We start from the raw sequence: 43,883 nt of genomic DNA, 5'->3' as shown, positions 1-43,883 counted from the left end.
GGGCTGGGGTGGGGGGCAGCTCCGCTCGGCGCGACGATCGAAGACGGCACTCCGGCTTTCCGGCCCCCCATCCCTAACCCTTCCCCGCCGCAAGCGGGGGGAAGGGGAGAGCACCCGCTGCGATCCGCGGAAGGCGCCTTGATGATCCAGATCCTGCAGGCGCTCATCAACGGGCTGATGACCGGGGCGCTGATCGCCGTCCCGGCCGTCGGCTTCTCGGCCATTTTCGCGGTGCTGCGCTACCCGAATTTCGCCATCGCCTCCTATGCGACGATCGGGGCCTTCGCCGCCTGGTGGGCCAATGCGGTGCTCGGCCTGCCGGTGATCCCGGCGCTTGTCGTCGCCTTCGTCATTGCCGGCGTCGTCGGCGTCGTGGCCGAGGAAAGCGCGCTGCGGCGCCTGCGTGGCGGCGGCGCCCTGATCGTCGCCATCGCCTCGATCGCGCTCAATCTCGTGCTCGAGAACATCGTGCGCTTCATCTTCGGCAACGACATGAAGGGCTACGACCTGCCGCTGATGCGCGACTGGCGCTTCGGCGAGCTGCGCATCGGGCCGCAACAGCTCCAGAGCCTGGCGCTCTCCGTCGTCATCATGGCGGCGATGTTCGCCTTCCTGCGCTATACCCGCTTCGGCAAGGCGATGCGCGCCGTCGCCGACAATCCCGACCTCGCCCGCCTCAAGGGCATCGATCCCGCCCGCATCGCCATCGTCACGGTGTTCCTGGGCGCGGGCCTGACCGGGGTCGGCGGGGTGCTGATCGGCCTCGACACCTCGATCGACCCGCTCACCGGCTATCGCGTGCTGCTCTCGGTCTTCGCGGCGGCGGTGCTCGGCGGGCTCGGCTCGATCCCCGGCGCCGTCGTCGGCGCGCTGGCGCTCGGCATCGCCGAGGAGCTGGCGCTGATCGCGGTGCCGGCGACCTACCGCACCGCTGTCGGCTTCATCGCCATCCTGATCATGCTGACCTTCCGCCCGCGCGGCATCCTGGGCGAAAGGGCGTATTGATGCTGTCCTATGTCATCTTCACCCTGACGCTCTGCGGCATCTATGCGCTGCTGGCGCTCAGCCTGAACCTGATCTGGGGCGGGGTCGGCCTGGTCAATCTCGGCCTCGCCGGCTTCTTTGCGGTCGGCGCCTATGCCTCGGCGCTGGCGACGGGAGCAGGCGCGCCGGTGCTCGTCGGCTGGGGTGTGGCGCTGGCGGTCGGCGCGGTCGTCGGACTCCTCGTGACCTTCGCGACCTTGCGCCTGCGCGATGATTATCTCGCCATCGTCACGCTCGGCTTCGCCGAGGTGATCCGGCTCGTGGCGCTGAACGAGCGCTGGCTGACCAAGGGCTCCGACGGCATTTCCGGCATCAAGGCGCCGCTCAAGGCCGAGCTCGGGATCTTCGGCTTCAACCTGTTCTATCTCGGCCTGGTCACGCTGATCGTGCTCGGCGTCTGGGCGCTGATGCGCCGGCTCGACCGCTCGCCCTATGGCCGCGCCATGAAGGCGATCCGCGAGGACCAGCAGCTCGCCGCCTTCGCCGGCAAGCCCGTGCTGCGCTTCAAGCTGCAGGCCTTCGCGCTCTCGGCCGCAATCGCCGGGCTGGCGGGCGCGCTCTATGCGCATTTCCAGTCCTATGTCTCGCCCGACCATTTCCAGCCGCTGATCACGATCTACATCTTCCTCGCCGTCACCGCGGGCGGCGTCGGGCGGCCGAGCGGCGCCGTGTTCGGGGCCTATCTCGTCGTGATCTTCCTCGAGGCGACGCGCTTCATCACGGAATGGGCGCCGGGCCTCCAGCCTGTCCAGGTCGCGGCCCTGCGCGAGATCCTGGTCGGGCTCGCGCTGATCCTGGTGCTGCATCTGCGGCCGCAAGGCGTCCTGCCCGAGCGCATCCCCAGGGCGCCGGCTCCACCCGTTCCCCTGCCTCCCCAAGCCTGATCCGGAGTTGTTCGATGTCAGACGATCTCGCCACCCTGTCGCGCCTTCTGGCCGAGCCCGGCCAGCCCGACACCCTGGTCAAGGCCTTCGAGGCGGCGACCAAGCGCCTGGTCGGGCACGAGCTCTTCACGCTGCTCTATGTCGATGGCGAGGAGGTGGCGCGGATCTATTCGAACCGGCCGGCGGAATATCCCGTCTCCGGCCGCAAGAAAATGGGGCCGACGCCCTGGGGCGCGCATGTCCTGCAGGGCCGCAAGCCCTATCTCGGCCGCGACAAGGCCGGCATCCGCTGGGCCTTCTTCGACCATGAGCTGATCGAGAGCATGGGGCTGGGCTCGGTGATCAACGTCCCGGCGCTCTATGACGGCAAGGTCGTCGGCACCATCAACCTGCTTGGGCCCGAGCACCATTATCGCGAGGAGCATGTCGCGCCGGTCGTGGCGCTGGCGCCTCTGCTCGTGCCTGCCTTCATCGCCGCCCGCGCCGCCGCGCGCGCCGTCTGACCGCCCATCATCCGCCTGGAGAAACGCCGTGGCTTCGACCCTCTTCACCAATGCCCGCATCGTCGACGGAACCGCGCCCGAGCGCGGCGCCCCGGTCTCCGTCCTGGTCGAGGGCGACACGATCCGCGAGGTCGGCAAGTCGATCGCGCCCGGCAAGGCCAAGACCGTCGATCTCAAGGGCCGCACCCTGATGCCCGGTCTGATCGACGCCCATGTCCACACCATCGCCGTCGTCGCCGATCTCGGCCGCAACGCGCTGCTGCCGGATTCCTTCGTGGCGGTGCGCGCGCTCGTCGTGCTGCGCGAGATGCTGATGCGTGGCTTCACCACGGTGCGCGATGTCGGCGGCGCCGATTTCGGCTTCAGGAGCGCCGTCGAGATGGGTGGTTTCCCGGCCCCCCGGCTGGTGCTCTCCGGCAAGGCGCTGAGCCAGACCGGCGGCCATGCCGATTTCCGCGGCCGCTATGACGATCGCGCTACGGCAACGACGGGGCACCGGCTCGGCGCGCTCGGCCGCGTCTGCGACGGGCTCGACCAGGTCCGCCGCGCCGCGCGCGAGGAAATGAAGGGCGGGGCCGATTTCATCAAGATCATGGCCAATGGCGGCTGCGCCTCGCCGACCGACCCGATCCATTTCCTCGGCTTCTCGGTGAGCGAGCTCGAGGCCGTGGTCGAGGAGGCGAAGATGGCCGGGACCTATGTCTCGGCCCATGTCTATACCGACGATGCGATCCGCCGCTGCGTCGAGGCCGGGGTGCATTCGCTCGAGCATTGCAACCTGATCAAGCCGGAAACGGCGAAGCTCGCGGCCTCGAAGGGCGCCGTCGCGGTGCCGACGCTGGTGACCTATGACAAGCTCGCGAGCGAGGGCGGCAAGCTCGGCTTCCCGCCGGATTCCGTCGCCAAGGTCGAGAATGTCCGGGTCGCCGGCATGGATTCGCTCGCGATCATGAAGAAGGCCGGCCTGCCTATGGCCTATGGCAGCGATCTGCTCGGCGAGATGCACCGCCACCAGTCGGAGGAGTTCGTCATTCGCGGCCGGGCGCTGCCGGCCCATGAGGTGATCGGCTCGGCCACCCATGTCGCGGCGAAGCTGCTCGGGCTCGAGGGCAAGATCGGCGTCGTCGCGCCCGGCGCCCATGCCGACCTGATCGTGGTCGATGGCGACCCGCTGAAGGATCTGGCGCTGCTGACCCGTCAGGGCCGGCACATGCCGGCGATCATGAAGGCCGGCGCCTTCGTGAAGCGCTCCGGCCTGAACTGAGGCGGCCTGGCGTCATTGCGAGGAGCGAAGCGACGAAGCAATCCAGAGGGCGTGCGTGATTTGCTGGATTGCTTCGCTGCGCTCGCAATGACAGCGCGCTTCACCGGTCGGCGCGCGCGACCACGGCCCGGAGCAGGACGTTCAGCCCCGGCTCCAGGTCCTCGCGCGTGCAGAGTTCCTGATTATTATGCGTGATGCCGCCCTTGCAGGGCGCGAAGATCATCGCGGTCGGGGCGTGGCGCGCGACGAAATAGGCGTCGTGCCCGGCCTGGCTCAGGATGTCCTGCGTGCGGTAGCCGAGCCCCTGCGAGATGTCGCGGACGCCGTCGATCAGCTCGTCCGCGAAGATCCGGCCGCCCCAGTTCCAGACATCGAGGATCTCGGCCGTGCAGCCGGTGCGCGCCGCCGCTTCGCCAATCGCGCGGCGCACCCGCTCGGCCATGACTTCGGTCGTCGCCGGGTCGGGATGGCGGACGTCGCAAACGGCCTGGGCCCAGTCGGAAAGGATGCCGGGCTTGTTCGGCCAGGCGACGAGCCGCGAGCCGGTCGCCTTGCCGCCGGTGCCGGCATGCTCCCAGCCGAGATCGTCGACCGCGACGAGCAGGCGCGCGCCGGCGACGAGCGCGTTTTTCCGCCGCTCCATCGGCCAGGGACCGGTATGGGCCGTCTCGCCGCGGAACTCGACGAGCATGCCGGTGCTGGCGAAGCCGCCGGTGACGACGCCGACCTGCGTGCCCTCGCGATCGAGGATCGGGCCCTGTTCGATATGGAACTCGAAATAGGCGTCGAAGGGGTGCGGGCTCTCCGCCATCTCGCCGAGATAGCCAATGCGCTCCAGTTCCTGGCCGATCGTGACGCCGTCATCGTCGGTGCGGCCGCGGGCCCAGTCGAGCGTGTAGGTGCCGGTGAAGCAGCCGGAGCCGACCATGGGCGGGGAGAAGCGCCCGCCCTCCTCGTTGGTCCAGTTGACGATCTCCAGCGGGCGGCGCGTGCGGTGGCCGAGCGCGTCGAGCGCGCGGCAGACCTCCAGCCCGCCGAGCACGCCGGCGATGCCGTCGAAGCGGCCGCCATTGACCTGCGTGTCGAGATGGCTGCCCATCACCACCGGCGGCAGCGTGTCGTCCTGGCCGGCGCGGCGCGCGAAGATATTGCCGATGCCGTCGATGCGGATGCTCAGGCCGGCTTGCCGGCACCAGTCGACGAATTCGTCGCGAACCTGCTTGTCGGCATCCGACAGGGTGAGCCGCGACAGGCCGCCGGGCCTGCCGACCCCGATCTCGCCGGAGCGATCGATCGTCGTCCAGAAGCGCTCGATATCGATGCGGGCGGAGGCGGACAGGCTCATGGCGGACTCGTGCGCAGGGGCGGAAAGGAATGCCGCATGCAGGCGAGGAGCGCCATCACGGCATCATCGGGCAGGCCAACTGTGGGCGTCCCGATGCCATGCTGGCAAATGGATATTCGTCATGGCCTTGCCCGGCGGCGCTGATGGCTCTTGCGCCGGCAGGCCGCACGGCATGGCCGCGTTGCCGGCGCGGCGGATGGACCTCGGGCGGCGGCGATCCTAAACATCGCTCGGCAGCAGGACAGGGACAGCGATGAGCGAACACCATCTGATCGAGACATTGGCGGGCGTGTCGGCGGGATCGCCCTTGGCGGGGGCGCTTGCCGAGCGTTCCGCGATCATGGCGATGAGCCAGGCGAGCCATGACGCCGTGCTGCTGCCGCGGGAGCCCGGCGGCATCAGCCATGCCGAGCGCGCCGCGCTGGCGGCGCGGATGGCGCAGTGGAACGGCGACACGGCCCTTGCTGCGCAGTATCGCGACCTGCTCGGACGCGCCGGCGAGACGGCCGGGCTGGCCGCAATCGCATCGGGCATGGCGGTCGAGCAGCTCGGCGCTACGGCTCGGCTCGGCGCGATCACGCGCCATGCCGATATCCTGACGAAGACCGTGAAGGAGGCCAGCCGCGCCGATATCGAGGCGCTCAAGGCGGCGGGCGTGAGCGAGCCGGATATCGTGCGGCTCGCCGAGCTCGCAGCCTTCGTCAATTATCAGGTCCGGGTCATTGCGGGCCTGCGTCTGCTCGGAGAGGTCGCATGAGCACGCCCGTCCACGATTTCACCGCGCAGGTGCCGCGCTGGTCGCCCTATGTGACGCCGGTCGATCTCGAGACGGCGACGGCCGAACAGCGCGACGCGCTGCAGATCACCCCGTCGAACACCAAGATCTCGGCCTATGTGCTGACGCTGGCCCATGATCCGGAATCGCTGAAGGTGCGCTCGCCGCTGTTCAACGCGATCATGTATGGTAAGGGCGGCCTGTCCTCGGCGGAGCGCGAGCTCGGCGCCGTCGGCGCCTCGATCGTCAACCGCTGCGTCTATTGCGCGGCGGTGCATGCCTCGCGCTTCAACCAGCTCACCAAGCGCACGGACGTGATCGAGGCGATCTTCGCTGACGGTACCGATGCCGAGCTGGAGGAGCATCAGCAGGCGGTCTTCGATTTCGCGGTCAGGCTGTCGAAGACGCCGTCCGAGGCGACCGCGGCCGATATCGCGGCCCTGCGCGGCCTCGGCCTGTCGCAGCTCGAGATCCTCGACCTGATCCTGTCGGCCTCGATCTTCGGCTGGGCCAACCGGCTGATGCATACGCTCGGCGAGCCGGTTCGCGACTGAGCAAACGGGCCCGTGAGCGCCTGCTGACAGGCGCTGACGAGCGCCTCCGCCACGCTGCTGCGTATCAGGGCGGGCTGGAACCGGGTGGTCGCGCCGCCCGTTTCCGGCGAGAATGCCTTGACCAGCTTGAACGAGGAACCGTCATGTCCGCAGCAGCGAAGGGCGCCATCAGGATCGGTATCGGCGGCTGGGTCTTCGAGCCCTGGCGCGGGGTGTTCTATCCTGACGGTCTGTCGCAGAAGCGCGAGCTCGAATATGCCAGCGGCAAGCTCACCTCGATCGAGATCAACGGCACCTATTACGGTTCGCAGAAGCCGGAGAGCTTCGCTAAATGGCGGGCCGAGACGCCGGACGGCTTCGTTTTCGCGCTGAAGGGCTCGCGCTACATCACCAACCGGCGGGTTCTGGCCGAGGCCGGACCGTCGATCGAAAAATTCATCACCGGCGGCGTGCTCGGGCTGAAGGAGAAGCTCGGCCCGATCAACTGGCAGTTCATGGGCACCAAGCAGTTCGATCCGAAGGATTTCGAGGCCTTCCTGAAGCTGCTGCCGCATTCCGTCGACGGTCAGGTCGTGCGCCATGCCGTCGAGGTCCGCCATGACAGCTTCCGTTCGCCGGATTTCGTCGCGCTGCTGCGCGAATACGGCGTCGCCGTCGTCACCGCTGCGGATTCGAAATACACGCAGATCGCCGATGCGACCGCGCCCTTCGTCTATGCCCGGATCATGGGCACGCAGGAGGCGCAGCCGGAAGGCTATGCGGGCAAGGATCTCGACGGCTGGGCCGAGCGCGCCCGCGTCTGGGCCGCGGGCGGCGTGCCGAAGGATCTCGACGCCGTCGTGCCGCCGACCGAGGCCAAGGGCGGGCGCGACGTCTTCCTCTATGTCATCAGCGGCGACAAGGTCCGCAATCCGGCGGCCGCCATGGCGCTGATCGAGCGGGTGGGTGGCAAGGGCTGACAGGCGTCCGCGTTCAGCCCGGCTCCTGGCAGACATCGACCCATTCGGCCTTCGTCAGATCGGCCAGGCGCTCGGGGCTGATGCGCAGTGCGCTCCGGGTCGAGCCGGCGGCGGGGACGACCTCGTCGAAGGCCCTGAGCGAGACGTCGCAATAGATTGGCAATGGCGTCGGTAATCCGAAGGGGCAGACGCCGCCGACCGGATGGCCGGTGATCGCCACGACCTCCTGCGCATCCAGCATGCGCGGCTTGCCGCCGAGCGCCGCTTTGACTTTGCGGTTGTCGAGCCGGCCGGTGCCGCTGGTCACGACCAGCACCACGCGCTCGCCGATCCTGAGCGAGAGCGTCTTGGCGATCTGCGCGGGCTCAACGCCATGGGCCTCAGCCGCCAGCGTCACCGTGGCGCTGCTGCCTTGCGTCTCGATGATCGCGATCTCGGGGGCATGCTCGGCAAAGAAGGCGCGAACGGAATCCAGGCTCATGCGGAGGGCTTTCCGAAGCGCCAGCGCAGCAGCCAGGCGACGGCGGCCGGCACGCCGAAGACGACGAGGAAGATCGGCCATTCCTGCGCGGCGCTGTAGCCGGCGCGATTGATGCCGATCCAGAGATTGACCAGGGCTGCGGCGAACCAGAGCGGGATGAAGATCTTCGCGGCGAAGACGATCGGATGGGTCGCGCCGGTGTTCAGGCGCGGTGCGATCAGCAGCAGGATGCCGAGCAGCGCGAAGCCGGCGGCGATGACCTTGACAGTGTGCATTCAGGCCTCCTTCGGCCGCAACGAGAGGGTTTCCCAGGTCGCGATGACAATGAGGACGAGCGTCGCGGCGAGGCTGAGCGCGAGCGGCGAGAGGATCGCCGCCGCCGGCACGAGCAGGGCGAACAGGGCCAGCCCGACCAGATGCGAGAGCGGATACCAGCCGGCGGTCGCCTTCTTGAAGAGCAGGTTTCCCAGAACATAGCAGGCCGGCCCGGCGATCACCGCGATGGCGACCTTGGCCTCGGTATGCCCGGCGGGATGTGCGAGCACGAATTCGTCCGCGACGGCGACCAGGATGATGCCGGCGACGAGCAGCAGGTGGATATAGGTATAGGCGATGCGCGCGATCCGGCCGGGATCGTCGGAATGGGCGATGCGATGGCTCGCGCGTTCGGCGCCGATGTTGAAATAGATCCACCACATCGCGACCGAGCTGGCGAAGGAATTGGCGAAAGCGAGGACCGTCTCGGGCGTCATCGCCAGCTTGGCGAAGGTCGCGCCGGTCACCAGCACGGATTCGCCGAGCGCGATGATGATGAACAGGCCGCAGCGTTCGGCGAGATGGCCGCCCTCGATATCCCAGTCGGCCGTGGTCGAGCGGCCGAGGCCGGGAAAGCGGAAGCCGATCGAGGGCAGGAGAAGTTCGATGCCGAGCGCCAGCGCCCAAAGGGCAAAGCGCGCCTGGCCTTCGACGAGACCGCCGGCGATCCAGAGCATGCCTGTCAGCACGAGCCAGGCCGTGATGCGCTGGAAGTTCCGGTAATTGGCCGGGCTGCGCCCCTTCAGGCTCAGCAGCGTGAAGACCGAACGGCCGATCTGCATGGCCGCATAGGCCCCGGCGAAGACCAGCCCCTTCTCGCCGAAGGCCTCGGGGATCGAGGTCGAGAGCAGCAGGCCCGCGAACATCAGCGCGAACAGCATCAGCCGCACCGGCACGCTGTCCGGATCGAGCCAGTTGGTCACCCAGCTCGTATAGACCCAGACCCACCAGACCGCCCCGAGCAGCAGGGCGGCCTGGGCCAGGCCCTGTAGCGTAAAATGCTCGACCAGGCTGTGCGAGATCTGGGTGATCGCGAAGACGAAGACGAGATCGAAGAACAGCTCGACGAAGCTGACCTTGGCATGCTCGTCCGCGACGCGCTGCCTTAGCACGTTGCGTTTGGCGCTTTTCTCCGTCATCCCGGCCCCATCCTCAGCAGCGCCACACTAGAGCAAGATGCGACTGGGCGGAAAGCTCTCACCCGTCATGGTCGGCCTTGTGCCGACCACCCATGTCTTTGCTGCCCAAGGGGGTGTCTAGCCGTGGATGCCCGGGACAAGCCCGAGCATGACGGTGGGGGCGTCAGCCGGTTCAATGCCGGAAATGCCGGTGCCCCGTAAAGACCATGGCGAGGCCGGCCTCATTGGCGGCCTTGATCACCTCGTCGTCGCGCATCGAGCCGCCGGGCTGGATCACCGCGGTGGCGCCGGCCTCGGCCGCGGCCAGCAACCCGTCGGCGAAGGGGAAGAAGGCGTCCGAGGCGACGACGGAGCCCTTGGCCAGGCTCTCGGGGACGCCGGCGGCCTTGGCCGCCTCGCTCGCCTTCCAGGCGGCGATGCGCGAGGAATCGACCCGGCTCATCTGGCCGGCGCCGATGCCGACCGTGGCGAGGTCCTTCACATAGACGATGGCGTTCGACTTGACGTGTTTGGCGACGCGGAAGGCGAAGCGCAGGTCGGCGAGCTCGGCCTCGCTCGGCGCGCGCTTGGTCACGACTTTGCGCTCCATGTCGTCGACAACGGCATTGTCGCGCGCCTGGGCGAGGAAGCCGCCGGAAACTGTGCGCAGCGAGAGCCCGCCGAGGCGCGGGTCGGGCAGGCCCCCGGTCAGCAGCAGGCGAAGGTTCTTCTTGGCGGCGATGATCGCGATCGCCTCCTCGTCGGCCTCGGGCGCGATGATCACCTCGGTGAAGACCTCGACGATCTTCTTGGCGGCCTGCGCATCGAGCTTGCGGTTGAGCGCGACGATGCCGCCGAAGGCCGAAATGGGGTCGCAGGCCAGCGCCTTCTCGTAGGCTTCCAGCAGCGACGAGCCCGAGGCGACGCCGCAGGGATTGGCGTGCTTGACGATGACACAGGCGGCCGAGGCGGCTGGAGCGAACTCCGCGACGCATTCGAAGGCGGCGTCGGTGTCGTTGATGTTGTTGTAGGAGAGCTGCTTGCCCTGGACCTGCCGCGCGGTGGCGACGCCGGGGCGGCTCTCGGGCGTGCGATAGAAGGCGGCCCATTGATGCGGGTTCTCGCCATAGCGCAGGCTCTCGGCGAGATGGCCGCCGAGCGCGCGGTAATCCGGGGCCGTTTCCTTGAGCTCGCCGGCGAACCAGTTCGAGATCGCGGCGTCATAGGCGGCAGTGCGGGCATAGGCCTTCTGCGCCAGCTTGCGGCGCAGCGTCAGCGTGGTCGCGCCCTTCTGGCTCTCGAGCTCGCCGAGCACGGACGCATAGTCGGAGGCATCGACCACGACGGCGACGTCGTTATGGTTCTTGGCGGCGGCACGGATCATCGCCGGCCCGCCGATATCGATGTTCTCGATGCAGTCGTCATAGCCTTTGCCGGCGGCGACGGTGGCCTCGAACGGGTAGAGATTGACGACGAGCAGGTCGATCGGCGCGATGCCGTGGCCGAGCATCGAGGCCTGGTGCTCGGGATGCGAGCGGATGGCGAGCAACCCGCCATGGACCTTGGGATGCAGCGTCTTGACGCGGCCATCCATCATCTCGGGGAAGCCGGTGAGATCGGAGACGTCGGTGACGGGCAGGCCAGCCTCCGCGATCGCCTTGGCGGTGCCGCCGGTCGAGACCAAGGCGATGCCGAGCCGGTGCAGCGCCCGCGCGAACGCGATCAGCCCGGTCTTGTCGGAAACGGAAAGAAGGGCGCGTTCGACGCGGCGAAGCTCATTCGGCATCGGGACAATCCGGTGTGCGGTGCAATGAAGGCGGCTCGGCGCGGCCCTATCATGCCGGGGCGCCGATGCAAAGCATTCCGCCGGCCAGGCCGGAATGTCACAGCGGCAATTGCGCTGCGGGTTCGGACGGCTCCTGCGGCCTGCCGGGACGCGGCGCCGTGCCGACGCGGGCGAAGCGCCAGATGATCTGCGGCGTCTGCGCCGCGTCGTAGCTGACGCTGAGCTGCTCGGTCCGCCGCCTGCCGTCGGCAGCGGCGAGGAAGATGCTCTCCTCGATCGCGACCGCCAGCCCAGGGGCCTCGAACGCCCAGACCTCGCCGGAGGGCAGGGCCAGCATGGCGCCCTGGCCGTCGCGGGTCAGGCTCGGCCTGACGCCGGGATGCAGGTGGAAGCGCGCGACGGCGGGCAGGCTCTCCAGCGGGGCGGAAAGCGCGACCTCGTCCTCGCCGGCCAGTGTCGCGCCGTCCCGGCTCAGCAGCAGCCGACGCGTATGCACGGCTGCAAGCCGGCGCCGGTAGCCGTCATGGCTCGCCACCCATTCCTGGCCGGCTTCGGTGTCCTGGCGTGCGACCCGCACGTCGGTCGGGCCGGCGACGATGCGCTGCTCGCCGAGCACGAGGCCGAAGGAGGCGCTCGACCTCTCGTCGAGGATCACGGTCGAATGAGCGGCAGTGCTGCGCGCGGCCAGCATCAGCTCCGGCGGTCCGAAACGGCTCGCGCCGCAATTGACGATGATGCGCTGGCTGCCGCTGGAGAACTCGAAGGCGAGGCAGCCGGCATGGGCCTCGACCGAATTGGCGCCGCGCGGCGGCGCGCCGGCATCGATCACGACGGCGGCGCGCCCGGCGGCGAGGCGGTCATAGCCGGAATAGGCGGCGTGCTCGATCGGCCGGGCGCGGGCGTCGTCATGGGCGGCGAGCGTCGCCATCAGGTCGGGCGGGGTGACGCCCATGCCGTTGAACAGCGCCAGCGCGCCGTCGCCATGCCGGAACAGCCGCAGATGCGGCATCATCCGCTCGATCGCCATGATGACGCTGCGCGGCGGCTCGAGCCCGCGTGCGGCGAAGGTCTCGCGCAGGGGCAGCAGGTCGAGCAGCAATTCGATGATCAGCCGCGGATTGCGGCTGAGATGGCCGCCATCGGGCAGGATCTGGTGGTCGAGCTCGTCGGAGAGCGTCGCCTCGTGGCGCCGCAGCCGCCGGTCCTGGCCGTCGAGGCTGATCGCGGCGAAGGTGACGGCGATCAGGCATTGCAGCCGGGCCGCGCCCTCGACCGCCCCGGCCAGCGCCAAAGTGAGCCGTTCGGTCAGCTTGGCGATGTGGCGGATGAAGCGCTCGTAGAAGGCATGGTCCGCGCCTTCGAGCAGGAGTGGCGAGTGCGACAGGAACGAGATCAGCCGCCGCGCCGCGACCGCCGGCTGCCGTGCGACCTCGTCGCGGTCGCGCCGCTTGACCATGAATTCGTCGACGAGGGCGCGGGCATTGGCGCGGGCGATCGCGGTGTCGGCAGCGCGCATGTGCCGCAGCCAGGCGAAGCCGTAGAGCGCCTCGGACCAGGCTTCGCTCGGCGGAAGAGCCTCGAAGGGCGATTCGCCATGGGTCCTGAGCGTGCGGCCGGCGAAGGCGTAATAGCCGGAATAGATGTCGCCGGCGGTGGTCGGGTCGGCGGTGCGTAAATCATGCGGGGCGAAGAGCAGGCGCGTCGCCTGGACATGGCCGAACGGCCAGAAGCGGCGGGCGGCGCCGACGAACTGGCCACGCGTGCGCCGTGCAGCCCGCCCGATCGCGGCCTGGGCAAGCCCTTTTTGCTCAGACCAGCCGCTCAATGACCCAGCTCACCCCGTCCCGGCGCGAATCGTCCCGGAGGAAGTGGCCGCGCCATGCGAATCCCGGCTTTGTCATAGCCTGATCAGACGGCTTGCGTAAAATCCGGTCCATCCCGAGAGCCGCGCCGTCTCGCCTCGGAGCTGGTGCGGCAGGCTGCGCAGGTCGCCGGCGGCGTCGATCGCCTCGCCCAGGCCGCCGATGTCCTCCGGCCTGACCGGGGCGCGCGCAAAGTCCGGGTTGGCGCCAAGGAAAGCTTCGATCCGGCGCTCGCCCTCCTCGGGTTCGAGCGAGCAGGTACAATAGACCAGCCGCCCGCCGGGCTTCGTCAGGCGCGCCGCCGCGTTCAGCAGCCGGGCCTGGAGCGCGACCAGCCTGTCGCGATCCTCGGGCGTCTTGGTCCAGGCGGCGTCGGGGTGGCGGCGGATCGTGCCGGTGGCGCTGCAGGGCGCATCGAGCAGGACCGCGTCGAAGGGCTCGGCCTGCCAGGTCGCGGCATCGGTCGCGACGATCTCGGCCGTAAGCCCGAGCCGTTCGAGATTGGCGCGCAGGCGGCGCAGGCGTGGGGCCGAACGATCGACCGCCGTCACATTCGCGCCGGCTGCGGCGAGCTGTGCCGTCTTGCCGCCGGGGGCGGCGCAGAGATCGGCGATGCGCTCGCCGGGCTTGGGCGCCAGCAGGCGCGCCGGCAGGGCGGCGGCGGCGTCCTGCACCCACCACTCGCCCTCCGTGAAGCCGGGCAGGCCCGGCACCGGCTGGCGCTCGCGCAGGCGCACCGAGCCGGTCGGCAGGACGATGCCTCCGAGCTTTTCGGCCCAGCCGGCGGGGTCGCTCTTGACCGTCAGGTCGAGCGGCGGCTCCTCGGCGTGGCTGGCGGCGATGGCGGCCGCGACCTCCTCGCCATAGGCTGCGCGCCAGCTCTCGGCGAGCCAGGGCGGCGTGTCGGCGAAGGGGTCGGCGGTTTCGCCCAGGATCGCCTCGCGCTCGCGGGCGAGCCGGCGCAGCAGGGCGTTGCCGAGGGCGGCATAGCGGGCCGAGCGGCCATCCTCGTGGAGATGGCGGATTGCGAGGTCGACGGCGGCATGGTCCGGCACGTCGAGGAACAGGATCTGGGCGGCGGCCGCGACCAGGATCGGCTCGAAGGGTCCGGAATTGCGCGGGCTGCCGCGCTCGAGCCGGGTATTGATGGCGTGCTGGATGGTACCGAGCCGGCGGAAGGCGGTGATCGCGATGGCGCGGGCGAGCGCGGCGTCGGCGGCATCGAGTCCGAAGGCCGGGCTCATCCGCTCATAGGTCTCGTCGAGCGCGGTGCGCGCCCGCAGCACCTCGTCGATCAGGCCGGCAGCGAGCCGGCGCGCCGGCAGGCCGGGGGCGTCGTCGATCGGCCGGCGGCCCGCTTGATCCAGAATCGCCATTCCTCAGCCCCAGGGGCCGGGCTGGCGGTCGCTGTTCCACGGACTCTGCGCGGCCTGGCTCGTGAAGCCGCCGAGCGCAGCGCCGCGGCCGACGCCCATGGCGCGGGCCTGCTCCATCAGCGCGGCGATGCGGTTTCCCGTGTCCGGGTGGGTCGAAAACAGCGAATCCATGCCCTGTCCGCTCAGCGGGTTGATGATGAACATATGCGCCGTAGCAGGCTTCTCCTCCGCCGTCTCGTTCGGAATCTGCTGGACGCCGCCGGCGATCTTGGCGAGCGCGTCGGCGAGCGCGACCGGGTTGCCGCAGATCTCGCCGCCGAGCCGGTCGGCCTCGTATTCGCGCGAACGCGAGATCGCCATCTGGATGATCATCGCCGCCATCGGGGCCAGCACCGAGATCAGGATCTGGATCAGAAAGTTCGGCCGGTTCTCGCGCGAGCCGAAGAACATGCCGAAGGTGGTCAGCGAGGAGATCGCGCCCGCCATCGTGGCGGTGATCGTCATGGTCAGCGTGTCGTGGTTCTTGATATGGGCGAGCTCGTGCGCCATCACGCCGGTGAGCTCGTCATAGCTCAGCGTCCGCATGATGCCGGTCGTCGCCGCGACGGCCGCGTTCTGCGGGTTGCGGCCGGTGGCGAAGGCGTTGGGCTGGTCCTCGTCGATCAGGTAGACGCGCGGCATCGGCAGGTTGGCGCGCGTCGCGAGGTCGCGCACCATGCCGTAGAGCTCGGGCGCGCTGCGCTCGTCGACTTCGTGGGCATTATGGGCGGCGAGCGCCAGCCGGTCGGAATTCCAGTAGCTGTAGAGATTAGTCGCGACGGCGATGCCGAGCGCGATCAGCATGCCGCCCGCGCCGCCGAGCAAATAGCCGACCACGCCGAAGAGCGCGGTGAGACCGGCCATCAGGATGCCGGTGCGGACATAATTCATCGGTTTCCCCTCTTCGGTTGCATGCGCCGGGTGGCCGCAAGGCCCTCCCCAGACGCGATGTCCGGCCTTATGTGGTGAGAACCATGCCGATCCCGCAAGAGAGCGTCCTGCAAGAGAGCGCCGTGTCGATGCCAGAGCCCAGCGCCAAGAACCAGCCCGCGAACCAGCCCGCGCCGGCGCCCGCAAAGACCCTGCCGCCGGCGGCGCAGCGCGCTCTGGCGGAGGCCGAGGCCCGCCGCGCCGCGATCGACGCGCATGCGGCCGCGCTCGGGCGCGAGAAGGAGGTCAACGGCCGCGGCGGACTCGAACCGGTGCGCTACGACGACTGGGAGGTGAAGGGGATCGCGAGCGATTTTTGAGCGAGGCCATCGGCTTACAGCGTCATCCCGGGCGACCGCAGGGAGATCCGGGATCCATGCCTGAACCTCGACGTGAAGCGCTCCGGCATGGATCCCGGCTCTCCGCTTCGCTTCGGCCGGGATGACCCGGAGGTTGGGTTCGCCGGTTGCCAAGGCTCCCGCCTCCAGCCAAAGACAGGCTGACAGGGTATTGGACCGGTTTTCAGCATGAACAGCGACAGCAAACGCCTCGCCGCCCTGCGGCGGCTCCTGACGGAGGCGCATGAGAAGCTCGGGCTGAAACTCGGCTTCGCGCTCTGGGATGGTTCGCGCGTGCCGGCGGGCTGGCCGCAGGAGGGGCTCGCCATCGCGATCCGCGATTCCGGCGCGGTCGCGGCGCTGGTCCGCAAGCCCAAGCTCGACACGCTGCTCAACCTGCACGTCACCGACCGCATCGCGATCGTCAACGGCACGATCTTCGATCTCGCGGCGGCGCGGCCCGAGGGCAAGATCGGCCGGCTGGCGCGCGGCATCCCGAAAGCTGCGGTGTTCGACGTGCTGCGCCGCTTCGTCTTCGCGCCCGGCACGGCGCCGCAGGCGGTCGATCATCTCAAGGGCGACACGATCGCGCGTGACGGTCAGCCGGCGACCAACAAGGCCAATATCGCCTATCACTACGACGTCTCGAACGATTTCTACCGGCTCTTCCTCGACGAGGCGATGGTCTATACCTGCGCCTATTTCACCGAGGACCATCAGAATCTCGAGCGGGCGCAGCGCGACAAGCTCGACATGATCTGCCGCAAGCTGCGCCTGCAGCCGGGCGAAAAACTGCTCGATATCGGTTGCGGCTGGGGCGCCCTGGTCTGCCATGCCGCGCAGCATTACGGCGTCGAGGCGCATGGCGTGACGCTGGCCGAGGAGCAGCTCGCTCTGGCGCGCGAGAAGGTCGAGCGGCTCGGGCTGCAGGGCAAGGTCACGCTGCACCTCAAGGACTTCACGCAAATGGAAGGGGTCTTCGACAAGATCTCCTCGATCGGCATGTTCGAGCATGTCGGCATCCGCAACCATCCCTCCTATTTCCAGGCGGTGAACCGGCTCCTGAAGCCGCGCGGGCTCTATCTGCACCATTCGATCTCGCGCCGCGCCAAGAAGACCGAGCGGGCCTTCAACAAGATGCCGGCGGAATATCGCGCGCTGGTGCGCTACATCTTCCCGGGCGGCGAGCTCGACCATCTCGGCATGTCGATCGCCAATCTCGAGCGCTACGGCTTCGAGGTGCATGACGTCGAGGGCTGGCGCGAGCACTACCAGCGCACGACGCGGCTCTGGTTCGAACGGCTGAACGCGCGCAAGAGCGAGGCCGAGGCCGAGATCGGCGCGGAACGGACGCGGATGTGGCTGCTTTATCTGGCGGGCTGCTCGCTCGCCTTCGAGCGCGGCGGGGCGCTGATCAACCAGACGCTGGTCTCGAAGCGGCGCAAGGGGCCGTCGGGCCTGCCGCTGACGCGCGTCGATCTGTATCGCTAGAGCTGGAGAGGGGTGCTGCTTGCGCCGTCATGGTCGGCCTTGAGCCGACCATTTCAGGCAGGAGATTCTCGGGCCTGCGCTGAGCTTTATCCTTGGGCCGACAGAAGGTCGGACCCGAGGGCTTCGCCCGAGAATGACTGCTGTCCTATTTCTTCACGAAGAGGGCCAGCTTCCCGTAATGCTCGGCAAGCAGGTAGTAGAAGGTCAGCCGCGACTTGGTGTTGTCCGACTTCATGTGCTCGCAGGTCGCCTTGATCGTGGCGTCGAGATCGGCGGTCTTCAGGCCGAGTTTCTTCTTCAGGAAGTTCTCGCGCACGCGCTCCAGCTCGGCCGGATCCGAGCAGGCGACGAAACGGGTGTCGGGTTTGCCCATCACGAGCGCGTAGGATTTGGTCATGCCGGCAAAGGCGGCTTCGTTGAGTGGCTTCCTGGCGAATTTCTTGACGTCGGCGAGATGATCCATCGATAGCCCCTGTTGGGCTCGGCGTGTCAGGCCCGAGCGCGATTGATGTCGTGCCGTTAAACGTTAACGTGCTTTTTTGTCGCAGGCGAGAGGCTCTTCGCCATGATTCGCCTTTTTTGATACGTGACCCAAGGGCGGGTTGTGTTGCATTTGCGAGATGGCGGCCTGCATGGCGGCGCGGGTTGAGTGGCGCGCCAACTGATGTTGCGATGCAGCATCGCCCGCCGAGGACCCAGCACCGTGAAACCGACCATTCTGATGGCCCCACGCCTGCCCGGGAGGCTGGTGGAGCGCCTGAGCGAACATTATGAGCTGCTCGGCCCCTTGGCGCGCTCGGCGCCGGACGCCTTGCCCGACGGGGCGCAGGAGGCCCGGGCGCTGCTCACCATCGGCAGCCTGAAGACCGATGCAGCCCTGATCGACGCGTTGCCGAAGCTCGGGCTGATCTCCTGCTACGGCACGGGCTTCGAGGGCGTCGACCGGGCCCGGGCACGGGAGCGCGGCATCCTCCTGAGCAACGCCGCCGACGCCAATGCCAACAGCGTGGCGGAATTCGCGATGGGGCTCCTGCTGGCGAGCGCCCGCCAGGTCGTCGCCGGCGACCGTTTCGTGCGGGCCGGGCGCTGGAAGGGCAATGCCGTCGAGCGGATGGCGCATGTGCCGGGGCTGGCGGGGCGCAAGCTCGGCATCTACGGGCTCGGCGCCATCGGCAGCCGCATCGCCAGCCGGGCCGCGGCCTTCGACATGGAGATCGGCTATCACAACCGCTCAGAGCGGCCGGAGCTGCCCTATCTCTATCACGACAGCCTGGTCGGGCTGGCGCGTTGGGCGGATGTGCTGGTGGTGTCCGCGCGGGCCAGCGCCGAGAACCGTCATGCGATCAATGCCGGGGTCCTGGCGGCGCTCGGTCCGCAGGGGCATCTCGTCAATATCTCGCGCGGCATCGCCGTCGACGAGACGGCGCTTTGCGAGGCGCTCGAGACCGGGACGATCGCCGGGGCGGCACTCGACGTCTACGAGAACGAGCCGCATGTGCCGGAGCGGCTGCGGGCGCTGGAGAACGTGGTGCTGACGCCGCATATCGGCGCCAATGCCGAATCGGCGCAGATCGCCCAGCAGGAGCTGCTGCTCGGCAATCTCGCCGCGTTCTTCGCAGGGAAGCCGCTGCTCTCGCCGGTCGCGCTTTAAATCGCGCCTTCCCTTCTCCCGCAAGAGGGAGAAGGGAAGAGGGCCGCCTGCGCTCTATGGCAAAACCACCACCGGCGTGCCCATGCGGACACGCTCATAGAGGTCGATCACGTCGCGGTTATGCATGCGGAAGCAGCCGAAGGAGACCGCGCTGCCGATCTTGCTCGGCACGTTGGTGCCGTGGATGGCGTATTCGCCGCCGGGGCCGAGCCCGATCACGCGCGCACCCATCGGGTTGCGCGGCGAGCCGCTGGGAATGATGTCGGGCAAATAGGGCTGGGCGCGCTTGACCGAGGCCGGCGGGCTCCAGGACGGCTCGACCGCGAGCTCCTCGACATATTTGACGCCGCGCCATTGCCGGCCGGCCATGCCGACGGCGATCTGGTAGCGGATCGCCTCGCCGGGCGCCGTGACGAAATAGAGGCTGCGCTGGCCGGTGCGGATGACGATCGTGCCCGGATTGTAGCGGGCATCCTCGAACTGGACGAGCTCGCGGGCGAGTGCCGGCCGGCCAGCCAAAGCCAGCGCCAGGAGCGAGAGCGCCGCCGCCAGCAAGAGATCGATCGGAGCGATGCGTCTGGTCATGTCCGCCTCCCGCGCAATGGGTTGCGCAAGATCTGACGCGACGAGCGTGAATCGCCGGTTGAGCGATATGGTGAAGCGCTGATTCAGCATGAATCGCCGGTAAAGCGCGTCGCTCCAATCAGATTTGCAGGCCGCTCATCCGCTCCAGGGCGTCGGTGACGTCGCCTTCGTCGAGCGCCAGGCCGAAGCCGAAGCGCAGGACGTCGCCGCGATGGTCGCTGGCGATGCCGCGCTGCGCCAGCGCCGCCTCGAGCGCGCCGGCCTCTTCCGTACGGAAGGCGAGGAAATTGCCATGCGCCGCCGGGTCGCCGAGCGGGGTGATCAGGTTTTCGGCGGACAGGGCCTCCAGCTGCAGCGCGTCGAGCCCGGCGAGGAATTGCCGCATCAGGGCGATGGCGTGTCGGTGGATGATGCCGGCGTCGAGCCCCTCGCCGGCGAGCCAGTCGAGCACGGCGCGCATCCGGTAGAGCCCGCTCGGATCGAAGGTCGCGCCGAGGAAGCGGCCGCCATCGGCGGGATAGCCGATGCTGCTGCCCGGCGCGGCGGTGAGCGTGCCGAAGGCGGCATACCAGCCTGTGTCGCGCGGGCGCGGGCCATATCCGGGCGGGCAATGCATGAAGCAGCAGCCCTCGCCCGCCATCGCGTATTTGTAGCCGCCGGCGATGTAGAAGGCGCGGTCGGCGATGGCGGAGAGGTCGGTCGGCAGGGCAAGATAGCCGTGATAGCCGTCGATCGCGACGAGCGTCTCGGGCGAGGGCACGGCGCGGACGAGCGCGGCGAGGTCGCCGAGCGTCGCGCCCGAATTGAACAGGACCTGGCTGAGATAGATCAGGTCGTGCCCCCCAGCGGCGATCACGCCCAGCAGGCGGTCATGCAGCGTCGCGAAAGGCTCGGCCGCGACCTCGTCGAGCAGGATCAGCCCGTCTTCGGCGAGGCGCGTCAATTGCCGTCTGGCTGTGTGGAACTCGGCGCCGGTGGTCAGCACGCGAGGCGGACGCCGCACCGGCAGGCAGGAGAGCAGCCGGCGCAGGAAGTCGTGGGTGTTGGGCGCGAAGGCGATGGTCGCCGGGTCGGGCAGGTCGAGATGGCGCGCGATGCCGGCCTGGACGGCGGGGATCAGCTCGCCGAAGACGAGGTCCCATTTGTCGCCGGCGAGCCTGGCCGCATCGATCCAGGCCAGGCCCTGCCCGGCGAAGCTGACATCGGGCCAGTCATGGTGGCTATGGGCGGCAAGGTTGATGCGGCCCGGCGCCATGTCGCGAAAGCGGGCGAAATGCTCCGTCCAGTCGCCCGTCATCACAGCGCCCCGTAGCTGAAGCCCATGCGCCGGCGCAGGTCTTCCGGCAAAGGCGGCAGGTCGCGCGCCGCCAGCAGATAGGTCGAGAGGTGGAAGAGGTCGATGAAGATCCGGTGCTTCTCGGCCGTCGCGCGCAAATAGCCCGAGCCGGAGGAACCGCCCGTGCCGGGCCTGACGCCGATCATGCGCTCGACCATCAGCGCATGGCGCAGGCGCCAGAGCGTCAGGCTCTCGTCGATATCCATCAGGCTCTGCAGCAGGCGGAAGGGCAATTGCAGCACCGGCATGTCGCGATAGAGCGCGATGAACAGCGCGGCCTCGATCGCCGGCGCCGACATCCGCCAGGTCGCGGTCTCCGCCTCCGGCTCGAACAGGGCCTGGAACCGGGCGAGCGCCTTCTCGATCGCGGCTGCATCAGCCTGCCGCTGCGCCTCCGGCAGCGAGGGATCGGAGCCGACGCTGCTGGCGTCGCGCCTCAGCGCGGCGATCACGGCGGCGCGGTAGCTCTCGCGGAAGCTGTAGTCGCCGAGCGCGACGAAAGGCGTGCGCGCCAGCCAGGTGTCGAGCTGGGCGAGCAGGGAAGGCTTGTGGTCGGCGTCGAGCCTGGCGCGGTCTTCCGGCGCCAGGCGCTCGCGCATGCTCTGCTCGTCGATGCGGAGCCTGCTTTCGTCGCGCAGGCCGAGGCGGGTCTCGATCAGCCGGAACTGGACCGACTGGAAGCCGGAGGCCGGGGTCAGCAGGTCGCGGAATTCGAGGAAGCCGGCCGGCGTCATCGTCTCCAGCACGTCGAGCTGGCCGACCAGCAGCTTCAGGATCTCGTGGATGCGCCCGAGCCCGGCGGTGATGCGGCCGAGATGTTCGTCGGCGACCGGGCTTGCGGCGAAATCGTCCTGGATGCGGTCGAGCTCATGCAGGATCTGCTTGAACCAGAGCTCATAGGCCTGGTGGACGATGATGAAGAGCATCTCGTCATGGGCAGGCGTCCCGGCCTTCAGGCTCTCGGGCTCCTGGCAAGCGAGCAGCCGGTCGACCTGGAGATAACGTCCATAGGACAGCCTGCCTTCCGCTCCGGCCATGGCGCGCCACTCCTCCCGCTAGTTATTTCAAGCTTAAAATAACTGGGCCGGGCGTCAAGCCGCGGAACCGGGCCGGTGCTGCTGGGGCAGGAGGAAAGGCAGGCCGGCGGCGGGCGCGCGGCTGAAGCTGAGGTCGACTTTGAAGACATGGCGCAGCAGGGCGTCGTCGAGGGTCGCGGCCGGCTCGCCCTGCGCGACGATGCGGCCGCGGTCCATCACGACGAGGCGGTCGGCATAGGTCACGGCGAGGTTGATGTCGTGCAGCACGATCAGCACGGCGACGCCGCGCGCGGCGATGGCGCGGGCCATGTCGAGCAGTGCGAGCTGGTGGCAAAGGTCGAGGCTGGCGATCGGCTCGTCGAGGAAGAGCGCCTGGCGCTCGGCGACGCTGCGTCCGGCCTCGAGCTGGCAGAGCACCCGGGCGAACTGGACGCGCTGCTGCTCGCCGCCCGACAGGGTCTGGTAGCGGCGCGGCGCGAGATCGACGACGCCGGCCGCCGCCAGGCATTCGCCGACCATCGCCTCGCGGCGCTGGCGCGACAGCGCCCGGCCGACGCCGTCGACGCCGAGCCGGGCGACCTCGTAAACGCTGAAAGGGAAGGCGAGCCGCGTCTGCTGGGCCATCACGGCGCGCTGGCAGGCCAGCCGCCAATGCGGAATGGCGGGCAGGGCATCGCCGTCGAGCAGGACCTCGCCGCCGGCCGGCTTCAGCTCGCCGGTCACGAGCTTGAGCAAGGTGGATTTGCCGGCGCCGTTGGGGCCGATCAGGATCGTGGTCTCGCCGGGCCGGAGCTCGAGCGAGGCCTCAGTCACCAGCGCCTTGCCGCCGGCCATGAAGCTCAGCCCGCGGCCGGAGACGATGGGCGCGAGCTCAGCCATCGAGGCCATCCGCGCGGCGCAGCAGCAGCCAGAGGAAGAACGGCGCGCCGAGCGCCGCGGTGACGATGCCGATCGGCAGCTCGGCCGGGCTCACCACCATGCGCGCGACGATGTCGGCGGCGACGAGCAGGGCCGCGCCGCCGAGCGCCGAGAGCGGCAGCAGCAGGCGGTGGTCCGGGCCGAGGGCGAGGCGGATCAGATGCGGCACGACGATGCCGACGAAGCCGATCACGCCGGCCGCCGCGACGCTGGCGCCGACCGCAAGCGCGACGAGCAGGATCGCCAGCGCCTTGATGCGCTGGACCGGCACGCCGAGATGATAGGCTTCGGCCTCGCCCAGCATCAGCGCGTTCAGCCCGCGGGCCAGGAGCGGCACGGCAAAGAGCAGCGGCAGGACGATCGGCGCGATCACCACGAACTTGGTCCAGCTCGCGCCGCCGAGGCTGCCGAGCGACCAGAAGGTCAGGTCGCGCAATTGCCGGTCGTCGGAGATGAAGGCGAGCAGTCCGGTCAGCGCGCCCGCGAGCGCGCCGAGCGCGACGCCGGCGAGCAGCATGGTCGCGACCGAGGTGCGGCCCTGGCGCGTCGCGATCAGGTAGAGCGTCAGGGTCGAGATCAGCCCGCCGCAAAAGGCGCCGAAGGGCAGGACCGCGAAGGGCAGCTTCATCGCCATGCCGGTCAGGAAGCGGTCGCCGAGCACGATGGTCGCCGCCGCCGCGAGTCCCGCGCCGGCCGAGACGCCGACGAGGCCGGGATCGGCGAGCGGATTGCGGAAGAGCCCCTGCATCAGGGCGCCCGAGACCGCGAGCGACGCGCCGACCAGCAGCCCGAGCAGCACGCGCGGCAGGCGGATATTGAGCACGACCAGCGCGTCGCGGCCTTCGAGCAGCGCCGTGTCGCCGGCGAGCCTGGCCCAGAGGATCTGGGCGACCCGGCCGGGCGCGATCGTGAAGGCGCCCTGGCCGATCGCCAGCAAGACCAGCAGGAGGCAGAACAGGGTCAGCCCGGCAATGACGAGCACGGCCTGGCGGCGGCGGCTCGCGGCGAAGGCGCTGAGGGTGGACGCGCTCATCACGCCGGCCGGGCGGGCGGCGAGCGTCATGGTGCGGCGGTGGTCTTCAGCGGCGGGATCGCGGCATCGGGATAGAGCGCGGCCATCAGGTCGCGGGCGGCTGACGGCGTGCGCGGCCCGAAGCCGAGCAGATAGAGCGCATCCATCCGGACGAGCGCCTTGCCCGCTGCCGCGGGGGTCTGCGAGAAGACCGGCATGGCGAAGAGCTCGTCAGGGGTCGCGTTGTGGCTGCTGCTGTTGCGCATCATCAGGATGACGTCCGGCGCCGCCGCGATGATCGCCTCGTCGGTCATCGGCTTGTAGCCCTCGACTTCCTGGGCGACGTTGACGCCGCCCGCCATCGCGATGATCGCGTCGGCCGAGCTGTTGCGGCCGCCGACCAGCGCGCGACCGTTCTGCAGGGACAGCACGAACAGTACCCGGCGCTTGGCCGGCAGCGCAGCGCGCAGGGTCGCGAGCTCGTCGAAGCGCGCCCTAGTCTGTTCGGCGAGGCGCCTGGCCGGTTCCGCCGCGCCGGCGACCGCGCCGATCGCCTGGATCTTGGTGACGACGCCGTCGGGGGAGTTGTCCTCCGAGATGCGCGAGACGCGCAGGCCCGCCTCGTTCAGCAGCGAGACCGCGTCGGGCGGACCGGCGCCTTCGATGGCGATGACGAGCGAGGGCTTCAGCGACAGCACGCCCTCGGCCGAGAGCGCCCGGACATAGCCGACATTGGGCTTGTCCTTCAGCGCCTCCGGCGGGAACTGGCTGGTGGTGTCGACGCCGACGATCCGGTCCTGCAGGCCGAGCGCATAGAGCACCTCGGTGATCACGCCGCCGACCGCGACGATGCGCTCGGGCGTCTGCGCGAAGGCGCTGCCGGGGAAGACCGCAGGCGCGATGAGGCCGCCGGCCGCGAGCAGCGTCAGCCCGATCGCGGCGCCCAGTTCACGCCGGCAGAGACGCGCCGCGGACAGCCTTGGCGATGACTGAAGCCTGGACATCATGAGGTCTCCGTCTCCCGGCCGCAGGCCGTCCCGGGTCGGTTGCACCGCAGCGCGGATAGTCGGCCTGAAAACTGGTGAAGTGATGGCAACTGCACAACAGCAAAGTAATCTCCAGTTTTTAATTATTCAAAACTAGATCTAAACTTGCCATCGTTGACGTTGATATTCAGCTTTACTACAAGCGGTCAAGAGCGGCACGCCGGTCACGGCGCGCTTCTGCGTGCAAGCCTATTCAACCCATGGATATCGTCATGTTCATCGCCATGAACCGCTTCAAGGTCGTCAAGGGAGAGGAGGCCGCCTTCGAACAGGTCTGGGCGAGCCGCAAGACGCGCCTCGACGAGATGAAGGGCTTCATCACCTTCCATCTGCTCAAGGGCCCGGAGAAGGAGGATCACACCCTCTATTCCTCGCATACGACCTGGGCCTCGAAGGAGGACTTCACGGCCTGGACCAAGTCCGAGCAGTTCCGCGAGTCGCATCGCAGCGCCGGCCAGCCGCGCGCGACGCCGATCTTCCTCGGCCATCCCGAGTTCGAGGGTTTCGAGACGGTGCTGAGCGAGTCCAATCCGCATTTGCCACGCCAGGCGGCAGAGTGAGGGAGGGCGGCATGTCGATCTCGCAGGCGAACGCCGCGGCGGTCCAGGACCCGCCGCCGGCAGACCCGATGGAGCGCGTCAGGCAGGCGCTGGCCGCCAAGCCCGACGGCGTGATCGAGGCCATCGCCCGCGAGGTCGGCGTGCCGACGCTCGCGGTGCTGGAGGCGACGCCGCCGGAGCAGCGCCATTTCATCGCGCCCGGCCGCTTCGAGGAGCTCTGGCAGGCGCTGGCGACCTGGGGCGAGGTGCTCTTCATCGTCCACACCGCCGATATCGTGCTCGAATGCGAGGGCACATTGCCGGTCGGGTCGTTCGGCCACGGCTATTACAACATCCATGGCGACAGCCCGATCGGCGGGCATATCAAGGCCGCGAATTGCCGGGCGATCTACCTGGTCGACCGTCAGTTCCACGGCCGCCGCTCCTGCTCGGTGCAGTTCTTCAACGGCGCGGGCGAGGCCATGTTCAAGGTCTTCGTCAAGCGCGACGCGCAGCGCGAGCTGCTGGCCGACCAGGTCGGGCTGTTCGAGGCCCTCAAGACGCAGTTCGTCTGACTATCTGATCGGTTCGAGATCGAGGCCGGCCCTTTCGTGGCCGGCCTTTTTGTTTGGGCCGGGCTCACCGTCATGCTTGGGCTTGACCCGAGCATCTCAGGAGGGAAGAGCGCCCAATCCTGCCCGAGATTCTCGGGTCTGCGCTTCGCTCCGCCCGAGAATGACGTTTGCCCCTCGCGATCTCGTGAAGGCGCCGCGCGTCGCCTTCCGCCTTTCTCCGGCGAATTCGCCTCCTGACCGGGCGGACGCTGACACGCTCTGACAGCACGACCGGCACAATGCGCGACGCGGGGAACGTCGGCGGCGCGGATGCGTTGAGGCGACGAGCCGCTCCCACGCCGGGACCATCCTGCCGCACCGAACCGGAGGTCGCGTCATGACCAATCACACCACGATCGCGGCCGACCCGGCCAAGGCGAAGCTCGAGACCACCGCTGCGCTGCAGGACTGGCGGCGGCAGGTGGCCGACCTCTATGCGGCTGTGCGGGCGATGCCGGGGCAGGCGGGCTGGGCCCATTGGCGCGGCGTCCGCGATCGGCTCTTTCGCGAGCATGCGCAATCGCCGCTGGCCGCGACCCGGCGCGAGCGCTTCGGCGGCATCCGCTATTTCGATTATGACCCGGCCCTGCGCTTCGAGGTGATGCTGCGGCCGGTCGAGGATCGCGAAACCATCCGGGTCGAGGCGGGCAAGGATGGCGCCATGGTGCTCAGGCCCTATGCGCTGAGCCATGGCCTCGCCGCGGCGCTGGGCGGGGAGCTGACGCTCTACTGGATCGAGGGCTATGGCGGCGGCAGCTTCCTGCCCTTCGGCGATGCCAGCAATGGCGAGGAGACCTTTGCCGGCGGCCGCTACCTGCTCGACACGATCAAGAGCGCCGATCTCGGCGCGACGCCGGCGGGCAAGACCATCCTCGACTTCAATTTCGCCTATTACCCGTCCTGCGCCTATTCGGAGGCCTGGGTCTGCCCGCTCTCGCCGGCGGAGAATCGCCTGCCGGGCGCGGTGCGCGCGGGCGAGCGCAATCCAGCCGGCTGAGCGCCGCGTGGAGGGCTTTTCTCCGGGCATGCCGCTTGCCTGCGGATTTCGTCTCCACCGAGCCCGCAGCTTGCAACCCGTCACGATCCCTCGTTAGCTGACCCCTCGAGCCATCACAGGAGGCGACCATGAATTTCGCCAGCATGCGCTTCGCAAAGACGCTCTGCATCGCCGCCGCGGTGATCGTCGCCGGTTTCTCGACGGCCTTCGCCCAGACGATCAAGATCGGCTCCAAGAACTTCACCGAGCAGTTCATCGTCGCCGAGCTCTATGCGGCGGCGCTCGAGAATGCCGGCTTCAAGGTCGAGCGGAAGATCAATCTCGGCGGCACGCTGGTGGCGCATGAGGCGCTGAAGAGCGGCGCGATCGACCTCTACCCGGAATATACCGGCACCGGCTTTAACGCCGTGATGAAGGCGACGACCACCGAGAGCGACCCGGCCAAGGTGCTCGGGCTGGTCAAGGCCTATTACGAGAAGGAGTTCAACCTGACCTGGCTGAAGCCATCGCGCATCAATAACGGCTACGCGATCGTGGTCAGGCCGGACACCGCCAAGGAACACAATCTCAAGACGCTGAGCGATCTCGGCAAGGTCGCCAAGAAGCTCAGCCTCGGCGCCGGCACCGAATTCGTCGACCGGCGCGACGGCATCGCCGGCCTGAAGGAGGTCTATGGCGCCGAGTTCGGCGAGTTCAAGCAATTCGCCGCGCTGCGCCTGCGCTACGAGGCGCTCTCGCAGAAGCAGGTCGACGTCGCCAACGGCTTCTCGACCGACTGGCAGATCGCGGCCGAGAAATTCGTGGCGCTCGACGACGACAAGTCGCTGTTCCCGCCCTATTTCCTCGCGCCGGTGGTGCGCCCCGAGATCGCCGCCAACGCCAAGATCGTCGAGGCGCTGGAGAAGGTCGGTGACGTGCTCGACAACCCGACCATGCAGGAGCTCAACCGCCAGGTCGAGGTCGACAAGAAGGAACCGCGCACCGTCGCGGCCAATTTCCTGAAGGCCAAGGGTCTGGTCCGCTGAGGCGGTCGTGCTGTTGATGGAGCGGGCGCAAGGCACGGCGTCCGTCGTTACGCTCGGCGCCGGGCCGCTTTCGCTGGACCAGGTCCATGCGGTCGCGCATGGACAGGCGCGGGTGGCGCTCGCGCCTTCTGTCGGCGCGCGGCTGCAGACGGCGCGGCGCGTCGTCGAAGGCTCGCTGGCGCGCGGCGAGGCGGTCTATGGGCTGACCACGGGCCTTGGCGCTGCCGTGGACACGCGGCTCGCGGAGGACCAGATCGCCGCCTTCCAGCAGCGGGCGGTGCGGGCGCGGGCCGTCGGCGTCGGTGCGGCCCTGTCGCAAGCGGAGGTCCGCGCCCTACTATTGGCGCGGCTTGCCGGCCTGGCACAAGGCGCCTCCGGCATCTCGCCGGTCTTCGCCGAGACCATCGCCGCCATGCTCGATGCCGGGGTCCATCCCGTGGTGCGGCGCATCGGCTCGCTCGGCGAGGCCGATCTGAGCTCGCTCGCCCAGCTCTTCCTGCCGCTGACCGGCGAGGGCGAGGCCGAGTATCGCGGCCGGATCCTGCCCGGCGCCGAGGCGATGCGGGCGGCCGGCATCGCGCTGCCCGATTTCGGGCCGAAGGACGGGCTCGCCTTGCTCAACGCCAATGCCGAGAGCACCGGGCTGGCGGCTTTGGCGCTGCACGAGATGCGGCTGGCGCTCGAGGCCCTGACCGCTGCCGGCGCGCTCTCGCTCGAGGCCTACCGCGCCAATCTCTCGCCGATCGCGGCCGATCTCGTCGCGCTCAGGCCGGTGCCGAGCCAGGTGGCGGGCAGCGCCAGGTTGCGCGCGCTGCTCGCCGGCAGCGACCTGTTCGAGGCCGGCGCGGCGCGGCGGGTGCAGGATCCGCTCTCCTTTCGCTGCCTCGCGCCGGTCAATGGCGCCGCGCTCGCGGCGCTTGCCGCCGCGCGCGACCTGGTCGAGATCGAGCTCAACGGCGCTGGCGACAGTCCCGCGGTGCTCGTCGGTGACGACACGCTGCGCTCGACCGTGAATTTCGACACGACCGCGCTGGCGCTCGCCTTCGAGGGGTTGGGCCTGGCGAGCGCCCATGCCGCGACGATCTCGGCCTTCCGCGTCGTTAAGCTGATGTCGCCGGTTTCCAGCGACCTGCCGCGGTTCCTGACACGCCATGGCGGTTCGCATGCCGGATTCGCGACAGCGCAGAAGACCGCTGCTGCGCTCGAAGCCGAGATCCGGCATCTCGCCTTGCCATTGGGGTCAATGACCTTGCCGGTCGCCGATGGCGTCGAGGATTACGCGCCAATGACGCCGCGCATCGTCGAGAAGACAGGCGCCATCGCCGGGCATCTGTTGCGGCTGGCGGCGATCGAACTCGTCGTCGCGGCCGAGGCGGTCGATCTGCGCGGGAGCGTCAGGCTCGGCGCCGGCACGGCACGCGCTCAGGATTTCGTGCGCCGCCATGTCGCCCGGCTCGATGACGACCGGCCGATGGGGCGGGAGTTCGAGGCGCTCGCCGTGCAACTGGCGGCAGGCGAGCTCGCGGCGGAGCTTGCAGGGCTGCCGGCATGACCTGGACCCTGGAAAACTACGACCGGCTGCTCGTCGCGCTCTGGGAGCATGTCCAGCTCGTCGGTATCGGGCTCGCGATCTCGCTCGCGATCGGGCTGCCGCTCGGCATCCTCTCGGCGAGGCGGCCGACCTTCTATCTCGTCGTGCTGCTGGTCTCGGGCGCGCTCTACACCGTGCCGGCGCTCGCGGTCTTCGCGCTGCTCATTCCCGTCCTCGGGCTCGGCTTCGGCCCGGCGATCGTCGCCCTGGTGATGTATGCGCTGCTGATCATCATCCGCAACACCGCGACGGGCCTGCGCGAGATCTCGCCCGATATCCTCGATGCCGCCGACGGCATGGGCTATGGCCGCCTGCGCCGGCTCTTTTCCGTCGAGCTGCCGCTGGCGCTGCCGGTGATCATCGCCGGCATCCGCATCACCGTGGTGACGATGGTCTCGGTCGCGACCGTGGCGGCCTTCATCAACGCCGGCGGCCTGGGCGACATCATCTTCCAGGGCATCACCCAGGACTTTGGCGAGAAGGTCGTGGTCGGCGCGGTCGTCACCTCGCTGCTGGCCATCGCCTGCGACGAGGCGCTGCGCCGGCTCGAGCTCCATTTCCGGGCGGCCCAGGCGGAGGGCGCCTGATGCTGGGCTGGATCTCCGCCAATCCGCGCATCTTCTGGACCGCGCTGGAGAACCATCTCTGGCTGTCCAGCGTCGCGCTGCTGGCGGTGGTGCTGATCGCGCTGCCGCTCGGTCTGCTGCTCACCCGCCATCGCGGCTTCGCCAATGCCGCGATCGCCATCGTCAACATCCTGCGCACCGTGCCGAGCCTGGCGCTGCTGGTGATCATGCTGCCGGTGCTCGGCACAGGCTTCCTGCCCTCGGCCGTGGCGCTGACGCTCTACGGCCTGCCGGCGCTGCTGCTCAACACCTATACTGGCCTGACCGAGGTCGACCGCGACATCGTCGAGGCGGCGCGCGGGCAGGGGCTCTCGGACGGACAGGTGATGACGCGGATCGAGATCCCGCTGGCGCTGCCGGTGATCTTCGCCGGGGTGCGCACAGCCGCCGTGCAGATCGTCTCGGCGGCGACGCTGGCCGCCTTCATCGGCGGCGGCGGGCTCGGCGAGCTGATCACCGCCGGCATGGCGAATTTCAACTTCCCGCAGCTGATCGCCGGCGCTGTTGCGGTCGCCCTGCTCGCGCTCCTGGTCGAGCTCGTCTTCGCGGGCGTCGAGCGGCTGATGACGCGCCAGGCGCGGCTGGGGGCATCATGAAGAGGAAGGCCGCATGATCCGCCTCGAAGGCGTCAGCAAGATCTTTCCGGGCGTCGCGCGCCCCGCCGTCGACAATCTCGACCTCGCGGTGGAAGAAGGCCGGACCTGCGTGCTGATCGGCCCGTCGGGCTGCGGCAAGACCACGACGATGCGCATGGTCAATCGGCTGATCGAGCCGAGCTCTGGCCGGATCATCGTCGAGGACGAGGACGTGACGCAGGCCGATCCCGTCGCCCTGCGCCGGCGCATCGGTTACGTCATCCAGCAGATCGGCCTGTTCCCGCATATGACGATCGCCGAGAATGTCGCGACCGTGCCGAAGCTGCTCGGCTGGCCCGCGCAGAAGATCAAGGCGCGCTCCGAGGAGATGCTGGACCTTGTCGGTCTCCCGCCCGGCCAGTTCCTCTCGCGCTTTCCGCGCCATCTCTCGGGCGGCCAGCGCCAGCGCGTCGGCGTTGCTCGCGCCCTTGCGGCCGACCCGCCGGTGATGCTGATGGACGAGCCTTTTGGCGCTGTCGATCCGGTGGTGCGCGGGCGGCTGCAGGACGAGTTCGTCGAAATTCTGCGCCGGCTCAAGAAGACCGTAATCTTCGTGACGCACGACATCGACGAGGCGATCCGCATGGGCGACGTGGTCGCGATCCTGCGCGACGGCAAGCTGGTGCAATATGACACGCCGGACCGGCTGCTGGCGGCGCCGGCAGACGAATTCGTCGCCGATTTCGTCGGTGCGGACGCGGCGCTGCGGCGGCTCTCGCTGGTCGGCGTGAGCGAAGCGCTGGAGTCCGGGGATGCGGGCGAAGCCGATATTCGGCTCCCGGCGACGTCCAATCTGCGCGGCGTGCTGTCGGCGCTGCTGGCCGAGGGCCGGGACGCGGCGACGATCGTCGATGGCGACGGCAAGCTGCTCGGCCGGATCACGCTCGCGGGCATCAGGGCGCGGAGCGCCGGCGCTGGACCGGAATGAAATCATCAAAATAAAATTAGATCGGCACTATCGGTGTCATCCCGGCCAAGCCGCGTCAGCGGCGCAGAGCCGGGGTCCATGCCGGAACGATGATCGGAAATCCTCAGGCATGGATCCCGGGTCTCCCTGCGGTCGCCCGGGATGACCTCCGCTCTACTCGGGAGCTTTGTAGCCGGCTTCGTCGGCCTTATGCGCGTCGGTGAGCAGCGCATCGTAATCTTGGCGCTCCACAGCGGCGAAGCCTGACAGCCGGAGGCCCGCCAACAGCATGGCTGCCTCCGCGCCGGCCGCCAGCAGCGCCTCCCGCAGCCTTGTGATCGTGGCCGCATCGACCGTGTCGGACGCGACCAGAAGCGGCATCGGTCTTGGCGCCGTCGTTTCGACGATGCGCAGGCGGGCGGCGGTCTCCGGCTCGTGGGCGCGCAGCAGGTCGTGGACATAGGAATCGAGCGGTCCGATATCGATCTCGCCGGCGAGCAGCGCGTCGATCACCCGGCGCGGGGTGACGAGCGGGCCGACGCTTTGCGCATAGAGCGGCTTGCCCTGCCAATGCGGCAGGAGATGGCTGCGCAGCGCGTTGAAGCCGGATTGCGAGTGCGCGACGGTCCAGCCGAGGCGCCCTCCGAAACTCTCGGCGAGCGTGGCGATCCGGCTCTCGGCGTGGACCATGAGATGCGAGGCGTAGAACGGCTGGCCTGCGGCGAGCGGCGAAGCCGGGATCGGCGCCGCCACGGGCCGGACCGGAAAGCTCCCGCCGGCGAAGGGATAGCCGCAGATGAAGGCGAGCCCGAGATCGGGCCGGCTCCAGAGCTCTTCCAGCGGCGCTGGCGCGGCATGATCGATGACCGTCAGCGTCACGCCCGACCGGCGCGCGACGCCGCCGAACAGCGCCGCCCAGGCGGTGCGCACGGCCGGATTGACGGCATACATCCGCGCATTGGCGACGAGCGGGATGTCGCCCGGCCGGCTCACGCGTAGCGCAGGCGCTGGCCGAGGCCGAGGCGCCTGGCCTTCTCCAGCATGAAATGGCCGAGTGCGATGTCGGAGAGCGAGAGGCCGCGATGCCAGAACAGGATGGTCTCGTCGTCGCTCTCGCGGCCGGGCTTCAGCCCGGCGACGATCTGGCCCATCTCGGCATGGAGCGTCGCCTCCGAGAGCTTGCCGGCCTCGACATGGGCGCGCAGCGAGCCGAACTGGCCGGATTTGCACTGGCCCCAATCGTCGACGACGAGCTTGCTCATGATATCGGTCAGCGAGAGCTCGACCGCGCTCATCGTGCCATAGGGCACGACGAAGGCGCCCTGCTTGATCCAGCCGGTCTTCAGCATCGGCTCGGGCGCGTTCAGGCGCGAGGCCTCGACCACGATGTCGGCGCCCTCGACGCAGGAGCGCCAGTCCTCGGTGACGGTGACCCGCTTGCCGAGATCGGCGGAGAGTTTTTCGCCGAAGGCGTCGCGGCTCTCCTTGCGGCGCGAATGGACGCGGATCTCGTCGAAGTCGAAGAGCGAATCGAGCAGCCGCACGTTCCAATAGGCGGTGCCGCGTGCGCCGATATGCCCCAGCACCTTCGAGCCTTTCCGCGCCAGGTACTTTGCGCCGATGGCGGTGATCGCGCCGGTGCGCATGTCGGTGAGATGGCTGCCGTCGACGATCGCCTTCGGCACGCCGTTGATCGGGTCCATCAAGAGCAGCAGGCCAAGCTCGGAGGGCAGGCCTTCCTTGTAGTTGTCGACGAAATCTCCGATCACCTTGACGCCGGCGAGCGCGATCGGGGCACGGAACGAGCCCCTCAGCACGTTGAAATGGCCGTTCCCGCCGGCATTCGGGATCAGGTGCATGCGCGGCTCGATCACCGTCTCCCCGCGTCCCTGCGCCGCCAGCCCGTCCTCCACCGCGGCGATGATCTCCTCGTTCGTCAGCGACAGCGCCTCGATATCGAGCGCGTTCAGGAAGTCGATATGGATCGGAGCGCGCGGCACAGGCCTGTCCTCGGTTGAATCGGGAGGGAACAGTGAACGTCACCGTGGAGCGAGGCAAGGCTGGCTGATCTTGGCTGCCATTGCGGGACGCGGGCATATTTCTGCCGTAAGAGCTGTGCTAGGCAGGGGCTGGCCCGGGCGTGATCTTCAACTATGTGGCGTATTAACCAAACGTTAACCATGTGGGCCCAGCCTGCTTTCGACAGAGTCCTGGATCGTGACCGGCGAATCTGAGCGCGAACAGATCTCTGAGAGCCAGCGCGGCGACGTAGCGTTACGCGACGTTGGATTATCCGATATCCCGACCGGGGACGTGGATATGGCCGCGCAACTTGCACTGGACCGGATCGCCTTCCCCGCGGGCGCTGCTACGACGCCCGCGATTCCGGCTGAGAAGCTCGATCCTGGCGCGTCCGTAGCGCAGCGCACCAGCCTCGCATCGGGCCTGATGCTGGCGCTACGCTTCCTCCAGGCGCGCTTCCTGTCGGTCTGGGGGTTGCTCTTCGCCGCCGCCATGTGCCCGCCCCATGTCTTCGCCGATTTCGCGATCTTCGCGGCCCTGGCGAATTTCGTCTCGATCGCGACCCTGCTGCGGTTCGAGGCGGTGTTCTTCCAGAGCAACGACCAGGCGCGGCTGGGCCGGGCCTTCCGGCTGGCGGTCGCCGCCGGCACGATCTTCCTCGGCGCGATGGCGCTGGTGATCCTGTTCTCGGCCTCGATGGGCTGGGTCCTGCGCGGCTTCGGCGCGCTCTTCCTGATCTCGCTGGCGAGCCGGGCCGTGATCCGCCTGGTCACGGCCGAAGCGACGGCGGAAGGCGATTTCGGCACGATCGGCAACAGCAATGTCGTGCAGGCGCTGCTGCAGCCCGGCATGATGATCCTGCTGATCTGGCCGCTCGGCCCGACCGCGCTGGCGCTCTTCGCGGCCGATGCCTTCGGCCATGCCGTCGCGGCGGGCTATCTGGTCTGGCGTCGGCGCGGGGCGCTGGCCAGGCTGGTCGAGCCGCGCGACTGGTCCGGCGCGGAACTGCGCGAATCGGCGCTGCGCTGGCGCTCCGCGCCCTGCTATCTCCTGCCCTCGGCGATGCTGTCCTTCGGCTTCACGGCGGCGCCGCTGCTGGCGCTGCCCTTCGCCGGCAACCCGCTGCTCGCCGCGCATGTGGCGCTCTCGATGCGCTTGCTCGAGATGCCGACCCAGATGTTCGCCACCGTCTCGATCCCGCTGGTCATGAACAACCTGCGCCTGCGCCAGGGCGAGGATCGGCAGCAATGGGCGCGTTTCGTCACACTCTGCCTGATCGGCGTCGCCGTCATCCTGTTCGCCGGTGTCGCGCTGGTCTCCAGCGTCGCCGATTTCGTGCTCGACGGCACGCAATGGGAGGGGCTCGGCGAGGTCATCGCGATCATGGCGCTGTTCTATTGCGGCATCGCGCTGGTGGCGCCGCTGCACGAGATCGGCTCGCTGTCGCTGCGGCCGCATCGGCAGATGGCGACCAACGCGGTCGCGCTCGCCGCCGCCTGCCTGATCATGTGGTGGTTCGGCAACCTGTCGCTGACGCTGCTCGGCGTGATCGGCATCCTGTCGCTGGCGCGGATGCTGGCGCATGTCCAGTTCGCCTGGACCCGGCTGGGCGGCGAAGAAGAGCCCGCGGCCGCGGCCGCGGCGCGCTGAGCGCAGATTATTCTCGCCGAACCAGCCGGTCGGCGATCAGCGACGAGAAGAAGCCGGTCTTGAACTCGCGCTCCAGCCTCGCCGGATCGTAGATCTCCGCGACCCAGTCGAGGAAGGCGATGCCCTTCGCCTCGCCTTCCCGGCGATAGGCCTCGAAGAAGGCGTCGAGGATGCCGGTCTTGGCGAAGCGGAAATGGCCGTAGCGCAGCGAGAGCTGGCGCATGGCCTCGTCGAGCGGACGCTTCTCGTGGATCAGCAGGTAGAGCGCCGAGAAGAAGCCGGCGCGGTCGGCGCCCGATTTGCAATGCACCAGCGCCGGTTCCTCGAGGCTCGCGAAGAAGGCCCCGGCACCGAGGATGGTCTCGCGATCGGGCGCGCCACGCGAGCGCAGCACGAACTCGACCAGCGCGATGCCATGGCGCTCGCAGGCCTCGCGCTGCAGCGGCCAGGCGCCGTGCTCGCGCCCGCCGCGCAGGTTGACGATCGTCCTCACGCCCTGGCGCGCGAACCAAGCGATGTCGGTCGGGGCCGGCTGCGCCGCGCGCCAGAGCCGGGGCGTGACCCGATGGGCGTTGAGATAGGCCAGGCGGAAGATGCCGTGGTCGGCCAGCAGCATGTTGCTCCAGGCGCGCAACCGGTCGAGCCGACCCGCCAGCGGCCGGTCCCAGCGCGCGATCCGGGACATGCGCCGCGCGTAGCGCTCCTCGTCGGGGCGCCGCCTCAGCACCGGCTGGTCTCGATCATGGTCATGCGCCGCCCGATATCAGCGCCTGCGCCTGCGCGCAAACGCGATTCTGCGCTCCGTGCCGAAGCCCGGGCTTGGCCTTTTGCGCTGCAGCGCGCATAAGGCGCGCCAGTTTTTCCGTATCGACAGGTTATGATCCATGCGCCTTGACGCCATCTCCATCGGCAAGAACCCGCCCGACGAAGTCAATGTTGTCATCGAGGTGGCGATCGGCGGCGAACCGATCAAGTACGAGATGGACAAGGAAGCCGGCACGCTCTTCGTCGACCGCTTCCTCTACACGCCGATGCGCTATCCCGGGAATTACGGCTTCATCCCGCATACGCTCTCGGAGGATGGCGACCCTTGCGACGTGCTCGTCGCCAATACGCGGCCGCTGGTGCCGGGTTCCTATATCGCGGTCAGGCCGATCGGCGTGATGATGATGGAGGACGAGGGCGGCGGCGACGAGAAGATCATCGCCGTGCCCGTGCCGAAGCTGACCAAGCGCTACGAGAACGTGCACAACTACACCGACCTGCCCAAGATCACGCTCGACCAGATCCAGCATTTCTTCGAGCACTACAAGGATCTCGAGCCCGGCAAATGGGTCAAGCTCACCGGCTGGGGCGACGCCGTGAAGGCCAAGCAGCTCATCGTTGAGGCGATCGAGCGGGCGAAGGCGGCGAAGGGCTGAAGCTTCCCTTCTCCCCTCGGGGGAGAAGGTGTCGCCGCAGGCGACGGATGAGGGAAGGGTCGAGACGGGTTCGAGCTTTCTGATTTTCGACGGCCCCGTTATGGATTGAGGAGCAGGTGACGCTGCGAAACAGTTGCGGGTTCAAGCCGAGGACGGGCGCTTTCCAGTGAAACTAATCTCGTTCGTGGATTTCTTGAACACAGGCCGCCTTGGTCCGTTGCATCCGGGCATGACCTTGAATGAAGTCGCTGGCGCGCTCGGCCCTCCCGCAGGTTGGATCGTCAATCCAGCTGAAGGGATAGCGCCGCATTATTGGGTGTATGGGCGGCATCTTGAAGTGAGTTTAAGGTTCGAAGAAGCCGCCTATTGTGACTGGTTCCAGATCGAGCACGCGGGTGACTTGTCCGGTGATGCGGTCTCGCTCAACGACGATATGGCGATTGCTCTGGACGGTCTCTCAGGCACATCGCCAATGTCCGACTTCATCAGATCGATAGCTGACATCGATCGGGTCAGCATCCAGCTTATCAGCCCTTCTCACCGCCCAGACCCAATTATACGAGTTGGTGATGTCCAAATCATTTGTTGCACCGACGAAGATGCACTCGATCCGGGTTATTCCCTAAGCGATAAAATCCTGTTCTATGAGAAGAACGCCGAAGTAGATTCCATATATTCTTATTTCAGAGACGAAGAGCGAAGGCGGAATAACGCCGCCTATCTCAAGCAATTCGAGCGGGTGACCATCAGCGGGCGAGCCTATCTCGACACTCTCCGCGAGCATGCGTGAACGCCCAACCTTAGCGGTGAGGGAATGGGAGTCCAGCTCCTGGGCGGCCGACAGGAACCCCTTCCTGCCGGCGCAATTGCGTAAAGCTTGGGCGGGCTAGGCCGCGATCGCCTCGCTGAGCGCCACGACCCGCTTCGCCATCTCGGCATGCAGGCGCTCGACCATGCGGCCCTCGAGCTGGATCGCGCCCTTGTCGGCGTTCTCGGGCTGCTCGAAGGCCGTGATGATCGCCTTCGCCCGCGAGAGCTCGCTCTCGTCCGGGGCGAAGACGGCATTGGCGGTCTCGACCTGGCCGGGATGGATCAGCGTCTTGCCGTCGAAGCCGAGATCGTGGCCCTGCTCGCATTCGGCCCTGAAGCCGTCGGCGTCCTTGATGTCGTTATAGACGCCGTCGACGATGTCGACGCCATGGGCGCGGGCGGCGAGGATCGCCGTGGTCAGCCAGGGCAGCATCGGCGCGCGGCCGGGCACGAAACGGGCGCGGGTCTCCTTGGCGAGGTCGTTGGTGCCCATCACGAAGCAGGAAAGCCGCGTCACCGGGTCATGCGCGGCGGCGGCGATGTGCCCGGCCTCGAGCAGCGCGAGCGGCGTCTCGATCATCGCCCAGATGGCGATGGCGGGGTCGGCCCAGAGCCCGTTGAGCTTGTGGCCGATCTCGACCAGCGTCTCCGGCGAGGAGACCTTGGGAATCAGGATCGCGTCGGGCTTGGCTTCTGTCGCGGCCGCGAGATCGGCCTCGAACCAGGGCGTGCCGACGCCGTTGACGCGGATGACGAGCTCGCGCCGGCCGTAGCCGCCGGCCTTGACGGCGGCACAGACCTGGTCACGCGCCATGTCCTTGGCGTCGGGGGCGACGGCGTCCTCGAGATCGAGAATCAGCGCGTCGGCGGCGATATCACGGGCTTTTTCGAGCGCGCGGGCGTTCGATCCGGGCATATAAAGAACGCTGCGGCGGGGGCGGATCGCTGTCATGAGGGTCTCCTTGACGACGGTCGATCGAATTTCGCTGCAATGCACACCAGACGCGACCGCAATGCAACAACAGTTCTGCAGCCCCGATCTGCCGTGCGTGAAGGGAGACGAGACGTGAGCTGGATCGCCGGTGTCGACGGCTGCAAGGCGGGCTGGATCGTTGCAAGTCTCGACGATGCGGCAGGAGCATACCCGGTTCTGCGCGTGGTGCCCCGCCTGGCTGCGCTGTTCGAGGATGGCGAGCCGCCGGCGCTGGTCGCGGTCGACATGCCGATCGGCTTGCCGGACCGGATCGCCGGCACGGGGCGCGGTCCGGAGCAGGCGGTGCGCAGCCTGCTCGGCGCGCGGCAATCCTCGGTCTTTTCGATTCCCTCTCGCAGCGCCGTCCATGCGCTCGATTATCGGGAGGCTTGCGGCATCGCGCTCGCGAGCTCCGAGCCGCCGCGAAAAGTCTCCAAACAGGGCTTCTTCCTGTTTCCGAAGATCCGCGAGATCGACCTGTTGCTGCGCGAGGCCGCGCATTGGCGCGAGCGGGTCTACGAGGTTCATCCCGAGCTCGCCTTCCGGACGATGCGCGGCCTGCCGCTCCAGCACCCCAAGAAGATCAAGGGCGCGATCAATCCCGCCGGCATGACGGAGCGCCGCGCCCTGCTGATCGCGGCCGGCCTGCCGGAAGAGAGCGTCCACGCACCCCCGCCACGCGGCGCTGCGGCCGACGATGCGCTCGACGCGCTCGCAGCCCTGGTCGTCGCCGGGCACATCCGGGCCGGGCGCGGAAAACCCTTCCCCGATCCGCCCGGACGCGATAGCCACATGCTTCCCATCGCGATCTGGACCTATCAGCCGGATCCGCCCGTTTTGCAGGACAGCGCCATGCTCGACCGCCCCGCCGCAGATCGCCCCGTCTCCCAGGCCATGATCGAGACCGCCGCCGCGCGCATCGCCGGCCATGCCCGCGTCACGCCGGTGATGCGGCTCGGCCAGGGCGCGCTCGGCACGGCCGGCGACATCTCGCTCAAGCTCGAATGCCTGCAGCATGCCGGCTCCTTCAAGACGCGCGGCGCCTTCAACAACCTGCTCTCGCTGCCGGTGCCGGTGGCAGGTGTCGCGGCGGCGTCCGGCGGCAATCACGGCGCGGCGGTGGCCTATGCGGCGCGCCAGCGCGGCGTCAAGGCGACGATCTTCGTGCCGGAGATCTCGCCCGCCGCCAAGATCGAGGCGATCCGCCGCTTCGGCGCCGAGGTGGTGATCGGCGGCGCGCAATATGACGATGCGCAGGCGGCCTGCGACCGCTTCGTCGCGGAGACCGGCGCGCTCAAGATCCATCCCTTCGGTGCGGTCGAGACCGTCACCGGGCAAGGCACGCTCGGGCGCGAATGGCAGGAGCAGGAGCCCGATCTCGACACCGTCCTCGTCGCGGTCGGCGGCGGCGGGCTGATCTCCGGCATCGCGGCCTGGTTCGCCGGCAGCAAGGTCAAGGTCGTCGGCGTCGAGCCGGCGGGCTCGCGCGCGCTGCAGGCGGCGCTCGAGGCGAAGGGCCCCGTCGGGGTCAGCGTCGTCTCCGTTGCGGCCGATTCGCTCGGCGCCCGCAATGTCGGCCAGCTCGTCTATGATGTCTGCAAGGACACGGTCGACCATGTCACGCTGGTGCCCGACGAGGCGATCACCGCGGCGCAGGCGCAGCTCTGGCGCGATTTCAGGCTCGCGGTCGAGCCGGGCGGAGCGGCCGCCTTCGGCGCGCTGATCGCGGGTGTCTACAAGCCGGCACCGGGCGAGCGGCTCGGCGTGCTGGTCTGCGGCGCGAATGTCGATCTCGCCAAGCTTGCGGATATCGTGGCGTGAACCAGCCGCGCATCGCCAGCGGCGGCAAGGCGATTTATGGCGCGCCGCTCGGCATCCTGATGCTCGAGGCGCGCTTCCCCCGCATCCTCGGCGACATGGGCAATGCCGCGACCTGGCCTTTTCCGGTGCTCTATCGTGTCGTCCAGGGTGCGAGTCCCGACAAGGTGGTGATGCAGGGCGCCGCCGGCCTCCTGCCGGACTTCATCGCCGCCGCCCGCGACCTCGTCCGGCTCGGTGCGGAGGCGATCACCACCAATTGCGGCTTCCTTTCGCTGTTCCAGCGCGAGCTGGCGGAGGCGGTGAGCGTGCCCGTCGCCACCTCGTCGCTGATGCAGGTGCCCTGGGTGCAGGCGACGCTGCCGCCGGGCAAGCGCGTCGGCCTCGTCACCGTCTCGGCCGCGACCCTGACGCCCGCCCATCTGACGGCCGTCGGCGTGCCGGCCGATACGCCGGTCACGGGCACCGAGAACGGCCGCGAGTTCTTCCGCGTGCTGATCAAGGCGGAGAAGGATGACATGGATATCGGCCTCGCCGAGCAGGATGTCGTCGAGGCCGGCCAGCGTCTCGTCGCCGCGCATCCGGAGGTCGGCGCGATCGTGCTCGAATGCACCAATATGCCGCCCTATGCGGCGGCGCTTCGTGCGGCCACCGGCCTGCCGGTCTACGACATCTATTCGCTGATCACCTGGTTCCATGCCGGCCTGCGGCCGCGGGATTTCGGTTAGCCGCGCTCCCGTCATGGTAGGAGCGGTGTTGTGCTCGGGGCCGGGCCGGCTGCGCGCAGCGCACTGGACGACAGCTCATATTGCAGCGCACATTCTGACGGACTTGTCCCCGTGAGACGCCCATGTCCGAGCTCCTCCCGACCGCCAAGACCAATTCAGGCCGCTTCTTCGAGGACTTCCGGCTCGGCGAGACGATCGTCCACGCCACGCCCCGAACGGTGAGCGCGGGCGATGTCTCGCTCTACACGGCGCTCTACGGCTCGCGCTTCGCCGTGCAGTCCTCGGATGCCTTCGCGGCCGCGATCGGCTATCCCGCCGCGCCGGTCGACGATCTGCTGGTGTTTCACATCGTCTTCGGCAAGACGGTGCCGGACATCTCCCTGAACGCCGTCGCCAATCTCGGCTATGCCGACGGGCGCTTCCTGGAGCCGGTCTATCCGGGTGACACTCTGTCGACGAGCTCGGAGGTGATCGGGCTGAAACAGACCTCGTCCGGCGATGCCGGCATCGTCTATGTCCGCTCGATCGGCCGCAACCAGCGCTCCGAGATCGTGCTGAGCTATGCGCGCTGGGTCTTGGTGCGCAAGCGCGAGCCGGGAACGCCGGCCCATGCCGAGCAGGTGCCGGATCTGCCGAGCGTGGTCGTGCCGGAAGAGCTCGGAGAGGGCTGCCCGCCGATCGATCCGGCCGCCTATGACGACGGGCTGGCGGGCTCGGCCTTCCGCTGGGGCGACTACGCGGTCGGCGAATGCATCGACCATGTCGACGGCATGACGGTCGAGGAGGCGGAGCACCAGCTCGCGACGCGGCTCTACCAGAACACCGCCAAGGTGCATTTCGACGCCTATGGCGCGCGTGAGAGCCGGTTCGGCAAGCGCCTGATCTATGGCGGCCATGTCATCAGCCTGGCGCGGGCGCTGTCCTTCAACGGGCTCGGCAGCGGCTTCCATATCGCCGCGATCAATGGCGGCCGGCATGTCGCGCCGCTCTTTGCCGGCGACACCGTCTATGCCTGGAGCGAGGTGCTGGAAAAGGCCGAGCTGCCGCAACGCAGCGACATGGGCGCGCTCAGGCTGCGGCTCGTCGCCACCAAGAACCTGCCCTGCAACGAATACCCTCTGAAGCAGGGCGATCAATATGCCGGCGGCGTGGTGCTCGATTTCGACTATTGGGCGCTGTTTCCGCGCTGAAACACGACAGCAGGTTACAAGTTACATTTTTTGTAACCTCGATCTCACCCCGCCGCATTGCGGCATGGGGATGGTTTCGCTAGACAGCCAATCACTCTAGAACCATCCCAAATGGTCGGCCCGCAAGCGGGCCGCGGAGTCGGAGAGTTCATCTTGACCGAGGTCAAACCGGCGGCGCGCCCGCTTTCGCCGCATCTGCAGATCTACCGCTGGTCATGGACCATGGCGATGTCGATCGTGCATCGCGCGACGGGCTCGGCGCTCTATGCCGGCACGGTGCTGATCGCGGCCTGGCTGGTCGCCGCTGCGTCGGGCCCCGCGGCCTACGAGACCGCGCAGGCGATCGCCGGCTCGATCCTCGGGCGCCTCGTGCTGTTCGGCTATTCCTTCGCGCTGCTGCACCACATGGTCGGCGGCCTGCGCCATTTCGTCTGGGACATGGGCTACGGCTACGATCCCCAGACCCGGATGAACCTCGCCAAATACAGCGTCTTCGTCTCGGCCGGACTGACGATCCTGGTCTGGGTCGTCGCCTACGCCCTGCGCTGAGGAGCTTCGCCATGCTGTCCAACTCCTCGATGCGTACCCCGCTCAGCCGCGTTCGCGGGCTCGGCTCGGCCAGGTCCGGCACCGGACATTTCTGGCTGCAGCGCGTCACCGCCGTGGCGAATGTCGTCCTGACGATCATCTTCCTCGGCATCGTGATCTCGCTCTTCGGCAAGCCCTATCCTGCCGCCGTGGCGCTGCTCTCGCATCCGCTGGTGGCGATCCTGATGCTGCTCTTCACGCTGTCGGGCACCGTGCATATGCGGCTCGGTATGCAGGTCGTCATCGAGGACTACGTCCATCACGAAGGCCTGAAGGTCGCCGCCGTGATGGCCAACACCTTCTTCGCGATCGCGATCGGCGCGGCTTGCGTCTTCGCGATCCTGAAACTCTCGTTCGGAGGCTGACCCGATGGCGATCACCAGAGCCCGTTCGGTCCCGGCCTATGCCGGCCAGGCCTATGCGATCACCGACCACACCTTCGACGTCGTCGTCGTCGGCGCCGGCGGTGCGGGCCTGCGCGCCACGGTCGGCTGCTCGCAGGCTGGCCTGCGCACCGCCTGCATCTCGAAGGTGTTCCCGACGCGCTCGCACACGGTCGCGGCCCAGGGCGGCGTCGCCGCCTCGCTCGGCAATATGGGCAAGGACACCTGGCAATGGCACATGTACGACACCGTCAAGGGGTCGGACTGGCTCGGCGACCAGGATGCGATCGAGTACCTGGTGCGCAATGCGCCCGCCGCCGTCTACGAGCTCGAGCATTGGGGCGTGCCCTTTTCGCGCACGGAGTCTGGAAAAATCTACCAGCGCCCCTTCGGCGGCATGACCACCGAATTCGGCGAGGGCCCGCCAGCGCAGCGCACCTGCGCGGCGGCCGACCGCACCGGCCACGCCATGCTGCACACGCTCTACGGCCAGGCGCTGCGCTACAATACCGAGTTCTTCATCGAGTATTTCGCCATCGACCTGATCATGGACGAGGACGGCGCCTGCCGCGGCGTGATCGCGCTCAAGCTCGATGACGGCACGCTGCACCGCTTCCGCTCGCAGCAGACGATCCTGGCGACCGGCGGCTATGGCCGCGCCTATTTCTCGGCGACCTCGGCCCATACCTGCACCGGCGACGGCGGCGGCATGGTGCT

The 43,883-nt window shown here is 68.4% G+C and carries 46 protein-coding genes; 27 read left to right on the top strand and 19 right to left on the bottom strand.

The window, feature by feature from the left end:
* Positions 1–141 precede the first annotated feature (141 nt).
* Genes ACTIF2_RS25445 through ACTIF2_RS25430 form a run of 4 tightly spaced genes read left to right on the top strand, consistent with a single transcriptional unit; the run spans position 142 to position 3,695 of the window.
* Positions 142–1,005 (top strand): branched-chain amino acid ABC transporter permease, encoded by an 864-nt coding sequence (locus ACTIF2_RS25445; RefSeq protein ID WP_439499926.1) that lies wholly within the window; start codon positions 142–144, stop codon positions 1,003–1,005.
* The gene (locus tag ACTIF2_RS25440) at positions 1,005–1,928 is read left to right on the top strand and encodes a branched-chain amino acid ABC transporter permease (protein ID WP_439499925.1); all 924 of its coding nucleotides are present in this window, start codon (positions 1,005–1,007) and stop codon (positions 1,926–1,928) included. Before ACTIF2_RS25445 ends, ACTIF2_RS25440 begins: the two co-directional genes overlap by 1 nt.
* A gap of 14 nt (positions 1,929–1,942) precedes the next feature.
* The gene (locus tag ACTIF2_RS25435) at positions 1,943–2,431 is read left to right on the top strand and encodes a GAF domain-containing protein (RefSeq protein ID WP_439499924.1); all 489 of its coding nucleotides are present in this window, start codon (positions 1,943–1,945) and stop codon (positions 2,429–2,431) included.
* 28 nt (positions 2,432–2,459) lie between these two features.
* Entirely contained in the window at positions 2,460–3,695 is a 1,236-nt protein-coding gene (locus tag ACTIF2_RS25430; RefSeq protein WP_439499923.1) for a metal-dependent hydrolase family protein, read from the top strand.
* A gap of 100 nt (positions 3,696–3,795) precedes the next feature.
* On the opposite strand, the gene ACTIF2_RS25425 is transcribed toward ACTIF2_RS25430, so the two are convergent.
* Positions 3,796–5,040 (bottom strand): Zn-dependent hydrolase, encoded by a 1,245-nt coding sequence (locus ACTIF2_RS25425; protein WP_439499922.1) that lies wholly within the window; start codon positions 5,038–5,040, stop codon positions 3,796–3,798.
* A gap of 253 nt (positions 5,041–5,293) precedes the next feature.
* On the opposite strand from ACTIF2_RS25425, the gene ACTIF2_RS25420 reads away from it, so the two are divergent.
* The 3 genes from ACTIF2_RS25420 to ACTIF2_RS25410 all read left to right on the top strand — a co-directional run bounded on the left by ACTIF2_RS25420 (position 5,294) and on the right by ACTIF2_RS25410 (position 7,328).
* Complete coding sequence (locus tag ACTIF2_RS25420; RefSeq protein ID WP_439499921.1) at positions 5,294–5,797, top strand: CMD domain protein; 504 nt, start codon at positions 5,294–5,296, stop codon at positions 5,795–5,797.
* Positions 5,794–6,369: a peroxidase-related enzyme gene (locus ACTIF2_RS25415; RefSeq protein WP_439499920.1), complete on the top strand. Its 576-nt coding sequence runs from the start codon at positions 5,794–5,796 to the stop codon at positions 6,367–6,369. Before ACTIF2_RS25420 ends, ACTIF2_RS25415 begins: the two co-directional genes overlap by 4 nt.
* A 143-nt stretch (positions 6,370–6,512) precedes the next feature.
* Positions 6,513–7,328, top strand: a complete 816-nt coding sequence (locus ACTIF2_RS25410) for a DUF72 domain-containing protein (protein WP_439499919.1) — start codon at positions 6,513–6,515, stop codon at positions 7,326–7,328.
* Positions 7,329–7,341: 13 nt separating this feature from the next.
* Here ACTIF2_RS25410 and ACTIF2_RS25405 read toward each other — a convergent pair whose 3' ends face one another.
* The 7 genes from ACTIF2_RS25405 to htpX all read right to left on the bottom strand — a co-directional run bounded on the left by ACTIF2_RS25405 (position 7,342) and on the right by htpX (position 15,196).
* Positions 7,342–7,809: a YbaK/EbsC family protein gene (locus ACTIF2_RS25405; RefSeq protein WP_439499918.1), complete on the bottom strand. Its 468-nt coding sequence runs from the start codon at positions 7,807–7,809 to the stop codon at positions 7,342–7,344.
* A complete protein-coding gene (locus ACTIF2_RS25400; protein ID WP_439499917.1) occupies positions 7,806–8,084 on the bottom strand; it encodes a hypothetical protein in 279 nt (92 codons plus the stop codon). Before ACTIF2_RS25400 ends, ACTIF2_RS25405 begins: the two co-directional genes overlap by 4 nt.
* Positions 8,085–9,263, bottom strand: coding sequence for a low temperature requirement protein A (locus ACTIF2_RS25395; protein WP_439499916.1), 1,179 nt, complete (start codon positions 9,261–9,263; stop codon positions 8,085–8,087).
* Positions 9,264–9,435: 172 nt separating this feature from the next.
* A complete protein-coding gene (gene purH, locus ACTIF2_RS25390; RefSeq protein ID WP_439499915.1) occupies positions 9,436–11,028 on the bottom strand; it encodes a bifunctional phosphoribosylaminoimidazolecarboxamide formyltransferase/IMP cyclohydrolase in 1,593 nt (530 codons plus the stop codon).
* Positions 11,029–11,125: 97 nt separating this feature from the next.
* Positions 11,126–12,853 (bottom strand): heparinase II/III family protein, encoded by a 1,728-nt coding sequence (locus ACTIF2_RS25385; protein WP_439499914.1) that lies wholly within the window; start codon positions 12,851–12,853, stop codon positions 11,126–11,128.
* A gap of 72 nt (positions 12,854–12,925) precedes the next feature.
* Positions 12,926–14,266 (bottom strand): RsmB/NOP family class I SAM-dependent RNA methyltransferase, encoded by a 1,341-nt coding sequence (locus tag ACTIF2_RS25380; RefSeq protein WP_439499913.1) that lies wholly within the window; start codon positions 14,264–14,266, stop codon positions 12,926–12,928.
* A gap of 3 nt (positions 14,267–14,269) precedes the next feature.
* Positions 14,270–15,196 (bottom strand): zinc metalloprotease HtpX, encoded by a 927-nt coding sequence (htpX, locus tag ACTIF2_RS25375; RefSeq protein WP_439499912.1) that lies wholly within the window; start codon positions 15,194–15,196, stop codon positions 14,270–14,272.
* A gap of 128 nt (positions 15,197–15,324) precedes the next feature.
* Between htpX and ACTIF2_RS25370 the strand changes: the two genes are divergently transcribed.
* Both ACTIF2_RS25370 and ACTIF2_RS25365 read left to right on the top strand, forming a co-directional pair.
* Complete coding sequence (locus tag ACTIF2_RS25370) at positions 15,325–15,555, top strand: DUF1674 domain-containing protein (protein ID WP_439499930.1); 231 nt, start codon at positions 15,325–15,327, stop codon at positions 15,553–15,555.
* Between the two features lie 207 nt (positions 15,556–15,762).
* Positions 15,763–17,064 (top strand): class I SAM-dependent methyltransferase, encoded by a 1,302-nt coding sequence (locus tag ACTIF2_RS25365; protein ID WP_439499911.1) that lies wholly within the window; start codon positions 15,763–15,765, stop codon positions 17,062–17,064.
* Between the two features lie 145 nt (positions 17,065–17,209).
* Here the strand turns inward: ACTIF2_RS25365 and ACTIF2_RS25360 are convergent, their stop codons facing one another.
* Complete coding sequence (locus ACTIF2_RS25360; RefSeq protein ID WP_439499910.1) at positions 17,210–17,527, bottom strand: DUF2853 family protein; 318 nt, start codon at positions 17,525–17,527, stop codon at positions 17,210–17,212.
* A gap of 240 nt (positions 17,528–17,767) precedes the next feature.
* Here ACTIF2_RS25360 and ACTIF2_RS25355 point away from each other — a divergent pair, with 240 nt between their 5' ends.
* Entirely contained in the window at positions 17,768–18,715 is a 948-nt protein-coding gene (locus ACTIF2_RS25355; protein WP_439499909.1) for a 2-hydroxyacid dehydrogenase, read from the top strand.
* 54 nt (positions 18,716–18,769) lie between these two features.
* On the opposite strand, the gene ACTIF2_RS25350 is transcribed toward ACTIF2_RS25355, so the two are convergent.
* The 6 genes from ACTIF2_RS25350 to ACTIF2_RS25325 form a co-directional block, all read right to left on the bottom strand.
* Entirely contained in the window at positions 18,770–19,300 is a 531-nt protein-coding gene (locus ACTIF2_RS25350) for a L,D-transpeptidase (protein ID WP_439499908.1), read from the bottom strand.
* A gap of 118 nt (positions 19,301–19,418) precedes the next feature.
* Positions 19,419–20,597 carry a kynureninase/PvdN C-terminal domain-containing protein gene (locus tag ACTIF2_RS25345; RefSeq protein ID WP_439499907.1) on the bottom strand — a complete coding sequence of 393 codons (1,179 nt, stop codon included), beginning with the start codon at positions 20,595–20,597 and terminating at the stop codon, positions 19,419–19,421.
* The gene (locus tag ACTIF2_RS25340) at positions 20,597–21,673 is read right to left on the bottom strand and encodes a tryptophan 2,3-dioxygenase family protein (RefSeq protein ID WP_439499906.1); all 1,077 of its coding nucleotides are present in this window, start codon (positions 21,671–21,673) and stop codon (positions 20,597–20,599) included. Before ACTIF2_RS25340 ends, ACTIF2_RS25345 begins: the two co-directional genes overlap by 1 nt.
* Positions 21,674–21,727: 54 nt before the next feature.
* Entirely contained in the window at positions 21,728–22,552 is an 825-nt protein-coding gene (locus ACTIF2_RS25335) for a heme ABC transporter ATP-binding protein (protein WP_439499905.1), read from the bottom strand.
* Positions 22,545–23,654, bottom strand: coding sequence for a FecCD family ABC transporter permease (locus tag ACTIF2_RS25330; protein ID WP_439499904.1), 1,110 nt, complete (start codon positions 23,652–23,654; stop codon positions 22,545–22,547). The genes ACTIF2_RS25335 and ACTIF2_RS25330 overlap by 8 nt, the downstream gene beginning before the upstream one ends.
* Positions 23,651–24,610 (bottom strand): heme/hemin ABC transporter substrate-binding protein, encoded by a 960-nt coding sequence (locus tag ACTIF2_RS25325; protein ID WP_439499903.1) that lies wholly within the window; start codon positions 24,608–24,610, stop codon positions 23,651–23,653. Before ACTIF2_RS25325 ends, ACTIF2_RS25330 begins: the two co-directional genes overlap by 4 nt.
* A gap of 251 nt (positions 24,611–24,861) precedes the next feature.
* On the opposite strand from ACTIF2_RS25325, the gene ACTIF2_RS25320 reads away from it, so the two are divergent.
* The 8 genes from ACTIF2_RS25320 to ACTIF2_RS25285 all read left to right on the top strand — a co-directional run bounded on the left by ACTIF2_RS25320 (position 24,862) and on the right by ACTIF2_RS25285 (position 31,604).
* Positions 24,862–25,209 carry an antibiotic biosynthesis monooxygenase family protein gene (locus ACTIF2_RS25320; RefSeq protein WP_439499902.1) on the top strand — a complete coding sequence of 116 codons (348 nt, stop codon included), beginning with the start codon at positions 24,862–24,864 and terminating at the stop codon, positions 25,207–25,209.
* Between the two features lie 11 nt (positions 25,210–25,220).
* Positions 25,221–25,763, top strand: a complete 543-nt coding sequence (gene hutX, locus ACTIF2_RS25315; protein WP_439499901.1) for a heme utilization cystosolic carrier protein HutX — start codon at positions 25,221–25,223, stop codon at positions 25,761–25,763.
* Positions 25,764–26,139: 376 nt separating this feature from the next.
* Positions 26,140–26,799 carry a DUF1684 domain-containing protein gene (locus ACTIF2_RS25310; RefSeq protein ID WP_439499900.1) on the top strand — a complete coding sequence of 220 codons (660 nt, stop codon included), beginning with the start codon at positions 26,140–26,142 and terminating at the stop codon, positions 26,797–26,799.
* A 128-nt stretch (positions 26,800–26,927) separates the two neighbouring features.
* Positions 26,928–27,824, top strand: coding sequence for a glycine betaine ABC transporter substrate-binding protein (locus tag ACTIF2_RS25305; protein ID WP_439499899.1), 897 nt, complete (start codon positions 26,928–26,930; stop codon positions 27,822–27,824).
* Between the two features lie 16 nt (positions 27,825–27,840).
* Positions 27,841–29,376, top strand: a complete 1,536-nt coding sequence (locus ACTIF2_RS25300; protein WP_439499929.1) for an HAL/PAL/TAL family ammonia-lyase — start codon at positions 27,841–27,843, stop codon at positions 29,374–29,376.
* Positions 29,373–30,002 (top strand): ABC transporter permease, encoded by a 630-nt coding sequence (locus tag ACTIF2_RS25295; protein WP_439499898.1) that lies wholly within the window; start codon positions 29,373–29,375, stop codon positions 30,000–30,002. Before ACTIF2_RS25300 ends, ACTIF2_RS25295 begins: the two co-directional genes overlap by 4 nt.
* A complete protein-coding gene (locus ACTIF2_RS25290) occupies positions 30,002–30,637 on the top strand; it encodes an ABC transporter permease (protein WP_439499897.1) in 636 nt (211 codons plus the stop codon). Before ACTIF2_RS25295 ends, ACTIF2_RS25290 begins: the two co-directional genes overlap by 1 nt.
* 13 nt (positions 30,638–30,650) lie before the next feature.
* Entirely contained in the window at positions 30,651–31,604 is a 954-nt protein-coding gene (locus tag ACTIF2_RS25285; protein ID WP_439499896.1) for an ABC transporter ATP-binding protein, read from the top strand.
* A 153-nt stretch (positions 31,605–31,757) separates the two neighbouring features.
* On the opposite strand, the gene ACTIF2_RS25280 is transcribed toward ACTIF2_RS25285, so the two are convergent.
* Entirely contained in the window at positions 31,758–32,576 is an 819-nt protein-coding gene (locus ACTIF2_RS25280) for a phosphate/phosphite/phosphonate ABC transporter substrate-binding protein (protein ID WP_439499895.1), read from the bottom strand.
* Positions 32,573–33,583, bottom strand: a complete 1,011-nt coding sequence (locus ACTIF2_RS25275; protein WP_439499894.1) for an ornithine cyclodeaminase family protein — start codon at positions 33,581–33,583, stop codon at positions 32,573–32,575. Before ACTIF2_RS25275 ends, ACTIF2_RS25280 begins: the two co-directional genes overlap by 4 nt.
* 319 nt (positions 33,584–33,902) lie before the next feature.
* Between ACTIF2_RS25275 and ACTIF2_RS25270 the strand changes: the two genes are divergently transcribed.
* Positions 33,903–35,255 (top strand): hypothetical protein, encoded by a 1,353-nt coding sequence (locus ACTIF2_RS25270; RefSeq protein ID WP_439499893.1) that lies wholly within the window; start codon positions 33,903–33,905, stop codon positions 35,253–35,255.
* Between the two features lie 7 nt (positions 35,256–35,262).
* On the opposite strand, the gene ACTIF2_RS25265 is transcribed toward ACTIF2_RS25270, so the two are convergent.
* Positions 35,263–35,940 (bottom strand): protein tyrosine phosphatase family protein, encoded by a 678-nt coding sequence (locus ACTIF2_RS25265; protein WP_439499928.1) that lies wholly within the window; start codon positions 35,938–35,940, stop codon positions 35,263–35,265.
* A gap of 199 nt (positions 35,941–36,139) precedes the next feature.
* On the opposite strand from ACTIF2_RS25265, the gene ppa reads away from it, so the two are divergent.
* Together ppa and ACTIF2_RS25255 are read left to right on the top strand one after the other, a co-directional pair.
* Positions 36,140–36,676 (top strand): inorganic diphosphatase, encoded by a 537-nt coding sequence (ppa, locus tag ACTIF2_RS25260; protein ID WP_439499892.1) that lies wholly within the window; start codon positions 36,140–36,142, stop codon positions 36,674–36,676.
* Positions 36,677–36,842: 166 nt separating this feature from the next.
* A complete protein-coding gene (locus tag ACTIF2_RS25255; RefSeq protein ID WP_439499891.1) occupies positions 36,843–37,466 on the top strand; it encodes a hypothetical protein in 624 nt (207 codons plus the stop codon).
* Between the two features lie 96 nt (positions 37,467–37,562).
* Here the strand turns inward: ACTIF2_RS25255 and ACTIF2_RS25250 are convergent, their stop codons facing one another.
* Positions 37,563–38,438, bottom strand: coding sequence for an HpcH/HpaI aldolase/citrate lyase family protein (locus ACTIF2_RS25250; protein WP_439499890.1), 876 nt, complete (start codon positions 38,436–38,438; stop codon positions 37,563–37,565).
* A 114-nt stretch (positions 38,439–38,552) separates the two neighbouring features.
* Between ACTIF2_RS25250 and ACTIF2_RS25245 the strand changes: the two genes are divergently transcribed.
* The 6 genes from ACTIF2_RS25245 to ACTIF2_RS25220 form a co-directional block, all read left to right on the top strand.
* A complete protein-coding gene (locus ACTIF2_RS25245) occupies positions 38,553–40,280 on the top strand; it encodes a serine/threonine dehydratase (RefSeq protein ID WP_439499889.1) in 1,728 nt (575 codons plus the stop codon).
* Positions 40,277–41,005 (top strand): aspartate/glutamate racemase family protein, encoded by a 729-nt coding sequence (locus ACTIF2_RS25240; protein WP_439499888.1) that lies wholly within the window; start codon positions 40,277–40,279, stop codon positions 41,003–41,005. The genes ACTIF2_RS25245 and ACTIF2_RS25240 overlap by 4 nt, the downstream gene beginning before the upstream one ends.
* Positions 41,006–41,127: 122 nt before the next feature.
* On the top strand, positions 41,128–42,195 hold the full coding sequence (locus ACTIF2_RS25235; RefSeq protein ID WP_439499887.1) for a MaoC family dehydratase: 1,068 nt from the start codon (positions 41,128–41,130) through the stop codon (positions 42,193–42,195).
* 150 nt (positions 42,196–42,345) lie between these two features.
* Entirely contained in the window at positions 42,346–42,744 is a 399-nt protein-coding gene (sdhC, locus tag ACTIF2_RS25230; protein WP_439499927.1) for a succinate dehydrogenase, cytochrome b556 subunit, read from the top strand.
* Between the two features lie 11 nt (positions 42,745–42,755).
* Positions 42,756–43,148 (top strand): succinate dehydrogenase, hydrophobic membrane anchor protein, encoded by a 393-nt coding sequence (sdhD, locus tag ACTIF2_RS25225; RefSeq protein ID WP_439499886.1) that lies wholly within the window; start codon positions 42,756–42,758, stop codon positions 43,146–43,148.
* Positions 43,149–43,152: 4 nt separating this feature from the next.
* The coding region (locus tag ACTIF2_RS25220; protein ID WP_439499885.1) for an FAD-binding protein at positions 43,153–43,883 on the top strand (731 nt) is incomplete at its 3' end.

It is taken from the genome of Allobosea sp., assembly GCF_051860145.1.
Lineage (GTDB): Bacteria > Pseudomonadota > Alphaproteobacteria > Rhizobiales > Beijerinckiaceae > Allobosea.
The sequence above is the reverse complement of the archived record's forward strand: the minus strand, read 5'-3'. Positions and strand labels throughout refer to the sequence as shown.

What these genes read in the sequence shown, in the direction of transcription:
- ACTIF2_RS25445 (WP_439499926.1), top strand. Translation starts at nt 142, where the DNA reads ATGATCCAGATCCTGCAGGCGCTCATCAACGGGCTGATGACCGGGGCG.
- ACTIF2_RS25440 (WP_439499925.1), top strand. Translation starts at nt 1,005, where the DNA reads ATGCTGTCCTATGTCATCTTCACCCTGACGCTCTGCGGCATCTATGCG.
- ACTIF2_RS25435 (WP_439499924.1), top strand. Translation starts at nt 1,943, where the DNA reads ATGTCAGACGATCTCGCCACCCTGTCGCGCCTTCTGGCCGAGCCCGGC.
- ACTIF2_RS25425 (WP_439499922.1), bottom strand. Translation starts at nt 5,040, where the DNA reads ATGAGCCTGTCCGCCTCCGCCCGCATCGATATCGAGCGCTTCTGGACG.
- ACTIF2_RS25420 (WP_439499921.1), top strand. Translation starts at nt 5,294, where the DNA reads ATGAGCGAACACCATCTGATCGAGACATTGGCGGGCGTGTCGGCGGGA.
- ACTIF2_RS25415 (WP_439499920.1), top strand. Translation starts at nt 5,794, where the DNA reads ATGAGCACGCCCGTCCACGATTTCACCGCGCAGGTGCCGCGCTGGTCG.
- ACTIF2_RS25410 (WP_439499919.1), top strand. Translation starts at nt 6,513, where the DNA reads ATGTCCGCAGCAGCGAAGGGCGCCATCAGGATCGGTATCGGCGGCTGG.
- ACTIF2_RS25405 (WP_439499918.1), bottom strand. Translation starts at nt 7,809, where the DNA reads ATGAGCCTGGATTCCGTTCGCGCCTTCTTTGCCGAGCATGCCCCCGAG.
- ACTIF2_RS25400 (WP_439499917.1), bottom strand. Translation starts at nt 8,084, where the DNA reads ATGCACACTGTCAAGGTCATCGCCGCCGGCTTCGCGCTGCTCGGCATC.
- ACTIF2_RS25395 (WP_439499916.1), bottom strand. Translation starts at nt 9,263, where the DNA reads ATGACGGAGAAAAGCGCCAAACGCAACGTGCTAAGGCAGCGCGTCGCG.
- purH (WP_439499915.1), bottom strand. Translation starts at nt 11,028, where the DNA reads ATGCCGAATGAGCTTCGCCGCGTCGAACGCGCCCTTCTTTCCGTTTCC.
- ACTIF2_RS25380 (WP_439499913.1), bottom strand. Translation starts at nt 14,266, where the DNA reads ATGGCGATTCTGGATCAAGCGGGCCGCCGGCCGATCGACGACGCCCCC.
- htpX (WP_439499912.1), bottom strand. Translation starts at nt 15,196, where the DNA reads ATGAATTATGTCCGCACCGGCATCCTGATGGCCGGTCTCACCGCGCTC.
- ACTIF2_RS25370 (WP_439499930.1), top strand. Translation starts at nt 15,325, where the DNA reads ATGCCAGAGCCCAGCGCCAAGAACCAGCCCGCGAACCAGCCCGCGCCG.
- ACTIF2_RS25365 (WP_439499911.1), top strand. Translation starts at nt 15,763, where the DNA reads ATGAACAGCGACAGCAAACGCCTCGCCGCCCTGCGGCGGCTCCTGACG.
- ACTIF2_RS25360 (WP_439499910.1), bottom strand. Translation starts at nt 17,527, where the DNA reads ATGGATCATCTCGCCGACGTCAAGAAATTCGCCAGGAAGCCACTCAAC.
- ACTIF2_RS25350 (WP_439499908.1), bottom strand. Translation starts at nt 19,300, where the DNA reads ATGACCAGACGCATCGCTCCGATCGATCTCTTGCTGGCGGCGGCGCTC.
- ACTIF2_RS25345 (WP_439499907.1), bottom strand. Translation starts at nt 20,597, where the DNA reads ATGACGGGCGACTGGACGGAGCATTTCGCCCGCTTTCGCGACATGGCG.
- ACTIF2_RS25340 (WP_439499906.1), bottom strand. Translation starts at nt 21,673, where the DNA reads ATGGCCGGAGCGGAAGGCAGGCTGTCCTATGGACGTTATCTCCAGGTC.
- ACTIF2_RS25335 (WP_439499905.1), bottom strand. Translation starts at nt 22,552, where the DNA reads ATGGCTGAGCTCGCGCCCATCGTCTCCGGCCGCGGGCTGAGCTTCATG.
- ACTIF2_RS25330 (WP_439499904.1), bottom strand. Translation starts at nt 23,654, where the DNA reads ATGACGCTCGCCGCCCGCCCGGCCGGCGTGATGAGCGCGTCCACCCTC.
- ACTIF2_RS25325 (WP_439499903.1), bottom strand. Translation starts at nt 24,610, where the DNA reads ATGATGTCCAGGCTTCAGTCATCGCCAAGGCTGTCCGCGGCGCGTCTC.
- ACTIF2_RS25320 (WP_439499902.1), top strand. Translation starts at nt 24,862, where the DNA reads ATGTTCATCGCCATGAACCGCTTCAAGGTCGTCAAGGGAGAGGAGGCC.
- hutX (WP_439499901.1), top strand. Translation starts at nt 25,221, where the DNA reads ATGTCGATCTCGCAGGCGAACGCCGCGGCGGTCCAGGACCCGCCGCCG.
- ACTIF2_RS25310 (WP_439499900.1), top strand. Translation starts at nt 26,140, where the DNA reads ATGACCAATCACACCACGATCGCGGCCGACCCGGCCAAGGCGAAGCTC.
- ACTIF2_RS25305 (WP_439499899.1), top strand. Translation starts at nt 26,928, where the DNA reads ATGAATTTCGCCAGCATGCGCTTCGCAAAGACGCTCTGCATCGCCGCC.
- ACTIF2_RS25300 (WP_439499929.1), top strand. Translation starts at nt 27,841, where the DNA reads ATGGAGCGGGCGCAAGGCACGGCGTCCGTCGTTACGCTCGGCGCCGGG.
- ACTIF2_RS25295 (WP_439499898.1), top strand. Translation starts at nt 29,373, where the DNA reads ATGACCTGGACCCTGGAAAACTACGACCGGCTGCTCGTCGCGCTCTGG.
- ACTIF2_RS25290 (WP_439499897.1), top strand. Translation starts at nt 30,002, where the DNA reads ATGCTGGGCTGGATCTCCGCCAATCCGCGCATCTTCTGGACCGCGCTG.
- ACTIF2_RS25285 (WP_439499896.1), top strand. Translation starts at nt 30,651, where the DNA reads ATGATCCGCCTCGAAGGCGTCAGCAAGATCTTTCCGGGCGTCGCGCGC.
- ACTIF2_RS25270 (WP_439499893.1), top strand. Translation starts at nt 33,903, where the DNA reads ATGGCCGCGCAACTTGCACTGGACCGGATCGCCTTCCCCGCGGGCGCT.
- ACTIF2_RS25265 (WP_439499928.1), bottom strand. Translation starts at nt 35,940, where the DNA reads ATGTCCCGGATCGCGCGCTGGGACCGGCCGCTGGCGGGTCGGCTCGAC.
- ppa (WP_439499892.1), top strand. Translation starts at nt 36,140, where the DNA reads ATGCGCCTTGACGCCATCTCCATCGGCAAGAACCCGCCCGACGAAGTC.
- ACTIF2_RS25250 (WP_439499890.1), bottom strand. Translation starts at nt 38,438, where the DNA reads ATGACAGCGATCCGCCCCCGCCGCAGCGTTCTTTATATGCCCGGATCG.
- ACTIF2_RS25235 (WP_439499887.1), top strand. Translation starts at nt 41,128, where the DNA reads ATGTCCGAGCTCCTCCCGACCGCCAAGACCAATTCAGGCCGCTTCTTC.
- sdhD (WP_439499886.1), top strand. Translation starts at nt 42,756, where the DNA reads ATGCTGTCCAACTCCTCGATGCGTACCCCGCTCAGCCGCGTTCGCGGG.